The sequence below is a fragment of the Enterobacter cloacae complex sp. IR5458 genome (assembly GCF_049238025.1).
GTDB lineage: Bacteria > Pseudomonadota > Gammaproteobacteria > Enterobacterales > Enterobacteriaceae > Enterobacter > Enterobacter kobei.
In genome coordinates this window covers 1-46,429 of record NZ_JBMKIF010000029.1, presented here as the reverse complement: position 1 = coordinate 46,429, position 46,429 = coordinate 1, and the positions used below count along the sequence as shown (strand labels likewise).

Here is a 46,429-nt window from a genome sequence, read left to right as displayed (position 1 = left end):
ACAATTTGAAAACCAGAACCTCGCTTAGGCCTGTGTCCATATTACGTGGGTAGGATCAGTTGTCCTTCACGTTCGCCACCACCTGCTTTTCATCGACGATGGAGGCAATCGGCGTGGAGAGAATATTCAGCGCCACCGACGGGCTAACGTCCGCCGTCCAGTGAAGCTGGAGGGTATGGTCATCCACTTTTTTCAGCTGGCTGGCGATGTTGCTCGCGTCCCAGCCCAGCACGTTGAGGATAAACGCCGGGGATTTGTTCAGCGTCACGGCGCGGGTATACGAGAAGATCACGTCTTCCGGGCGCAGTGGGTTTCCGGAAGCGAATTTCGCATCGGGCTTAAGCTTGATGGTCAAGGTTTTTGCTGCCGCGTCGGCTTCCCAGCTTTCCGCCAGAATCGGGGTGATTTTTTCCGGGTTATCGCGGTCCGGTTGCACCAGACGCTGATACAGGCTCGGTACGGTCTGGATGCTAGAGAGCTCGTTGGCTTCGGCCGGGTCGAGGCTTACGATGTCATCAAGCCCCTGGGCAACCACCAGCGTATTCGGCGGAGTAGCGGCGTGGACTGCGTTTGAGAGCGCGGTCAGCACCAGTAACGGCAACAGTTTTTTTGTCATAGCGATCCCTGAAATAACTCTATTGTGATTGTTTTATGCTCCGCTACGTTAGGTCGACTAAGACATTCCGCAAAGTCGAAATTCAGCTTTGCTTATGCCTTCCGGGAATAACGCATACGCTAAGGCTATTAGAATGCGCTGCTTTTCGTCCGCTTTTTAACCTGCTATAACAAACTCCTTACCTTTCAGGGAGTCACCGCCGTGCCCGAAATCAATCAACATGGTCAAACCGTTAACGATATTGTTCCAGACTGGAAATGCGCCCAGATCTTAACCCGCACCCCACTTACCGGTCAGTATTGCCGACTGGAGCTGCTGGATACCGATCGCCATTCGGCTGATTTATACGAAGCCTACGCGCTGGGTGATGACAGTGACTGGACGTGGCTTGCCAGCACTCAGCCGGAAAGCGTTGAGGCCACTGCGCACTGGGTGCTGGGAAAGGTGATGGATGACGATCTGGTGCCCTTTGCCGTAATCGATTTACGCACTGAACAGGCGGTAGGGCTGGTGAGTTACATGGCGATTGAGCGGTTTCTCGGCTCGGTGGAAATCGGGCATGTCACCTGGTCGCGCAAAATGAAGGGCACGCGTTTGGGTACCGAGGCGGTGTGGCTGCTGCTGAAAAATGCCTTTGAGCATAAGTACCGTCGACTGGAATGGAAATGCGATTCAATGAACATTGCCTCGCGCAATGCGGCGGAGCGGCTGGGTTTTGTCTGGGAAGGTCGCCTGCGTCAGAAACTTGTGCGCAAAGGGCGTAATCGCGACAGCGATATGCTCTCCATTATTGATGGCGAATGGCCGCAAAGAAACGCAGAGCTGTGCGCCTGGCTGGCTGCGGAGAATTTTGACGCAGAAGGGCGGCAGATTCAGCGGCTTGAGGCATTTCGGTTATAAGTCTTGTATGTAGGGTACAGCTGGAACGGATAATTAGTCTGCGGAAATGGCAATTTCAATCAGGTTGGTTTCTCCGGACTGGACACCCATGGCGTGGCCTGGACCGCTGGCGGTATGCAAATTGATAAAGCCCGTTTTGCCGAGGCTTTGGCATAGCCGTCGGCAATGGCAACCACGCTGCTCTTCTGGAGTGCCAAATATATTTTCTATGTCTTCTCTTTCCAGAAGTTCAAGGAAAATATCGGCACCCGTCCGCATATTTCAATCTGATATAGACGTTAATGATTTAATCATGATGACACCTCATTTAGCGTTATTTAAGGCATGCTAAAATTCTTCCTGCGTCGGACGAACCACAATTTCATTAATATCAACGTCGCCAGGCTGTTCAATGGCAAATAAAACGGCTCGGGCAATGGCGTCAGCCGGAATAGCCTGCTTATAGAATTCGTGCAAAAACGCCAGGCTGTCTTTATCAGAACTGCCGAACTGCAGTTCGCTTTCGACGGCGCCGGGGGAAATAAGCGTCGTGCGGATAGTTTTCCCCACCTCCTGACGTAACCCTTCGCTCAGGGCGCGAACGGCAAATTTAGTGGCGCTGTAAACGACGCCGCCGGGGGCAAGCACTTTGATACCCGCAACGGAAGCCACGTTAATAAAGTGTCCGCTACCCTGACGCTGGAACACCGGTAACGCCGCGGCAATGCCGTACAGCACGCCCTTCAGGTTAGTATCAATCATCTTGTCCCACTCGTCGGTTTTGCGCTCGCTGAGGGGGGCTATCGCCATGTAACCGGCGTTATTGATCAATACGTCCACGCGCTGGTAGGCCGTCACAGCGGCATCGATGGCGGCCTGAACCTCTTCCTGACGGGTGACATCGGCCTTCACGGCAATCGCCTTGCCGCCCTGCTGGATAATCTGATCCACCAGGGCATTAATCCTGTCGAGGCGGCGCGCCACCAGCACCAGCGAAAAGGCCTTATTCGCTAAATACAGGGCAATGGCCTGACCGATGCCGCTGCTGGCGCCGGTGATAACGACAACGTTGTTTGCACTGTTATTCATGATCTTATCTCGCTGTTGAGTAATGCAAAAAATAAAAGGCAGGGAGGTGTTAATGAATAATGACAAATTCATTAACGCGGATTTTTGATATATTGTGTATCGGAAATAAAATGATGGCTGTTTAAAACTTAATGGAGTGTGGAAGAGTCTGTCAATATCATATTTTTAATATTTAAACGGATTGCATGCCTAACGTTTATTTCTTATATGTAAGCGAGAATAATATAAAAAGAAATGGGGTGACGCTGGAGGCCCTGCGAACAAGGCCTAAGGATTAGATTTTGCCACTATAAAGCACCGGGCCTGTTGGCAAGCCTGTGGGTGATCCGCCCTCTGGTTCAAGGCTTATCGCTATCGTGGCGCCAGGAGGAAGCGTTGTGTTCCTGAGGGTCACCTTCGTCGGTATGCTGCTATGCAGCAATCCCAGCGAGACAGGGTTCTGTCCGGTCGGAATCAGCCAAAGCTGCAGGCTGTGCTGCGCCGGGACGGCGGCAGGTCCGAGAGGAGCAATACTCAGCTGCTGACGGCGGCTGTCCGCACTCACGACCCACTGCCCGTGCTGTTGGGCATCGTTGAGCACCATCAGCGGTGCGAGCGTCGGCGCGCGGGTGGAATACCACGTCACGACGCTAAAGGCGGCAAGACCGGCTGCCACCATCCAGCCGAGGTAAGGTCGATGGTTGCGCAACGGTTGTTTAGACGGCAGTTCGAGGGCAATTTTTTTCCACACCGACTCAGGGGGAGGAATGGGGACAAGATGGCTATCGAGCGTGCTGAGCATTTCCTGCCAGTACGCTACGCGGGCGGCCAGAGCGGGCTCATTGGCAAGCCTTTTCTGGAACTGAAGCCGCGCGCCTCCCCGCAGGGTGCCGAGGGCATATTCTGCTGCCAGCATGTCGTCGCGTTTTTCTGCGTTATTCATAGCCCCACACACTCCCGGAGATGATCCATTGCGCGACGTATCCAGCTTTTCACTGAGCCCACAGGCTGCTGGAGCCAGTCGGCAATATCGCTGTGAGACATCCCCTGATAGTAGGCGAGCGTAATGCTCTGGCGCTGCTCGCTACTCAAATGTTCGAGACAATGCCTGAGCCGTTCTGCCTGCACATCGTCGTGCCAGTTGTTCTGCTCGTCATTCTCGCTCGGCAGAAGCGCGTCGGTATACGGCGTCTCGCGGTCGGCTGCCCGGGTTTGCCCGCAACGCAGCCAGTCAATACAGCGGTTGCGAACAATATGCGTAAGCCAGGTCATCGGGGAACTGAGGGCGGCGTTATAGGTTTCGGCTTTACTCCAGACCGTGAGAAAACAGTCGTGAAGGATCTCTTCTGCCCATGCCCGGTCACGCAACATGCGCAGCGCGACGGCAAACAGATGCGGCGAGGTGAGTCGGTAGAGTTGTTCAAATGCACGGCGATCGCCTTTCGCGACCGCCTGCATTAATTTCTGCTGCTGTTCAGCCAGCGCGTTATCCATGTTTTTCCCGAAAGGCAACGGCACACTTCCGAAGTATAGACAACTACTTAGGCATCAGAACGGTATCAATGACATCGATTACGCCATTTTTTTGATGAACGTCGTAGGTGCTGATGTTTGCCACATTGCCCTGACCATCCTTAAGCTGAATATTGTGCAGGCCGTTGCTCATGATCCACAGCGGCTGACCGTTAACGGTCTTCAGCTCCGCGCGACCACCACCCTGTTTAATTTTCTGCTCCAGCGCTTTCATATCGTAATTACCGGCAACCACGTGATAGGTCAGGATGCTGGTTAGCAGTGCTTTGTTTTCGGGTTTGACCAGGTTATCGACCGTACCGGCGGGTAATTTCGCAAACGCCGCATTGGTCGGCGCAAACACGGTGAACGGTCCTTTGCTCTGTAGCGTATCCACCAGTCCGGCAGCTTTGACAGCGGCCACCAGAGTCGTGTGATCTTTCGAGTTCACGGCGTTTTCAACAATATTTTTGCTCGGGAACATTGCCGCTCCGCCCACCATCACGGTGTCAGACGTCATGGCTGCTGATGCGCCTGCACAGAAGAGTAAAGCGCTGGTTACGAATGCAACACGGGTTAGCTTTTTCATCATCATTCCTCGGATTGGGGAGCAAAGGGGTTGCTCACATACCCATATACGAAGGCAGGGTGGAAAGTGGATGCAGGGAAATGAAAATAAATTTAGGAGACGTTTATTCCCTCTCCCCTGTGGGGAGAGGGTAAGGGTGAGGGGGCACCCTCAGCGGCGAACCGGCGCCCCGTTCGCGACATAATACGCGGCCGTGCTCTTCGCCAGCGGTTCGCGCCCGCGAATGGCGTCTGCAATCTTCTCGCCAATCATGATGGTGGTGGCGTTCAGGTTACCGGTGATGATCTGCGGCATGATCGACGCATCCACCACGCGCAGCCCTTCCAGCCCGTGAACGCGGCCTTCGCCGTCGACAACCGCCATCTCGTCATAGCCCATCTTACAGGTACCGCACGGGTGGAAGGCGGTTTCGGCGTGGTTGCGCACGAACTCGTCCAGCTGTTCGTCGGTCTGGCACTCGACGCCCGGGCTGATCTCGCGACCGCGGTACTTGTCCAGCGCAGGCTGATGCATGATCTCGCGGGTGATACGGATCGCGTCGCGGAACTCCTGCCAGTCCTGTTCGTGGGACATGTAGTTGAACAGGATCGCCGGATGCTGATGCGGATCGCGCGACTTGATGCGCACGTGGCCGCGGCTCGGCGAGCGCATGGAGCCGACGTGGCACTGGAAGCCGTGCTCTTTTACCGCATTCGAACCGTTGTAGTTAATCGCCACCGGCAGGAAGTGGTACTGAATGTTCGGCCACGCGAACTCCTCGCGGCTGCGGATAAACCCGCCCGCTTCGAAGTGGTTGCTCGCCCCCACGCCGGTGCCGCCAAACAGCCACTCGGCGCCAATCTTCGGCTGGTTCCACCACTGCAGGGCAGGGTAGAGGGAGACCGGCTCTTTGCATTCGTACTGGAGGTACATCTCCAGGTGATCCTGCAGGTTTTCGCCCACGCCGGGCAGGTCGTGCACCAGCGGGATATCGAACTGCTTCAGCAGCTCCGCGCTGCCCACGCCGGAACGCTGGAGGATCTGCGGGGAGGCAATGGCGCCTGCGCTCAGCAGCACCTCTTTGTTCGCCGTCGCTTTCGACGGAATCGTGCTTTCGCCTTCCAGCCACTCGACGCCCACCGCGCGCTTGCCTTCAAAGAGGATGCGGTCGGTCATGGCGTGGGTACGGATGGTCAGGTTCGGGCGTTGCTTTGCCTGGTCCAGATAGCCGCGCGCGGTGCTGGCGCGTCGGCCCTTCGGCGTGACCGTGCGGTCCATCGGGCCGAAGCCTTCCTGCTGGTAGCCGTTGAGATCGTCCGTGCGCGGGTAGCCCGCCTGCACGCCCGCTTCCACCATCGCCTCAAACAGCGGGTTCACGCCCGGTTTGGAGGTGGTAACGCTCACCGGACCGTCGCCGCCGTGGTAGTCGTTCGGGCCTACGTCGCGCGTCTCTGCCTTGCGGTAGTACGGCAGGCAGTTGAGATAGCTCCAGTGCTCCAGACCCGGCTCTTTCGCCCAGTGGTCCAGATCCATCGCGTTACCGCGGATGTAGCACATGCCGTTGATCAGCGACGAACCGCCCAGCCCTTTACCGCGCCCGCACTCCATGCGGCGGTTGTTCATAAACGGCTCTGGCTCGGTTTCATACGCCCAGTTGTAGCGCTTGCCCTGCAGCGGGAACGCCAGCGCGGCAGGCATTTGAGTGCGGAAGTCAAAGCGGTAATCCGGTCCGCCCGCCTCAAGCAGCAGCACGATGGTATTCGGATCTTCAGTCAGTCGTGTTGCCAGTACGTTGCCGGCAGAGCCGGCGCCGATAATGATGTAGTCAAATTGCAAATAAACCTCCCGGTTAAAATATGGACTGGAATTTACCCATCTCAACCTGGATGGACTTCACCTGGGTGTAGCTCTGCAGCGTCATAACGCCGTTCTCGCGGCCAATGCCGGAGTGTTTGTAACCGCCCACCGGCATCTCTGCGGCGGATTCACCCCAGGTGTTGATCCAGCAGATGCCCGCTTCGAGCTGATGAATCGCGCCGTGGGCGCGGTTCAGATCGGCAGTGACGATACCCGCCGCCAGTCCGTAGTCGGTATCGTTGGCGCGGCGAATCGCTTCTTCATCGGTTTCATAGGTGAGGATGGACATCACCGGGCCGAAGATCTCTTCGCGCACGATGGTCATCTCGTCGGTGCAGTCGGTGAACACGGTCGGGGCCACCCACGCGCCGTTATCAAACCCTTCGCCCTTCAGCACGTCGCCGCCGCACAGCACGCGCGCGCCTTCTTCTTTACCTTTGGCGATGTAGCGCAGCACGCTGTTGCGGTGCGGGAAGCTGACCATTGGGCCAAAGTTGGTTTTCACATCGAACAGATCGCCCGCGCGGATGCGGCTCACGCGCTCAACGATTTTCTGCTCAAACGCGGCCTTAAATTTCGCGGGCACGAACACGCGGGTGCCGTTGGTGCAGACCTGACCGGAGCTGAAGAAGTTGGCCATCATGGCGATGTCTGCCGCCAGATCCAGATCCGCATCGTCGAAAACAATCAGCGGCGATTTGCCGCCCAGCTCCATCGTCACCTCTTTTAGGGACGAGGCCGCCGAGTTGGCCATCACCTTTTTGCCGCTGGCAACGCCGCCGGTAAAGGAGACCTTCGCGATGCCCGGATGCTCGGTCAGGTACTGGCCGGTCTCCGCGCCTACGCCTGGCAGGACGTTAAACACGCCGTCCGGCAGACCCGCTTCGGTATAGATTTCGGCAAGCTTGAGGGCGGTGAGCGGCGTCACTTCGCTCGGCTTGAAGATCATCGCGTTGCCCGCCGCCAGCGCCGGGGCCGATTTCCACAGGGCGATCTGGATCGGGTAGTTCCACGCGCCGATGCCCGCCACCACGCCCAGTGGCTCGCGGCGGGTGTAGACGAATGAGGTGTCGCGCAGCGGGATCTGGCTGCCTTCCAGCGCCGGGATCAGCCCTGCGTAATACTCCAGCACGTCCGCGCCGGTGACGATGTCTACGGTCGAGGTTTCGGAATACGCTTTACCGGTATCGAGGGTTTCCAGCTTCGCCAGCGCGTCGTTACGCTCGCGCAGGATATCCACGGCGCGACGCAGGATGCGTGAGCGCTCCATGGCGGTCATCGCCGCCCAGATTTTTTGCCCGCGTGTTGCGCTTTCCACGGCGCGGTCGACGTCTTCACGCCCGGCGGCCTGAACGCTCGCCAGGACTTCACCGTTGGCCGGGTTGATGGTCTCGAAGGTGCGACCGCTGGTGGCGGGTGTATAACCACCATTGATATAAAGCTGCTGTTCTGCCATTCGGGACATACTCTCTCCTCGGTTATTCGGTCGGTAAATGCTGGCTGATAAAGTGGCTGGTGAGCGACTGGGCCAGCGTTTTATCCAGCGGTTTGCCGCTCAGTGCGGCACGCAGCCAAAGCCCGTCGATCAGTGCCGCCAGCCCGTAGCCCGCTTCCTGCGCCTGCTCGCGCGGCAGTTCGCGGCGGAACTCGTACACCAGGTTCGACAGCAGGCGGCGGCTGCTGACCTGCTGCAGACGGTAGAGCATCGGCTGGTGCATGCTGCTCGCCCAGAAGGCCAGCCAGGCTTTCATTGCCGCGCTGCTGATCTGGGTTTCATCAAAATTGCCGCCGACAATCGCCTGTAATCGCTGCTCCGCGCTGCCGTCCGGCAGGGCGTGCAAGCGGCTTAATACCGCATCGCGCAACTGCCCGGTGATGTCGCGCATGGTCGCTTCCAGCAGACCGTTTTTGTCTTTGAAATAGTGACTGATTATCCCCGTGGAAACGCCCGCCCGACGGGCGATCTGTGCGATGGTTGCGTCGTGCATTCCCACTTCATTTATTGCTTCCAGCGTGGCGTTAATAAGCTGCCTGCGCCGGATCGGCTGCATCCCCACTTTGGGCATTGTTGCCACTCCATTCATCAGCGTTGGTAATACATTAAAGCGTTTTTTGATTGGACGTTCAATATAAAATGTGTCTTAATTGTTGCGGATTTGGATTTTAATAGTTACAAAAACAGTGGGGATACTGGATGACAGACCTTTCACAAGACAGAGAAAAAGACAAAATCAACCCGGTCGTTTTTTATACTTCCGCCGGGCTGATTTTGTTGTTTTCCCTGACGACGATCTTCTTTCGTGATTTTTCCGCCGAGTGGATTGGGCACACGCTGAACTGGGTGTCGAAGACCTTTGGCTGGTACTATCTTCTGGCGGCGACGCTCTATATTGTCTTCGTGGTTTGCATCGCCTGCTCGCGCTTCGGTTCGGTGAAGCTTGGGCCAGAGCAGTCCAAGCCCGAGTTCAGCCTGCTGAGCTGGGCCGCAATGCTGTTTGCTGCGGGTATCGGCATCGACCTGATGTTCTTCTCCGTAGCTGAACCGGTCACGCAGTATATGCAGCCGCCGGAAGGGGCAGGGCAGACGATGGAGGCCGCGCGCCAGGCGATGGTCTGGACGCTGTTCCACTACGGCCTGACAGGCTGGTCGATGTATGCCCTGATGGGGATGGCGCTCGGATACTTTAGCTATCGTTATAATTTGCCCCTCACTATCCGCTCTGCGCTGTACCCGATTTTTGGCAAAAAAATTAACGGGCCGATTGGTCACACCGTTGATATCGCAGCGGTGATTGGCACCATCTTCGGCATCGCGACCACGCTCGGTATCGGCGTGGTGCAGCTCAACTACGGGCTAAGCGTGCTGTTTGATATTCCGGATTCAATGGCGGCGAAAGCGGCGCTGATTGCGCTCTCCGTGATTATCGCCACCATCTCGGTGACCTCCGGCGTGGACAAGGGCATCCGCGTGCTCTCCGAGCTGAACGTCGCGCTGGCGCTGGGCCTGATCCTGTTCGTGCTGTTTATGGGGGACACCTCGTTCCTGCTCAATGCCTTAGTGCTGAACGTGGGCGACTACGTGAACCGCTTTATGGGGATGACGCTCAATAGCTTCGCCTTCGACCGTCCGGTGGAGTGGATGAATAACTGGACGCTGTTCTTCTGGGCGTGGTGGGTAGCGTGGTCTCCGTTTGTCGGCCTGTTCCTGGCGCGAATTTCGCGCGGGCGCACCATTCGCCAGTTCGTGATGGGCACGCTGATTATCCCGTTCACCTTTACCCTGCTGTGGCTGTCGATTTTCGGCAACAGCGCGCTGCACGAGATCATCCACGGCAATGCCGGTTTTGCTCAGGAAGCGATGGCGCACCCGGAGCGCGGCTTCTACAGCCTGCTGGCGCAGTACCCGGCATTTACCTTTAGCGCCTCCGTGGCGACCATCACCGGGCTGCTGTTCTACGTCACCTCAGCGGACTCCGGCGCGCTGGTGCTGGGCAACTTCACCTCGAAGCTGAAGGACATCAACAGCGACGCGCCGAACTGGCTGCGCATCTTCTGGTCGGTCGCCATCGGTCTTCTGACGCTCGGCATGCTGATGACCAACGGTATTTCGGCGCTGCAGAACACGACGGTGATCATGGGCCTGCCGTTTAGCTTCGTCATCTTCTTCGTGATGGCCGGGCTGTATAAATCGCTCAAAGTGGAAGACTACCGCCGCGTCAGCGCCAGCCGTGATACCGCGCCGCGTCCGATGGGCGCGCAGGACAGGCTGAGCTGGAAAAAGCGCTTGTCGCGCCTGATGAACTACCCGGGCACGCGCTACACCAAACAGATGATGGAGACGGTCTGCTTCCCGGCGATGGAGGAAGTCGCACAGGAGTTGCGCCTGCGGGGTGCCTACGTGGAGCTGAAAAATCTGCCGCCGGATGAAGGCGAAAACCTGGGGCACCTGGATCTGCTGGTGCACATGGGCGACGAGCAAAACTTCGTCTACCAGATCTGGCCGCAGCAGTATTCCGTGCCCGGGTTTACCTACCGGGCGCGCAGCGGGAAATCGACCTACTATCGGCTGGAAACCTTCCTGCTGGAAGGTAGCCAGGGGAACGACCTGATGGACTACAGCAAGGAGCAGGTGATTACGGACATTCTGGACCAGTACGAGCGCCACCTGAACTTTATCCATCTGCACAGGGAAGCGCCGGGGAATAGCGTGATGTTCCCGGATACCTGATTTCCTTCAAACGTCTTCCGATGATCTACGGGCAAGGTTGTTAGCAAACCTTGCCCTTTTTTTTGCCTGCATGAAGCCGTGACCATTATTGTTAATTTGCGACGAGAAAATTGATCTGGGAACGGTTAATAACTCAAGTTTTTGATTTTATTTATTTAAATGTGATTTTTGGAATTGCTTGGACTGTTTTGAATGTAAAGAATGTTCAGTATTTGTCAGCTTTCACTTGGGAAAATCGCAAAAGATGTCACGAAAAATCCTAATTTAACCCTATTAAGACTAGGTTTAACAGGGGTGGGATATCCTTGTAACTTATTGATTATAAATAAATGTTTATTTTTTGTGGGTTTTATTGCTAATTGTTCGTTAATTTTAGATAAATATATTGATGTGAAATTTTTGTTTCTTTGTGCGGCAATGAAAAACATAAATGAAACATTTGTGTTTTTAAACTTAAAAAATCAAATTAAGTGGTTTTTTATATCGCATTTAATATTTTTTACAGTGTTTTGCTTTGATAAATTAGTCTCATTGTCACATTTTCTTCATTTTAATAACATTTCAGTGCATCAGATGAACACCGAAACCCTTTCGAATGGAGAAGACGCCGACATGGAAATGAGAATGATAAACTTCTAAGGAGTCTTTGTGCCTTTTGTCTCTGACGAGCTTCTGTATGGATACACGATTTTTCATCATCTTGAGTACCGGCTTTCAACCAGAACGCTTATCAATATCAAGAATGGACGTATTAAAAGATTCGGCATGACGAAAGCAAGACTGTTCGAGTATCTCCTGGCGGGGATGGATAACGAAATTGTCTACGATAATGACATCATCATACACGTGTTTGATGATTATGGACTACGGTGCTCGAAATCCTATTTGTTGTCCATGATGAAGAAAATCCAGAACGCATTTAATACCGTGGGCTTTGAACGATATCCTTTTACCAGAATCTATGGGAAAGCGTACAAAATCGACTGCGGTTCGTTAGAACGGATATATAGGTTGTAAAACCTCCTTCACATTGACGATGATAAATTTCATAAGGAATGAGTTTTGACGGTGCTATTAGTTTTTTCAAGAAACTTTGCCATGAGGCAGGCAATTAAAACATTGAACTCAGCCAATAGAGAAATATTTTATTTTGACAATCGGCTGGAGTTCTTAGTAAGCGCGACCATTCTGGATAAATCTTACATTCTCATCGATACAATAGGAGAAAGTAGCGAGAATATCCGATGGCTCTATTATCGCCTTGCGGCGAGGGGATTAATGCGCCTTACCTATTTTATTGCGCCAGAGAACAATGCGGAGAACGGCTTTTTAAAATTCTTCCGCCTTGTTACTACGCTTAAGGATCTCAAGCAGCTGTGCGAGCGCGCCTCTAAACATCGGGCGAATGAAAACCCCTGCGTATTAAAAGACGTGCTGTATCAGAGGCTGTCGACGCGACTGTCGGACGACCATTTGAACTTTCTCCTGAAAATTTATGATAAATCGACGAGCCAGTGCCGAATTAAAAATAAATACGAAATTAACAAAAATTACTATGTTAGAAGTCGACTGGCGTTAGGCAATGGTCTGGAGATGAAACAACTTATTTTACTTTTATCATCGCAAAGCCTGAGATGCTCATAACGATATAACGTCTATTTATTGGCTTAAACGAACATAAATTTAGCGGTCCAGTTCCGCTCTTCCTGCGCAACAGTGAACGTTGCGCAGATACCTTCAATCCTAAGGATATATAGCTATGCAAATGAAGTTAAACAGTGTCATTCGAAATATGGTTATGGCAGCAGCCGTTTCTGGAATAACCTTTGCCGCCAGTGCAGCCGATGGACAGATCAACTTTACAGGCACCATTCTGGATTCTGCCTGTACGATTGATACCAATACGGCGAACCAGACCGTTAACCTTGGTAAAATTCCAAAGAGCTCGTTCAACGCGGCCGGGGCCGTTGCTGCCGCAACCCGCTTTAGCATTGTGTTGAATAACTGCCCTGCGGCCGTCACCTCTGCCTCCGTTAAGTTTGACGGCACGGCGGACAGCAGCGACACCAATATTCTTGCGCTGAACAGCGGTCAAACGGCTAAAGGCGTCGGTGTGGCGTTCTATGAAGAAGATGGCATCACCGCAATCCCGCTGGCGACCCAGTCTAAGAGCATCACGCTTGACACCAGCACAGGCGAAGATCCTGCTAACAGCAACAAAATGACCTTCGTGGCGAAATATAAGGCAACGCAGGCTGCCGTAGTTGCGGGTACGGCAAACGCAACGTCAGATTTTACCATTACCTATCAGTAATAAGCCGGGCGTACCCAGGGTACGCCCCATTTTTTCCTGCTGGAATATCGGGGAAGTATGATGAGTCAACTTATTCGAACGATTGTATTATTAGGCACTTGCCTACTCTCCCTGCCGGGCCAGGCCAGCATAACCGTTGGCGGAACGCGCTTAATTTATAATGGAGCTGAAAACGAAGCCTCACTCCCTGTGAGTAACAGTAAGGATGCTGTCCCCTATTTAATTCAGTCATGGATTGAATTAAGCGAAAACTCGAAGGAGCAGGTTCCTTTTATCGTCACGCCACCGCTGTTCCGCCTCGACGGTGGTCATGAAAATACGCTGCGGGTCATTTATACCGGCGAGACGTCGCTGCCTGAAAACCGAGAGTCTGTATTTTGGCTTAACGTAAAATCAATTCCCTCAATGACCCGGTCAGATGAGAACAGGCTGCTTATTGCCGTTAAGACGCGCATGAAGCTTTTCTACCGGCCTGCGGCTCTGGCGTCGGAAAATGCGGGTGAGGCATGGACGCGATTGACGTTTGAACCGCGCGGCGAACGCCTGGTGATTAATAATCCGACGCCGTTCTACGTTTCTCTTTATTCATTAACGGTTGGCAATAAAACGATCGCGCCGCCGCCAATGATTTCCCCCTTGAGTTCCGTAACGGTCGCCGGCAGTGGAAAGCAGGTGGCGTGGAAAGCCATAAATGATTTTGGTGGCGTAACGACAGAAAAGCGCCAGATGCTGAAATAAAAAATATTAACAACACGCTATGTCACTCGCGCAGGTAAGCAAAGTGAATATTGTTTCTTATTCCCGATATGGTTTTTTCTCTGGCTCGTGGCCTCACCGCGTAAGTCGACTCTCGACGATAGCGCTTTTTATTTCGGGCGTTTTTCCCGCGGGCGCGGGCGAACTCTATTTTATGGCTGATGCGCTTGAAAAAATACACTCGACTTCCCAGGGCATCGATCTGGGCCGCTTCGAGCGCGGAGAGCAGTTACCCGGCACCTACAGGGTAGAAATTTGGCTTAATGAAAATTATATCCGAACGGAAAATATCTCTTTTGTTCCTGTAAACGGCATCGGGCTGGCGCCGGAACTTAACCGCAGAGAGCTTGAGTCGCTCGGCGTCAGGGTTAAAGCATTTCCTGAATTAGCCATGCTGCCGGTCGAGACGATTATTACCGACCCCGGCGCATTCATACCGGACGCTACCGCCCGGCTGGATTTTGACAGGCAGAGGCTGGACATCTCTATCCCGCAATCGGCGCTCAACGCGCGCGCGCGCGGCACCGTTGATCCGTCGCTCTGGAACCAGGGCATTTCTGCGCTGCTGGTCAATTACAGCATCAACGGGTCGCGCAGCTGGTGCCGGGACGGTGAGACGCAGGATCAGCTTTATACCAACCTGCAAAGCGGTATTAACGCGGGGCCGTGGCGCCTGCGCAACTACAGCACCGTGACCAAGAACAACGGGAAACAGTCGTTTTCGTCGCTGAATACGACCCTGAGCCGCGACGTCCAGTTTTTGAGGGGGCAGTTCCAGGTGGGGGAAACCAGTACCCCGGGCGACGTGTTTGACAGCGTGATGTTTCGCGGTGCGCAGATTTTTTCTGATGACACCATGCTGCCGGAGAGCATGCGCGGCTTCGCTCCTGTCATTCGAGGGATCGCCCGCACCAACGCCACGGTCACCGTGAAGCAAAACGGCTACACGGTTTATCAAACTTACGTGGCGCCCGGCAGCTTTGAAATTCGCGATCTCTATCCTACCTCGGCGAGCGGCGATCTGGACATTGTCGTCACCGAAGCCGACGGCAGCGTCCAGCATTTCGTGCAGCCATTCTCTGCGGTTCCCGTCATGCTGCGGGAAGGCCGCGTGAAGTATGCGCTGAGCGCAGGGGAGTATCGAACAACGAAGCATGGCGCGGAAACCCCCTCATTTGGGCTGGGCACGCTGGCCTATGGCCTCTCCAATCATCTCACGCTGTACGGTGGCGTTTTGGGGGCGAGCAACTATGCGTCTGGCGTGCTCGGTACGGGTCTCAGCTTTGGCGACATTGGCTCGCTGTCGGCTGACGTTACTGTTGCCGACAGCCAGCTTGATGATGAGAAAAAACGCCGCAGCCGCGGGCAGTCCTATCGCGTGCAGTATTCGAAAACGGTGGCCACGACCGCTACCACCGTGACGCTCGCCAGCTATCGCTACTCTACGGAAGGGTTTTATACCTTCCAGGAAGTGAATGAATTTAGCAGCCAGCGCTACAACAAGCGAAGCCGACTGCAGCTCAACCTCAGCCAGTCGCTGCAGAGCTGGGGAAACTTTTATATTTCGGCCTATCAGCAGGACTACTGGAGCAAGCGAGGCTATGAGCGCAACGTCAGCACCGGCTTTAACACCAGTATCAGCGACATCAACTACTCGCTCGGCTACACCTACAGTGAAACGCCGGGCAAAAACCGTAAGGACCAGATTCTGGCCTTTAGCCTGCAGGTGCCGCTGAGCAAATGGCTACCGCAAAGCTGGGCCAGCTACAGCGTGAATATGCAAAAGAACGGTCCTGAAACGCATCAGGTGGGGCTGAGCGGCACCGCGCTTGCCGATAACAACCTGAGCTACCTGGTCCAGCAGGGCTATACCTCGTCGGGCGGGGAGTCGAGAAGCGCCGTGAGTGGAACCTATAAGGGCGGCTACGGCACCGTGAGCGCGGGTTACAACCATAGCCGACAGAATAGCCAGCTGAACTTCGGCCTGCAGGGGGGGATCGTGGGTCATGAACACGGCGTGACCTTCTCGCAGCCGCTGGGAGATACCGTTGTGCTGCTGGAGGCGCAGGGCGCGCCCGGCGTAAGGGTACGCAACAACCCCGGCGTTAGAACGGACTGGCGCGGCTACGCGGTGGTGCCCTATGCCAGCGCCTACCAGGAAAACCGGATTGCGATAGACACCGGCTCGCTGGGACCGGACGTGGATGTGGCCGAATCCGTGGTCAACGTTGTGCCGACGCGCGGTGCCGTGGTGCGCGCCACATTCAACGCGCGAACGGGGTACAGGGCCTTGATAACGCTCCTGTATCAAAACTCGCCGGTGCCCTTTGGCGCAATGGTAAAGCTTAACGAAAGCGACACGATGAGCATTGTGGGAAGCGATGGCGAGGTTTATATGAGCGGCCTGAATGATGGGGACACTATCACTGTAAGGTGGGGGGCGAAAACCTGCCGCGCCAAAATAACCTTGAACGCCTTACCGGGGAAAATTCAGCGTACCACCGCGGCATGCCGTTAAATTTCTCATGGCCTCGATGCGCATGATGACTTTGGCGAGAGAAGGCCTAAGCCTCACCTAAATGAAGGAACATATGATGTCTACCGTAATGAAAATCGCGACGGCTGCAGTGGGAAGCGCTATATCTCTGAATGCTTTTGCGCTGTGTTCTGCAAACGACGTCGCGGTGAACGTAGATCGGAATATTGTCGTTCAGCGGGATGCGCCCGTTGGAACGGTTTTAGCGACGATAACCACCGTTAACCCCATGACGTGCGATCCTGAGGGCCAGCAAATTGGATATGATGGCTCGTGGTTTATTCAGCTCTCGGGGACGAATGCGGATTATGGCGCCTCGCCGCTGGCCAACGTGCGGGCGACGGAGGTTCCGGGCATCGGCATCCGCTGGAAGAACTTTTCCAGCACCACGCAAAGCAGCGAGTTTGTCACCCGGATGAATCTCAATAATGCGAGCTGGAGGCGAGGGATCCTCCAGAATGGTGTATCAACGTTCACGGATACCTTCGAGCTGATTAAAACCAGCACTACCCCCGCGACGGGCTCAATACCGGCGCTGACGCTAAATATGGAATACAGCACGCCGGTCAGTAATAATATTAAACGCCTGCCGCTTTATAAATATATCTTTTCGCCGATGAACATCAGCACTGCATCCTGTCAGATTCAGGATAAAAATTTGAATATCAATATGGGGATTGCGCTGTTGCCGAAGTTTAACGGCGTGGGCAGCACCCAGAATCCGGTAACGTTTTCCATCCCGCTTATTTGTGGTGAACAGACCGCGGTGAATGTAACGCTGGATAACGTCAGCCCGCTTGCCGATGCTGCCAACGGCGTCCTGGGGTTAAACAGTAGCTCGACGGCAAAAGGCCTGGGCATTCAGCTGAAATATAATGATGCGCCGGTACAGTTCGGCAAGTTAATTAAATACGGCACGACCACCTCGCCGGGGGAGGTGGTGAATATTCCCTTCAAGGCCGCGTATTACATGACTTCAGCGAATGCGCGGTCAGGCTCGGTGAGCGCCACGGCGTCCTTCACCCTGACCTACCGCTAGCACATTATTCGCGGCGATAAGCGAAAGGGGGCCATCTGGCCCCCTTTACCCCTGTCTGAACGTTGTGCTTATTTCCCCAGCAGCTCCCTGCGCACAATTTCTGCCCCCGCGCTCAGCGTGGCCAGCTTGCCGCGCGTTCCAGTCGCTCACCTCGTCAAAGAAGACGTTAAACGCGGTTCGTCGAACTGGATAATGTCCACGCCCGCCGCCTCAAGCTCTTTCGCCTCCTGGTTAAGGATGCGGGCAAACTCCCAGGCCAGCCTTTCGCATCTTCAACGAAGACCGGCTTCAGGCGCGATAGCGCACCTACCACCGCCGGCACGCTCGCGTCATAGCGATTGCGGATTTTCACCACTTCGCGCTTCTCAAAATCCACGCCGTTCAGGTGTTCAATAAAGGGGGGGGCGAAGTGCTGGCGCGTCCTGCTGGTATTCAGCGCCTAACGCAGGTTTTGCTGACGGCTTTCTCCGCGCGCTAAATTCGCAAAGTTGGTGGTAATACGCGTTTTTTGAAGGGGTTATAGTCTCATCGAAACGAATGCTTTTTAAGGTGAAGACAAAAGGTTTTGTCATCGTAAAGGGCGGGGCGGCGGCACAAGTTTCGCGCAGCGTCACCCGTCGCGCCAAAATCAATAATGATAACTATTTTCATTTGATTATAGCCTGTGCTATACAATATAGCTAAGGCTAATTTCGGTATATTTTTAACCACTTCAGGAGAGTTCTGCGATGTACCTACTGCAAGGATTGAAGCGTCTGTTGTTCAGCTCGCTGCTACTGACCGCGGCCACCACGGGCGCGCAGGCGGCTGAAAAATTCCAGGTCATCACGACCTTTACCGTTATCGCTGATATGGCGAAAAACGTGGCGGGGGACGCCGCAGAAGTCACTTCCATCACCAAACCGGGCGCTGAAATCCATGAGTATCAGCCGACGCCCGGCGACATCAAGCGCGCCCAGAAGGCGCAGCTGATCCTGGCCAACGGCATGAACCTTGAGCTGTGGTTCCAGCGGTTTTATCAGCATCTGAACGGCGTGCCGGAAGTGATTGTCACCAAAGGCATTACGCCGATGGGGATCGGGGAAGGGCCGTATAACGGCAAACCCAACCCGCACGCGTGGATGTCTCCGGATAACGCCCTGATTTACGTCGATAACATTCGTGACGCGTTGGTGAAGTACGACCCGGCGAATGCGCAGACCTATCAGCGCAACGCTGAAGCCTATAAGCAGAAGATCACCGCTACCCTCGAACCGCTGCGTAAGCAGGTTGCGGAGATCCCGGAAGATAAACGCTGGATGGTCACCAGTGAAGGGGCGTTCTCCTATCTGGCGCGGGATCTGGGCCTGAAAGAGCTTTACCTGTGGCCGATCAACGCCGATCAGCAGGGCACGCCTCAGCAGGTGCGCAAGGTTATCGATCTGGTGAAAAAACATCGCATTCCGGCGGTGTTCAGCGAAAGTACCGTCTCCGATAAACCCGCGCGCCAGGTGGCACGGGAAACCGATACCCATTACGGCGGCGTGCTGTATGTCGACTCCCTGAGCGCAGAAAACGGCCCGGTGCCGACCTATATCGATCTGTTGAACGTCACGACCCGCACGCTGGTGCAGGGCATCCGTGACGGCATGAAGGAGTAACCATGCAGAAGGGGATTGTCGTAACCGATTTGACCGTGACCTACCGTAACGGTCATACCGCATTGCGTGATGCCTCGTTCAGCGTGCCGGGCGGTTCGATTGCCGCACTGGTCGGCGTGAACGGTTCCGGCAAATCTACGCTGTTTAAGGCGGTGATGGGCTTTGTACGGGCGGCAAGCGGCACGATCACTATTCTGGGATTACCGCCTCACCGGGCGCTCCGTCAGAACCTGGTCGCCTACGTGCCGCAGTCGGAAGAGGTTGACTGGTCGTTCCCGGTGCTGGTGGAAGACGTGGTGATGATGGGCCGCTACGGACATATGGGTTTTTTGCGTCGGCCAAAAGCGCTGGATCGGCAGATCGTCACCGACGCTCTGAAACGGGTGGATATGCTTGAGCTGCGCCATCGGCAGATTGGCGAGCTCTCCGGCGGGCAAAAGAAACGCGTGTTTCTGGCGCGGGCGATTGCCCAGCAGGGCGAGGTGATCCTGCTCGACGAGCCGTTTACCGGCGTGGACGTTAAAACTGAAGCCAGAATTATCATCCTGCTGCGGGAACTGCGCGATGAGGGCAAAACCATGCTGGTATCGACCCACAATTTAGGCTCCGTCTCCGAGTTTTGCGATTACACGGTCATGGTCAAAGGTACCGTGCTGGCAAGCGGCCCGACGGAAACCACCTTTACCGCCGAAAATCTGGAGCGCGCCTTCAGCGGCGTGCTGCGCCACGTGGTGCTCAGCGGCTCTGAAGATCGCATTATTACCGACGATGAACGCCCCTTCGTGACGCACCGTCAGGAGGTAAAATGAGCGTACTTCTGGAACCCTTCGGCTACGAGTACATGCTGAACGCGATGTGGGTTTCGGCGATGGTGGGCGGGCTGTGCGCGTTTCTCTCGTGCTATCTGATGCTAAAAGGCTGGTCGCTGATTGGCGATGCGCTCTCGCACTCCATCGTACCGGGCGTGGCGGGAGCCTACATGCTCGGGCTGCCGTTTTCGCTGGGGGCGTTCCTGTCGGGCGGGCTGGCGGCGGGCAGCATGCTGTTTCTCAACCAGCGCAGCCGCCTGAAAGAGGACGCCATCATCGGGCTGATCTTCTCCTCCTTTTTCGGCCTCGGACTGTTTATGGTCTCACTCAACCCGACCTCGGTGAATATTCAGACTATCGTCCTCGGGAATATCCTCGCCATTGCCCCGGAAGACATCGTCCAGCTGGCGATTATCGGCGTGGTGTCGATGCTTGTTCTGCTGTTCAAATGGAAAGATTTGATGGTGACCTTTTTTGATGAGAACCACGCCCGCGCCATCGGTCTGCGTCCTGAACGTCTGAAGATCCTTTTCTTTACCCTGCTGGCGGTTTCCACCGTGGCTGCGCTGCAAACCGTCGGCGCATTTCTGGTGATCTGTCTGGTGGTCACGCCCGGCGCGACCGCGTGGCTGCTGACCGATCGCTTCCCGCGACTGCTGATGATTGCCGTTGCCATGGGTAGCATTACCAGCTTCCTCGGCGCGTGGGCGAGCTATTATCTCGACGGCGCGACCGGCGGCATTATCGTGGTCGCCCAGACGCTGCTGTTCCTGCTGGCGTTAGTCTTTGCGCCGAAGCACGGGCTGCTCGCCAGCCGCCGCCGGGCGCGTCAGGCGCAGGAGGTCCACCCATGATCGCGCTGCTCCTTGAACCCTTCCAGTTTGCGTTTATGAACAACGCGCTGCTGATTTCACTGCTGGTCGCCGTGCCCTGCGCGCTGCTGTCGGTTTTTCTGGTGCTCAAGGGCTGGGCGCTGATGGGCGACGCCATGAGCCATGCGGTGTTTCCCGGCGTCGTGCTGGCCTGGATGATGGGGCTGCCGCTGGCGCTGGGCGCATTCATTGCCGGTCTGTTCTGCGCGGTCGCCACCGGATACCTGAAAGACAATAGCCACATCAAGCAGGATACGGTTATGGGGATCGTCTTTTCCGGCATGTTCGGTGCCGGGTTGATCCTCTACATCGCCGTCAAACCCGAGGTGCATCTCGACCATATTCTGTTCGGCGATATGCTGGGTATTAACGGGATGGACATTCTGCAAAGCGGGATTGTGGCGGGACTGATTGCGCTGGTGATTGGCCTGAAGTGGCGGGACTTTTTGCTGTTCTGCTTTGATTATCAGCAGGCGCAGGCGAGCGGGTTGCGCACTCGCTGGCTGCACTATGGATTACTGTGCATGGTTTCGCTGACCATCGTGGCGACGCTGAAAGCGGTGGGGATTATTCTGTCGATTTCGTTGCTTATTGCGCCCGGCGCGGTGGCGGTGCTGATCACCCGGCGCTTCCACATGGCGCTGCTGGTGGCGGTAGCCGTTTCCGCGCTCGTGTCCGTAAGCGGCGTCTATGCGTCATTTTATCTCGACAGCGCGCCTGCCCCGACCATCGTCGTGCTGTTCGCGGTCGTGTTTATCGTGACGTTTGTGGTCACCAGCGTGAAGGCCCGTCGACAGGAGAGTGTGACAGCAGGGTGATCGCCTGTTCGCCGTGCTGTTGCCAGTGAACGGTAAAGGCGGTGCCTTCGGGATAGCCCGCGCGCTGGCAGGTCAATGCCAGCGTAAGCGTCTTATCGACGAGCTGCGTGACGCGGGCGCTGTCAAAACCCATCCAGGCCTGCACCTGCGGAAAGAGGGCTTTGAACAGGCTCTCTTTGGCGCTAAACACCAGCGTCAGGGCGAGGGCGAACGGGTAACCCGAGCGGGAAAGGACGCTCTCTTCCTGCGCATCAATAATGCCGTCTTTGATTTCCCGTGCTTCGTTTTCGGGGAGGATCGTTTCGCAATCAATGCCGATAAGCGCAGGGTGGTCGTGCGTAACGACAGCCATCGCCTGCGTGCCGCTGTGGGTGATGCTGCCGGAAACACCCTGTGGCCAGCGCGGTTCCCCGCTGGGGCCGATGCCGGGTACGGTGTTTCCCGGTAAGGCGTGCGCGGCGGCGATGCGCCCGGCAAGATGCTCGGCTTTGCGTTTGCGTCCGGCGTTTGAAAGCTCTGCGTGATGGGGAAGCCAGAGGAGATCGGCGTCGGTAAAAGTGGTGGGGTCGAAGGTGACCCGGTGAACGGTGCGGTCGGCGAGAATGAACGTGCTGTGGGTTGCGTGCATGGTTTCCCCTCACCCTGACCCTCTCCCCGGAGGGGAGAGGGAAGGTTTACTTCAGTGCCTTAAAAATGCGTATTCACACTCATATACCACGTGCGACCCGGCTCATTATACGTATACGCTCCCGCACCGTACATATACGCGCCGGTGGTGGCATTCCCCGTGGTTTGGGCATTACCCGCACGCCACTGGCGCTTGTCGAAGACGTTATCCACGCCGCCGGTCAGGCTGACGTTTTTGGTCACGTCCCAGGTCGCGCTCAGGCCAACGATGCTGTACGGGCTAACTTCGTCTTTCTCAGACCCGCTCACCGGTTCACCCTTGTAGTTGTACTTCTTCGGCTGCTGCTTGCCGTACCAGGTGAAGGTCGACTGCAGCGACACATCCTGATGCACCTGCCAGCTCAGGGTCGAGTTTAGCGTGTACTCCGGAATGATCGACAGACGGTCGCCGGTCTCCTTGTTCTTACTCTGCAGCATGTAAGTGATGTTATTGGTCCAGTTGATCGTGTCGCTGACCGGCACGTTCAGGGAGCCTTCCAGCCCTTCAACCACCGCTTTCGGGACGTTTTCCCACTGGTAAATATCCGTCTGCACCTTACCGGAAGAGGTGTGGCCAATTGGCGCATAGCCCGCTTCAATCTTGTCGCGGTAGTCGTTGCGGAACCAGGTCACGCCCGCCAGCCAGCCGTCGCGTTTCCACTCCAGACCGATCTCTTTGTTGATGCTGGTTTCGGCTTTCAGATCGTCGTTGCCCATCATGTAGCAGCCGACGCCGTCGCCGCTTGCGTAGCAACCCTGGCCTTTACTGTAGAGCAGATAGTTCGGGTTGGTCTGATACAGGCTTGGCGCTTTGTAAGCCCGCGCAATACCCATCTTCAGCGTGAAGTCATCTCCCAGACCTTGCGACAGGTTAAGTGACGGGCTCCAGTTATTGCCGACGATGGTGTGGTGATCGAAGCGCAGGGCAGGGGTCAGCATGGTGCTGTCGGTCAGCTCCATGTTGTTCTCCGCAAACAGGGAGAAAATCTCCGCCGAGGTGTACGGACTACGGTCGTTGCTCATGCCCGGAATGGTGCCGCCCTGCTGGGTTTGCGTGAAGGAGGTCGAATCCTTCATGCGCTGCTGGTTCCACTCGGTGCCCAGGGTCAGATTCTGGTTAACGAGGAAATCAATCGGCAGATTGATTTCGCTGTGCAGCATCATGTCGGCCAGATCGGTGTCGGTGAATTTATCGCTGTTAAACAGACCTTCCGTCCCGCCAGCCAGCCCTTCGCCCAGACGGGAGTTGCGGGTGTGTTCGTACTGCGCCCAGTTGCTGGTGGTAATGCCGTTATCCCAGCCGCCGTTCCAGGTCACCGCGAAGTTCTGGCGATAAATACGGTTGGTCTCTTTGCCGTAGTTTTTCTTCACCAGCGCGTTGTCGTTATTGGTGTTCTGCGTGTCGCCCGCATAAAGGTTGTTCTGGCGGCTATAGCCTGCTTCAAACTCCAGGGACTGCATGGGGGCGAAGTCCCAGCGCACGACGCCGTTGATGTCTTTGTTCTCTACACCTTCACGACCTGCGGGCAGGGTGTTGGCGTAGGCGCCGGTACGGTCAGACTGATGGCCCTGGTTGATGTCCCACGCGTCGGCCTGGGTTTTGTCCAGGTTACCGAACATGCGGAAGCTGAAATCGCCGCCCAGCGGGCCGCTCAGGCTGAAGTTGGTGCGCTTAGTGGAACCTTCATCTTTATGTTCCGGCGCATTCAGGTAGGTGTTCCAGGAGCCGTGCCACTGGTCGTCGAATTTTTTGGTGATGATGTTGACCACGCCACCTGCCGCGCCGTTGCCGTAGCGGGCGGCCGCTGGACCACGGATCACTTCGATGCGCTCGATCATCTCCGGCGGTACCCAGCCGGTATCGCCCCGCGTATCACGCTCGCCGCGCCAGCCCAGACGGATGGAGTTACGGCTGGTAACCGGTTTACCGTCGATCAGGATCAGGGTGTTTTCCGGGCCCATGCCGCGGATATCAATCTGACGGTTATTCCCGCGCTGGCCACTGGTGGAGTTACCGGTGAGGTTCACGCCCGGCATGGTGCGGATGATTTCCGACACGTCGCGCGCGGGCGGGTTTTTACGGATCTCATCGGCGGTGATGGTCGATACGCCCGGCGCCTGCAAATTTTGCTCGGCGGCGGTGATCACCATCGTGTCTTCGTGCTGCGCGGAGGCGGCGTTGTCGTCTGCCATGGCGGGCAGCGCGACGCCATAAATCCCTAAATTGACCAGCAAGGCCAGAGAGTGAATCTTCTTATTCATTGTACGTCCCGCTTTTATGGTTATTCATGAACGCGCTTCCCACAGCGCGGGCATTACGCTATTGCAAATGCAAATAGTTATCAATAATATTATCAATAAAATTTGTCCTGAAACAAAAAAGACTGTTAAACATGAGGTTATAAGGGTGACGGCGTTAACAACGGGCAGTGAAGCGTGGTGGCAGTCGAAAAGCGGGCCTGACTTGAAACCTGAAAACGGTAAATTTCGCGTCACGTTCTGGTGGCGCGATACGAACGGAACGCAGACTTCGTCACCGATTAAACACGTCTGGCTCAATATCACCGGCGTGACCGATCACCATCAAAATGCCCGCCCGCAGTCCCTCAAACGCATCCCGGATACCGACGTCTGGCAGTGGGAGGGAGAGTTCAGTCCCGCGTGGCGGGGGAGCTACTGTTTTATCCCTTCCGTGAATGAAAACGATTTTGCCGACGCGGTGTTTGAAGGCGAGAGTCCGGACCGTATGGCGCTGCGCGAAGGCTGGGGTAAATTGCTGCCGCACGCGGTTTCCGACCCGCTTAACCCGCAGAGCTGGCGCGGTGGTCGCGGTCATGCCGTTTCGGCGCTGGAAATGCCGGGCGCACCCGTTCAGCCAGGCTGGGATCGTCCTGATACGCCCCACCACGCGCCGGTCTGCATTGATTGGGAAAGCGCACGCCTGAAAAACCGCCGCCGAGTCTGGATTTTTACCACCGGGGAGGAAAACCCCGAGCGCCCGCTGGCGGTGCTGCTTGATGGCCAGTTCTGGGCCGAAAGCATGCCCGTCTGGCCCGCGCTGGCCGCGCTTACCCGTGAAGGCAAACTGCCCCCGGCGGTCTATGTCTTAATTGATGTGATTGATACCGCACACCGCAGCCGCGAGCTGCCCTGCAACCCCGATTTCTGGCTGGCGGTGCAGGAAGAACTTCTCCCACACATACAATGCATTGCCCCCTTCAGCGACCGCGCCGACCGTACCGTGGCGGCGGGTCAGAGCTTCGGCGGGCTTTCCTCCCTTTATGCGGGCCTCAACTGGCCGCAGCGCTTTGGCTGCGTGCTCAGTCAGTCCGGTTCCTACTGGTGGCCGCACCGCGGCGCACAGCAGGAGGGGCTACTCATCGGGCAGCTTAAAGCGGGTGAAAAAACCGCACGCGGACTGCGCATCGTCCTTGAGGCCGGGCGCAACGAACCGCTTATCTTCCGCGTGAATCAGGCGATTTACGCCGAATTGCACGCGCAGCAGATTTACTGGCGTCAGGTTGACGGCGGACACGACGCGCTTTGCTGGCGCGGTGGGCTGACGCAGGGGCTGATGACCCTCTGGCAGCCGCTTATTCAATAACGGAGTCTGTATGGAATTCAGCAATCCTTTCGATAATCCGCAGGGACAGTTTGTCATTTTGCAAAACGACCAGGGGCAGTACAGCCTGTGGCCGCAGCAGTGCGAATTGCCCGCGGGCTGGCGCGTGGTATGCGAAGCGCAGTCTCAGGACGTGTGCCAGCAGTGGCTGGCGGAACACTGGCAGACGCTTGAGCCGTCGTATTTTGCGGGGGAAAACGCATGAGCCGTCTTCCGCTTGTCGCCGCCCAGCCGGGTATCTGGATGGCGGAGCAGTTGTCCGCGCTGCCAAATGCCTGGAGCGTGGCGCACTACACTGAGCTAAAGGGCGATATCGACGCGCCGTTGCTGGCAAAAGCCATTGCTGAAGGCATGATGCAGGCCGATACCCTGCGGATGCGTTTTGCCGAAGATAACGGTGAGGTGTGGCAGTGGGTGGATGAAACCGTCATGCTGCCGGAACCGTCCATCGTTCGCGTGGACTCTCATGATGCCGCCGTGGTGCTGATGGAAGCCGATCTCAACCAGAACCTGCGCGTCGACAGCGGTCAACCGCTGGCGTTTCATCTGCTGATTCAGGTGGGGGAAGAACGCTGGTACTGGTATCAGCGTTATCATCACTTAGTGGTAGATGGCTTCAGTTTCCCGGCGATTACCCGCCAGATTGCCGCCATTTATGCCGCATGGAAAAAGGGCGACCCCACGTCGCCATCTCCTTTTTCACCCTTCGCTGAGGTGGTGGAAGAGTATCAGCGCTATCGTGAAAGCGAGGCGTATGCACGCGACGGTGACTTCTGGGCAGCGCAGCGCAGACAGCTTCCTCCTCCGGTCTCTCTTTCTTCCGCGCCGCTGCCGGGGCGCGCCGCGACAACTGACATCCTGCGCCTGAAAATCGTCGCCGACAGCAGCGCGTTTAGCCAGCTTGCGCAGGCTGCAGGGCAGGCTCAGCGTACCGATCTGGCGCTTGCGCTGGTCACGCTGTGGCTGGGCCGCCTGACCGGGCGTCTGGACTACGCCGCCGGGTTTATCTTTATGCGCCGCATGGGCTCCGTCGCGCTGACCGCAACCGGACCGGTGCTCAACGTCCTGCCGCTGGCGGTGAATATCGATCCGCAGGAGAGCCTGCCTGGGCTGGCGCTGCGTCTGGCGAGCCAGCTGAAAAAAATGCGCCGCCATCAGCGCTACGACGCGGAGCAAATTCTCCGCGACAGCGGTAAGGCGGCGGGTGATGAAGCCCTGTTTGGCCCGGTGCTGAACGTTAAGGTGTTCGATTATCAACTGGAACTCGACGGCGTAGAGGCCATCACCCACACGCTGGCGACCGGACCGGTGAACGATCTCGAGCTGGCCTTGTTCCCGGACGAGCGGGGCGGATTAAGCATTGAAATTCTCGCCAGCAAACAGCGTTACGATGAAACAACGCTGAAGGGCCACGTCGCGCGCCTGAACGCGATGCTGGTGCAGTTTGCCGCTAACCCGGACCTGCGCTGTGGGGAAGTGGAAACCGTGTCAGAGCAAGAGTACGCGCAGCTTGCGCGCATCAATGACACCGGGCTGGCGCTACCCTCCACCACGCTCGCGGAGCTGGTGGCGGAACAGGCGAGCAGGATGCCGGACGCCCCCGCGCTGGCGGATGCGCACATCGAGCTGAACTACCGCCAGATGCGCGAGCAGGTGGTCGCGCTGGCAAACCTGCTGCGCGAGCGCGGCGTGAAGCCGGGCGACAGCGTGGCGGTGGCCCTCCCGCGTTCGGTATTCCTGACGCTGGCCCTGCACGGCATTGTGGAAGCCGGCGCCGCGTGGTTACCGCTGGACACCGGTTACCCGGACGACCGCCTGCGGATGATGCTGGAGGACGCAAAGCCGTCCCTGCTGATTACCACCGATGAGCAGCTTCCGCGCTTTAGCGAACTGCCCATAGCTACGTTTAGTTACAACATGCTTTTGCCTGCTGCGGGTACTGAGCCTCTGCGCGTGGCGAAACCGGAGCAGACGGCGTACATCATTTTTACCTCGGGTTCAACCGGGCGTCCGAAAGGGGTGATGGTTGGGCATACCGCCATCGTTAACCGCCTGAAGTGGATGCAGAACCACTACCCGCTGACAGCGAATGACGTGGTGGCGCAGAAAACGCCGTGCAGCTTTGACGTCTCGGTCTGGGAGTTCTGGTGGCCGTTTATCGCCGGGGCGAAGCTGGTGATGGCCGAGCCGGACGCGCACCGGGACCCGCAGGCGATGCAGAGCTTCTTCGCCCGGTATGGCGTCACGACGACCCACTTTGTGCCGTCGATGCTGGCGGCGTTTGTCGCCTCGCTGACGCCGGAAAACGTCGACTGCTGCAGGACGCTTAAGCAGGTGTTCTGCAGCGGCGAAGCGCTGCCGACCGGGCTGTGCCGCGAGTGGCAACAGCTCACCCGTGCGCCGCTGCACAACCTCTACGGCCCGACCGAAGCGGCAGTGGACGTGAGCTGGTATCCGGCGTTTGGCCCTGAGCTGGCGGCCGTTGAAGGCAATAGCGTGCCGATTGGTTTCCCGGTGTGGAACACGGGGCTGCGCATTCTGGATGCAATGATGCGCCCGGTGCCGTTCGGCGTGGCGGGGGATCTGTATCTCACCGGCATTCAGCTGGCGCAGGGATATCTGGGGCGTCCGGATCTCACCGCCAGCCGCTTTATCGCCGACCCGTTCGCGCCGGGCGAGCGGATGTATCGCACCGGTGACGTCGCCCGCTGGCTGGATAACGGGGCGGTAGAATATCTGGGCCGCAGCGATGATCAGCTAAAAATTCGCGGCCAGCGTATTGAGCTGGGCGAAATCGACCGGGCGATGCTGTCGCTGCCGGACGTGGCGCAGGCCGTGGCGCATGCCTGCGTGTTCAACCAGGCGGCGGCAACGGGGGGTGATGCCCGCCAGCTGGTGGGATACGTTGTCTCCGAATCCGGTTTACCGCTGGATCGCGATGCGCTGCTGGAATCGCTTAAGGCGCAGCTTCCGCCGCATATGGTGCCGGTGGTGCTGCTGCAACTCAGCGCGCTGCCGCTCAGCGCGAACGGCAAACTCGACCGCAAGGCGCTGCCGCTGCCGGAGTTGACCAGCAAAACCACCGGACGCGCGCCGGAAACGGACACCGAAATCGGCGTGGCGCAGGCGTTTGCCGCGCTGCTGGGTTGCGAGGTGAACGATATCGAAGCCGACTTCTTTGCCCTCGGCGGCCACTCGCTGCTGGCGATGCGGCTGGCGGCGCAGCTCAGCCGCACGTTCGCCCGCAAGATCACGCCGGGGCAGATTATGGTCGCCTCGACGGTGAGCAAGCTCAGTGCGCTGCTGGACTTAAAAATGAACGACGAGCAGGCGCAGCGTCTGGGGCATGAAGCCGTTCTGCCGCTGCGTGAAAGCCATGGCCCGACGCTGTTCTGCTTCCATCCGGCGTCCGGTTTTGCCTGGCAGTTCAGCGTGCTGGCGCGCCACCTCAGCCCGCGCTGGTCTATCACCGGCATTCAGTCTCCCCGACCGGAAGGGCCGATGCAGCAGTGTGCGGATCTGGATGGGGTGATTGATCATCACCTGAATACGCTGCGTAAGCAGCAGCCGCAGGGGCCGTATTATTTGTTCGGCTATTCCCTCGGCGGCACGCTGGCGCAGGGGATTGCCGCTCGTTTGCGCGCGCAGGGTGAAGAGGTGGCGTTCCTTGGCCTGCTGGATACCTGGCCACCGGAAACCCAGAACTGGGCGGAGAAAGAGGCCAACGGCCTCGACCCGGCAGTGCTGGCGGAAATTGAGCGCGAGCGGCAGGCGTTTATCGCTGCGCAGCAGGGGCAGGGCAGCAGTGAACTGTTTGGCGCCATCGAGGGCAACTACGCCGATGCGGTGCGCCTGCTCACCACGGCGCACAGCGCGCGGTTTGACGGCAAAGCGACGCTGTTTGTCGCCGAGCGCACGCGCACGATGGATCCGCAGGTCGCCTGGGCACCGTGGGTGGCGGAGCTTGAGGTGCATAGCCAGGATTGCGCCCACGTGGATATCATTTCGCCGCAGGCGTTTGAGAAGATTGGGCCGGTGTTGAGGGAAATGTTGGGATAGTGCAAATGCCCGGTGGCGCTGTGCTTACCGGGCCTACGGGAGCTGAATGTAGGCCGGGTAAGGCGTAGCCGCCACCCGGCAGTTACCGCCGACCCAATGGAACCACCAGCGGCGTCCCCGCCACCGGATCGTCAATAATCATGCAGCGCATACCGTAGATCTGCGCGATCAGATCCGGCGTCACAATCTCCTTCGGCGCGCCCTGCGCCACAATCTCACCGTCGCGCAAGGCAATCAGATGCGTCGCGTAGCGGCACGCCTGGTTCAAATCATGGAGCACCGCCGCCAGCGTATACCCTTGGGTGCGGTTCAGCTCGCTCAGCAGCTCCAGCAGGTCAATTTGATGGCTGATATCCAGCCACGTTGTTGGCTCGTCCAGCAGCATAATGGAGGTTTCCTGCGCTAACACCATCGCAATCCACGCGCGCTGGCGCTGGCCCCCGGAAAGGGTATCGACGCTTTGTTGGGCGAGAGCGGTAATCCCCGTCGCCTGCATCGCGCGGTTTACCGCTTCATCGTCCTCTTTACGCCAGCGGGTAAACAGCGGCTGGTGCGGATAGCGCCCGCGCGAGACCAGTTCCTGCACCGTGATGTCCCCCGGCGTGGTGGCGTTTTGCGCCAGCAGCCCGATGCGCCTGGCCACCTCTTTGCTGGCGAAGCGCTGGATCTGCTCTCCGTCCAGAAACACGCTGCCCTGAACCGGGGTCATCAGGCGGCTCAGCGTGCGCAGCAAGGTTGATTTGCCGCAGCCGTTCGGGCCGATAATCGCCGTGAAGTGGCCGTCCGGAATAGCGACGGTTAAATCACGGGCAATGATTTTTTTGCCGTAGCCAAGGGTAAGGTTTTCGCCGCGCAAGCGGGTTGTTGTGTCTGTCATTTCTTGCGTGACTCCTGAACGAGCAAGACGATGAGGTAAATCCCGCCGAGGCTGACGGTTACCACGCCCACCGGCAGTTGATAAGGCATAAACAGCCGCTGGGCGCAGAGATCGGCGGCCAGCAGTAACAGCGATCCGCACAGCGCCGCCTGGGTTAATCCCCAGCGCGCGGTGCCGCTAAGACGCCGGGCGATGTGCGGGGCGACAAGCGCAATAAAAGATATCGGCCCGGCGATGGCGGTGGAGGCGGCGGTCAGAATTACGGCCACCAGCATCAGCATCAGGCGCGAGCGCTCAACGCTCACGCCCAGCGCGCAGGCGCTGTCGTCGCCCATCTCCAGCAGCCGCATGCGGCGCACCAGCAGCAGCGCGCCGATAAACATCAGCAAAATCAACGGCGCGGCGGGCCAGGTTTTGCCCCACGTCAGGCCGTTGAGTGAACCGGCATACCACAGCCCGGCGGAGATCGCGGTGTCCAGCGTGGCCTGCAGTAACAGCCAGGTGTTAAAGGCCATCAGCATGGCGCGCACGCCAATACCGATGATGATCAGGCGGAAGGTATCGATGCCGTTGCGCCAGGCAAGGAGCCAGATAACCAGCGACGTCAGAATACCGCCCGCCATCGCCGTAAAGGTGATGGCTGTCAGGTGCTGGCCGAACAGCACCATCGCCACCAGTACGCCACTCCAGGCTCCGGTATTCAGGCCCATTACGTCCGGGCTGCCGAGCGGGTTGCGCATCAGCGACTGGAAAATCGCGCCGCTGACCCCGAGCGCTGCGCCCACCAGAATCGCCATCGCCACCCGCGGCAGTCGCCATTCGGTGACCACCAGGGTGATATTGCGCGGGGCGCTGCCCGTGAGGGCGTGGAAGACCTGCACGAAATCGAGCGTGACCGCACCGCTTTGCAGGCTCCAGACCGCCAGCATAACCGTGGCGATAACCAGCAGAGATACGCTGGTTATTAAACGACGGGACAGAACCCTCATGCGCCACCTCCGCGTCTGCGTCGTACCAGGACGATCAGCACCGGCGCGCCGATAAAGGCGCTGACCACCGAAACCCGCAGTTCGCCTGGCACCAGTAGACGCCCGAGCACATCTGCAAACAGCAGCAGGGCCGGGGTGGCAAGCAAGGTGACCGGCAATGACCAGCGGTGATCGGCCCCCACCAGCCAGCGCGCCATGTGCGGCATCATCAGGCCGATAAAGGCAATCGGGCCGACCACGGCGGTCGCGCAGCCGCACAGGACGGTGATGGCGAGCAGGCCAACCAGCTGCGTGCGCGCCACGCGGTTGCCGAGTGAGGTCGCGGTGTCGCTGCCAAGACTGAGGCTGTTGAGCGCCCGGCTTAACAACAGCGCCACGGCGGCGGCGATAATGACCGGGAGCGCAACCACTTTCAGCGTGTCGAGAGTACGGATATCCAGCGAGCCGGCCTGCCAGAAGCGCAGCTGGTCGTAGACGTCAGGGTTGAGCAGGGCGATGCCGTTGGATAAGCCTTCCAGCACCGCTGCGAGCGCTACGCCAGCCAGCGTCAGGCGTACCGGGCTTAGCTGTCCGCCGCCCTGGCTGCCGGTAAACGCGACCACCAGCGAGGCGGCCAGCGCGCCGCAAAAGGCCATCACCAGTTGCTCAGAAGGTGACGTCAATCCGAACAGCGACGCGCCGAGCACGATGGCAAAGCTGGCGCCAGAGTTCACGCCGAGAATGCCGGGGTCCGCCAGCGGGTTACGGGTGAGGGTTTGCATCAGGGCCCCGGCAAGACCGAGGGCACCACCGGCCAGCAGTCCGGCGAGGGTTCGGGGCAGACGAGCGTCTAGCACGATAACGCAGTCGGCGCTCTGGCAGCTTCCGGAGAGCGCATCGACAATAACGGATGCGGGCAGGGACTTCGCGCCAACCAGCAGACTGAGCGCAATCGCAAGGATCAACAGCAGCAATAATACGGGCACGGCAATGGCGCGCACCGCAGAAGAGGAAAACGACATAGCAACATCCATGATTTGATAATGATAGTGATTATCGTTATCTATCTTATTTGGCTATGTTAGCATGTGCGCCCATGGAATGGGTAGAAATAGACTCAAGGCTTTGTCATGAATCAAAAATCCTGGCTGCTCAACCTCAGCCTGCTCAAAACGCACCCGGCGTATCGCGCCGTTTTTATCGCGCGCTTTATCTCCATTTTGTCCCTCGGGCTTCTCGGCGTGGCGGTGCCGGTCCAGATCCAGGCCATGACGCACTCCAGCTGGCTGGTGGGGTTATCGGTTACGTTAACCGGCAGCGCAATGTTTATCGGCCTGATGGTCGGCGGCGTGCTGGCGGACCGCTACGAGCGTAAAAAACTGATCCTGCTGGCGCGCGGCACCTGTGGCGTGGGCTTTATCGGGCTGTGTATTAACGCTTTGCTGCCGGAGCCGTCGCTGATGGCAATTTACGCCCTGGGGCTGTGGGACGGTTTTTTTGCCTCGCTAGGCGTGACGGCGCTGCTGGCGGCGACGCCTGCGCTGGTGGGGCGCGAGAATCTGATGCAGGCGGGGGCGATCACCATGCTCACCGTGCGCCTCGGCTCGGTGATTTCGCCGATGGTGGGTGGCCTGCTGCTGGCCACCGGCAACGTGGCGTGGAACTACGGGCTGGCGGCGGCGGGAACCTTCATTACCACGTTGACGCTGCTGCGCCTGCCGTTGCTGCCACCTCCGCCGCAGCCGCGTGAGCATCCGCTGAAGTCCCTGATGGCGGCCATTCGTTTTCTGTTCAGCAACCCGCTGATTGGCGGCATTGCGCTGCTCGGTGGTCTGCTGACCATGGCGAGCGCGGTGCGCGTGTTGTACCCGGCGCTGGCGGGCGAGTGGCAGATGAGCGCCTCGGAAATCGGTATTCTCTACGCCGCCATTCCGCTCGGCGCGGCGTGCGGCGCGTTGACCAGCGGTCATCTGGCGCAGAGCGCGCGTCCGGGGCTGATTATGCTGCTTGCCACGCTGGCCTCGTTTGTTGCCATTGGCTTCTTCAGCCTGATGCCGGTGTGGGCGCTCGGGGTGATGTGTCTGACGATTTTTGGCTGGCTGAGCGCCATCAGCTCGCTTTTACAGTACACCCTGATCCAGACCCAGACGCCGGAGGGGATGCTCGGGCGCATTAACGGTTTGTGGACCGCGCAGAACGTGACGGGGGATGCGATCGGTGCGGCGATCCTTGGCGGACTGGGAGCCGTCATGAGCCCGGTGGCCTCGGCGAGCAGCAGCGGGTTAGTGTTAGCCGTTGTTGGCGTGATTTTACTGGCGGTTTTGGTGGAGTTGCGTCGGTTCAGGCAGGAGAGTGCTCCGGTGTGATTTGCCGGGTGGCGGCTGCGCCTTACCCGGCCTACATTTTGCACCCGTAGGCCCGGTAAGCGAAGCGCCACCGGGCGCAGTTATTACCTGAAAATTGCCTCTAAACGCTGTAACACCAACATCGCGCTGTAATAATCCAGGCGGAACGTCTCCGTTCCCAGCGCCCAGACGCGCTTGTTCTGCACAGCTGGCAGGTGCGCCAGCAGCGGGTTGGCGTAGATCGCATCCACGTCTTTCTGGTCGCCGGCAAAGACAAACAGCCCTTCGCCGTTTAGCCCCGTCGCCAGGTTTTCCCCACCCAGCTGAATAATGTCGTGGCGTTTCCCCTGGCTTTTCGAGGTATGCAACCCGGCAGGCAGGTCCGCCAGCGTAAAGCCCAGCTGGTGCAGAAGCTTGCCCTGGGCCGATTCCGTGGTCCACAGGTTCGCCGTGTGTGCGGCGGCGGTATAGACGATGGCGTTTACTGGCTGCGGCGGCAGCGTCATCTGCTGCTTCACCTGGGCGAGCTGTTCATCAAATGCGGCAATGCGCTCGGTGGCCTGCTTTTCGTGTCCGGTCATCGTGCCCAGCTGCGTCAGCAGTTCCTGCCAGCTTTTGTCGTCGTAGTTGATGATAAGCGTGGGCGCGATGGCCGAGAGCTGATCGTACAGCGCCAGCGCCGAATCCCCGCCGGTGGCGCTGATCAAAATCAGATCCGGCATTTGGGCGGCCACCGCCTCTGCGCTGGGTTCACCAATATACAGCCGCGCAACCTTACGCTGTTTCGCAATGTCTCCCCACTGGCGCAGGAAACCCTGCGCATCCGCGACGCGGTTATTCGGCGTGGTCGCACCGCTGGCGATAACCGGCGCATCAATTGCCAGCAGGGAGCCGGTCAGGGTCACGCTGGTGGAGACAATGCGCGTCGGTTTGTGCTCAAGGGTATGAACGCCACGGCTGTCGGTGACCTGACGCGGCCAGTCGGCGGCGACCGCTGAGGTTAGTCCTAAAACAAAAAATCCTGTCAGAAGAAGGGCATTGCGGCATATGGCAAGGAGTTTCACAGAGCGGCATCCTGTTTTTATTGAAGATAATGCTTCTCATTTTCATGGTTGCCGGGGAGTGATGCAAGCGTTTGTCGAACAAGTTATTTGTCCGGCGGTTGACAGCGGGACGCTGTGGGATTAGGTTAGCCGACGAAAATATAAATGATAATCATTATTGCTTCTTTTATCGTTTGTGGAGGATGATATGGACACGTCCCTGGCTGAGGAAGTTCAGCACACCGCGACCACGCTGCCATCAGACAGCTTTTTCTTTATGTCGCCTTACCGCAGTTTTACCACCTCCGGCTGTTTTGCCCGCTTCAGTGAACCCGCCGTCGGCGGCGACGATCCGGCAGGTCACTTCCAGCAAAAATTAGCCCAGGCTTTCCGGAATGCGAAAGCCAGCGGCATTGCCCATCCGGTGATGGTGGGGGCCATTCCCTTTGATACCCGCAAGCCGTCGTCGCTGTTTATTCCGCAACGCTGGCAGACCTTTTCCCGTCCTGCGCGTCAGCAATCCGCACGTTATTTCTCCGGTTCACAGGCGCTGAAGGTGCAACAACGCACCGAGATCCCTGCGCAGTCCGTGTTTGAAGAGATGGTCGCGCGTGCAGCGTTGCTCACCGCCACCCCGCGGGTGAACAAGGTGGTGTTGTCGCGCCTGATTGATATCGCGGCTGACAAAAAGCTGGACAGCGGTGCCCTGATGGAGCGCCTTATCGCCCAGAATCCGGCCAGTTTTAACTTCCACGTACCGCTGGAGGACGGGGGCGTGCTGCTCGGCGCCAGCCCGGAACTGCTGCTGCGCAAAGAGGGCGCGCACTTTAGCTCGCTGCCGCTGGCAGGCTCCGCGCGTCGTCAGCCGGACGATGTACTGGATCGCGAGGCGGGTAATAAGCTGCTGGCGTCCGAAAAAGATCGCCACGAGCACGACCTGGTCACCCAGGCGATGAAAGCGATTCTGGAACCGCGCAGCCATCACCTGACCATGCCGTCTTCTCCGCAGCTCATTACCACGCCAACGCTGTGGCACCTGGCAACGCCGGTGGAGGGCGAGGCGCGTGAAAACGAGAACGCCCTGACGCTGGCTTGCCTGCTGCACCCGACCCCGGCCCTGAGCGGCTTCCCGCATCAGGCGGCGAAAGCGCTGATTGCCGAGCTGGAACCGTTTGATCGCGAGCTGTTCGGCGGCATCGTCGGCTGGTGCGACAGCGAAGGGAACGGCGAGTGGGTGGTGACCATCCGCTGCGCGCGGCTGCATAAAAATACCGTTCGCCTGTTTGCTGGCGCGGGCATTGTGCCTGCCTCCTCTCCTGTGGGCGAATGGCGTGAAACCGGTGTGAAGCTTTCCACCATGCTCAACGTGTTTGGTTTGCACTAAGGAAGACTGATGACCATTCCCTTTACCCGCTGGCCGGAGGATTTTGCCCGTCGCTACCGAGAAAAAGGCTACTGGCAGGATCTGCCGCTGACCCACATCCTGACGGACCATGCGGACAGCGATGCCGTGGCGATTATCGACGGCGAACGGCTTATCACCTATCGTAACTTTAATCAGGCGGTGAACAACCTCGCGTCCGCACTTCAGGCGCAGGGGCTGCATCGCGGTGAAACCGCACTGGTACAGCTCGGCAACGTGGCCGAGTTCTACATGACCTTCTTTGCGCTGCTGCAAATCGGCGTCGCGCCGGTCAACGCGCTCTTTAGCCATCAGCGCAGCGAACTGAACGCCTACGCTATGCAGATCAAACCCGCCGTGCTGATTGCCGATCGCGATCACGCGCTGTTTGCGGACGATGATTTCCTCAACACCTTCGTGGATACGCATCGGTCGGTACGCGTCGTGCTCCTGCGCGGCGATAAGGGCGAACACGCCCTGGACGCGGCGATTGCCCGCCCGGCGGACAACGTCATCCCGAACCCGACGCCCGCCGATGAAGTGGCCTTCTTTCAGCTTTCCGGGGGGAGCACCGGCACGCCGAAGCTGATCCCGCGCACGCACAACGATTACGACTACAGCATCCGCCGCAGCAACGAGATTTGCGGCATTACCGCGAAGACCCGTTATCTGAACGCGCTACCCGCAGCACATAACTACGCCATGAGTTCGCCGGGATCGTTAGGCGTTTTCACGGCGGGTGGCTGTGTGGTGTTAGCGAGCGACCCGAGCGCCACGCTCTGCTTCCCGTTAATTGAGCAACATCAGATCAACGTCACCTCGCTGGTGCCACCGGCGGTCAGCCTGTGGCTGCAGGCGATTGCCGACGGCGCGGGGAACGCACAGCTTAAATCTCTCAAGCTCCTGCAGGTGGGCGGTGCGCGCCTTTCCGCCACGCTTGCCGCGCGCATTCCGGCGGAAATCGGCTGTCAGCTTCAGCAGGTGTTTGGCATGGCGGAAGGGCTGGTGAACTACACCGCGCTCGACGACGCCCCGGAACGCATCATCAATACCCAGGGCCGCCCGATGTGTCCGGACGACGAAGTGTGGGTGGCAGATGAACACGGCAATCCGCTGCCGCGCGGGGAAGTCGGGCGTCTGATGACGCGCGGGCCGTACACCTTCCGCGGCTATTTTAACAGCCCGGAACACAACGCCAGCGCTTTCGACGCTGAGGGTTTTTACTGCTCCGGCGATCTGATCGCCATCGACGAGCAGGGCTATATCACCGTGCAGGGGCGCGAGAAAGATCAGATCAACCGCGGCGGAGAGAAGATCGCCGCGGAAGAGATCGAAAACCTGCTGCTGCGCCATGAGTCGGTGATCCACGCCGCGCTGGTGAGCATGGAGGACAGCCTGCTGGGCGAAAAGAGCTGCGCGTATCTGGTGGTGAAAAAGCCCCTGCGCGCGGTCGAGGTGCGCCGCTTCCTTCGCGAGGAGGGCGTTGCCGAGTTTAAACTGCCGGACCGCGTGGAGAGCGTGGATGCGCTCCCGCTGACGCCGGTCGGCAAAGTCGATAAGAAACAGTTGCGCCTGTGGCTGGCTGAACGGGCACAGGGCTGAGGAACAGAGTATGGCCATTCCAAAATTAACCGCTTACGCGCTGCCGACCGCTGCAGAACTGCCAGCCAATAAAGTGAACTGGGCGTTCGAGCCAGAACGTGCCGCGCTGCTGATCCACGACATGCAGGAGTATTTCCTGAATTTCTGGGGCGAAAACAGCGCCATGATGCAACAGGTGGTCGCGAATATCGCCAGACTTCGCGCGTACTGCAAAGCGCACAATATTCCGGTGTACTACACCGCGCAGCCAAAAGAGCAGAGCGATGAGGACCGCGCCCTGCTGAACGACATGTGGGGGCCGGGCCTGACCCGCTCGCCGGACCAGCAGCGTATTGTGGCCGAACTGACGCCGGACGAAGCGGACACCGTGCTGGTGAAGTGGCGCTATAGCGCGTTCCATCGTTCGCCGCTGGAGCAGATGCTGAAAGAGACCGGCCGCAACCAGCTGCTGATTACCGGCGTGTACGCCCACATCGGCTGCATGACCACCGCGACCGATGCCTTTATGCGCGACATCAAGCCGTTCTTTATCGCCGACGCGCTGGCGGATTTCACCCGCGACGAGCACCTGATGTCCCTCAACTACGTTGCCGGGCGTTCAGGCCGCGTGGTGATGACCGACGAGCTGCTGCCGTCCATTCCGGCATCGAAAACGGCGCTGCGCGCGCTGATCCTGCTGCTGCTGGACGAGTCCGATGAGCCGATGGATGACGAAAACCTGATCGACTATGGTCTGGACTCTGTGCGCATGATGGCGCTGGCCGCCCGCTGGCGCAAAGTGCATGGCGATATCGACTTCGTGATGCTGGCCAAAAATCCTACCCTCGACGCCTGGTGGGCGCTGCTCTCCCGCGAGGTGAAGTGATGGCGGGATTCGATTTCAGCGGCAAAACCGTCTGGGTGACGGGCGCGGGGAAGGGGATAGGCTACGCGACGGCGCTGGCGTTTGTTGACGCGGGCGCGCAGGTGACCGGGTTCGATCTGGCCTTCCCGCAGGACGACTACCCCTTCGCGACTGAAACGCTGGACGTAGCAAATGCCGCGCAGGTGAGTGACGTGTGTGGCCGCGTGCTGGCTTCGCTTGAACGCCTGGACGTGCTGGTCAACGCGGCGGGTATTCTGCGTATGGGGGCGACCGACCAGCTCTCGCAGGAGGACTGGCAGCAGACCTTCGCGGTCAACGTTGGCGGTGCGTTCAACCTGTTCCAGCAGACGATGGGCCAGTTTCGCCGTCAGCAGGGCGGGGCGATCGTCACCGTCTCCTCTGACGCGGCACATACGCCGCGTATCGGGATGAGCGCCTACGGCGCCTCGAAAGCGGCACTGAAAAGCCTCGCCCTGACCGTCGGCCTGGAGCTGGCGGGCAGCGGCGTACGCTGTAACCTGGTGTCGCCGGGGTCAACGGACACCGATATGCAGCGGACCCTGTGGACGAACGACGATGCACAGCAGCAGCGCATTCGCGGTTTTGGCGAGCAGTTCAAGCTTGGTATTCCGCTTGGCAAAATCGCCCGTCCGCAGGAGATTGCCAGTACCGTGCTGTTCCTTGCCTCCGATGCCGCCAGCCATATCACTCTGCAGGATATCGTGGTGGACGGCGGCTCCACGCTGGGGGCGTAAATGATCTGGAAACGTCATTTATCGCTCGACGAGCTGAACGCGACCAGCATGAACACCCTGGTGGCGCATGTGGGCATCGTCTATACCCGCCTCGGCGACGACACGCTCGAGGCCGAGATGCCGGTGGATGCGCGTACCCATCAGCCGTTTGGCCTGCTGCACGGCGGCGCCTCAGCCGCGCTGGCGGAAACGCTGGGGTCGATGGCCGGATTTCTGATGACCCGTGACGGGCAAAGCGTCGTGGGCACCGAACTGAACGCCACACACCACCGTGCCGTGGCGCAGGGGAAGGTGCGTGGGGTGTGCCAGCCGCTGCATCTGGGGAGAACAAACCAGAGCTGGGAAATTGTGGTTTTCGACGAGCAGGGACGACGATGCTGTACCTGCAGGTTGAGTACGATGGTGTTGGGGTAAGTCATTTAGCTGAAAGTGATCGGCTTAACACTGTGGTGTAAATCTCTGGTTTGACCACACATTATTGCGTTTCAGAGTTGTTAAATATTTACCGTTGTTCTAGAAACAAAATGTAACATCTCACTGTTTCACAACAACGGATAACCACAATGAACAACTCAGGGAAATACCTTACATGGGCAGGGCTCTCCGTTGTGGGAGCTTTTGCCCTGGGCTATATCGCCCTCAACCGGGGGGAACAGATCAATGCGCTCTGGATCGTTGTCGCCTCCGTCTGCATTTATCTGATCGCGTATCGTTTTTATGGCCGCTATATCGCGAAAACCGTCCTGGGCGTTGATGCGACGCGTATGACGCCTGCCGTACGTCATAATGACGGTCTGGACTACGTCCCGACCGACAAAAAAGTGCTGTTCGGTCACCATTTTGCGGCGATTGCCGGGGCGGGCCCACTGGTGGGGCCGGTGCTGGCGGCCCAGATGGGCTACCTGCCCGGGATGATCTGGATCCTCGCGGGCGTGGTGCTGGCGGGCGCGGTGCAGGACTTTATGGTGCTGTTCGTCTCCACCCGCCGCGACGGCCGTTCGCTGGGCGAGCTGGTGAAAGAGGAGATGGGGGCAACCGCCGGGGTGATTGCCCTGGTGGCGACCTTTATGATCATGGTGATCATCCTCGCGGTGCTGGCGATGATTGTGGTGAAAGCGCTGACCCACAGCCCGTGGGGGACATACACCGTCGCGTTCACCATACCGCTGGCGCTGTTTATGGGAATTTATATTCGCTACCTGCGCCCGGGACGCATTGGTGAAGTGTCGGTGATTGGCCTGGTGTTCCTGGTGTTCGCCATTATTTCCGGCGGCTGGGTGGCGGAAAGCCCGACCTGGGCGCCGTTCTTCGACTTTACCGGTATACAGCTGACCTGGATGCTGGTGGGGTATGGCTTTGTGGCGGCGGTGCTGCCGGTGTGGCTGCTGTTGGCCCCGCGTGACTACCTCTCTACGTTCCTGAAAATCGGTACCATCGTCGGGCTGGCGATCGGCATTCTGATTATGCGTCCGACCCTGACCATGCCTGCGCTGACTAAGTTCATCGACGGTACCGGCCCGGTCTGGACGGGCAACCTGTTCCCGTTCCTGTTTATCACCATCGCCTGCGGTGCGGTGTCTGGTTTCCACGCGCTGATTGCCTCCGGGACCACGCCGAAGATGCTGGCGAATGAAAATCAGGCCTGCCTGATTGGCTACGGCGGCATGCTGATGGAATCCTTCGTCGCCATTATGGCGCTGGTTTCCGCCTGTATTATCGACCCGGGCGTCTACTTCGCGATGAACAGCCCGATGGCGGTACTGGCCCCGGCCGGGACCGTTGACGTCGTGGCGTCTGCTGCGCAGGTGGTCAGCGGCTGGGGCTTTGCGATTACCCCTGAAACGTTGACGCATATCGCTAATGAGGTGGGCGAGCAGTCAATTATCTCCCGTGCGGGTGGTGCGCCAACGCTGGCGGTGGGTATGGCCTACATTCTCCACGGTGCGCTGGGTGGGCTGATGGACGTGTCGTTCTGGTATCACTTCGCCATTCTGTTCGAGGCGCTGTTTATCCTGACGGCGGTGGATGCCGGTACGCGTGCGGCGCGCTTTATGCTGCAGGATCTGCTGGGGGTGATCTCCCCGAACCTGAAGCGTACCGATTCGCTCCCGGCTAACCTGCTGGCGACGGCACTGTGCGTGCTGGCGTGGGGCTACTTCCTGCATCAGGGCGTGGTGGATCCGCTCGGCGGCATTAACACGCTCTGGCCGCTGTTCGGTATTGCCAACCAGATGCTGGCAGGCATGGCGCTGATGCTCTGCGCAGTGGTGTTGTTCAAAATGAAGCGCCAGCGCTATGCGTGGGTGGCGCTGGTGCCGACCGCGTGGCTGCTGATCTGTACCCTGACGGCAGGCTGGCAGAAAGCCTTCAGCCCGGATAACAAAGTGGGCTTCCTGGCGATTGCCAATAAGTTCCAGGCGATGATCGACAGCGGCAAGATCCCGGCGCAGTACAACGAGTCTCAGCTGTCGCAGCTGGTGTTTAATAACCGTCTGGATGCCGGGCTGACCATCTTCTTTATGGTGGTGGTCGTGGTGCTGGCGTTATATTCTCTTAAAACCGCGCTGGCAGCATTGAAAGTGGATAAGCCAACGGCGAAAGAGACACCGTATGAGCCAATGCCTGAAAACCTGGAAGAGATTGTCACCCAGGCGAAAGGGGCGCATTAACCAGTGTGCCGGGTGGCGCTAGCGCTTACCCGGCCTACATTTTCTGTGAGACCAGAACGATGTTCGACACCCTCTCCAAAGCAGGTAAGTACCTGGGCCAGGCCGCCAAAATGATGATTGGTGTGCCGGACTACGACAACTACGTTGAACATATGCGCGTCAACCACCCGGACCAGACGCCCATGACCTACGAAGCCTTTTTCCGCGACCGCCAGGACGCCCGCTACGGCGGCAAGGGCGGGGCGAAGTGCTGTTAACCCTCTTTTGGTAAATAGAGGCTGATCTGCTCCTGCTTGCAGCCGTAAATTGCCGCCACCTCCTGACGTGAACCGTCGAGAGCGCTCGAAAAGGCCTCTGCCGGACGACAGAGGCTTGCAGAAAATATGCGTTCAGGCGTTCAAACCGCCGTCCACGTCCAGACCGGTACCGGAGATCTGCCCGGCGGCCGGGCTGGCGAGGAAAGTGACTGCCGCCGCGATGTCTTCCGGCTGACCGTAATGGCCGACCGCAATCATCTGGCGCTGGGCTTCCGCCTGTTCCCCGTCCTCCGGGTTCATATCGCTGTTGGTCGGACCGGGATGCACCAGGTTGACGGTGATGCCGCGCGGGCCGAGATCGCGCGCCAGGCCGCGGGTAAGAGAGTTGAGAGCCGACTTGGTCATGGAGTAAACGGCAATACCGGGCATGGCCACGCGGTTTGCCAGGCAGCTGCCGATGTTAATGATGCGCCCGCCGTCAGACATGTGCACCAGCGCTTCCTGAATGGCGATCACCACGCCGCGGATGTTGACGTTGATCAGGGCGTCAATGTCAGCCAGCGTCATGGACTCCAGCGGGCCACCGCGCGCGATCCCGGCGTTGTTGACCAGAATGTCCAGCCCGCCGAGCGCGCGCGCCGCATGGGTGACGGCATCCTGAATCGCCTGCGCGCTGGCGCTGTCAGCCTGTACGGCTTCACCGTATCGGCCAAGCGCTTTTATCTCATCGGCGACCGCCTGGGCTTTATCGGCTGATTTTTCATACGTTATAACCACATCGGCACCGGCGCGGGCCAGCGACAGGGCTATCGCACGGCCCAATCCACGGCTGGCACCGGTAACCAGCGCTTTCTTACCTGTTAAATCGATCTGCATGATGACCTCGTTGCGAGAGAGTGGTGAGAATCATCATTAGGTATAGACGGTCGGCGCATTTAACGGGGGAATGTTTCCACCTTCTCAAACGCGGCGCGCAGAACGTCAGGGGTTAACTCAACGGGCAGATAATGAATCGACTCCACCGGACGCAGAGTGTGGGTAATAACCTTATCCAGCGCGTCGCGGTTATTAATATCAACGTCCAGTTCGCGTAGCCGGGTCGGCAGGTTAAAGCGTTGATAGGCCGCCACCAGCTGCGCCAGCACGTCGTCCTGGCCGAGCAGGGCGCTTTGCACCAGAATGCCGTAGGCCACCTTGGTGCCGTGCAGGTATTTTTCCGTCTGCGGCAGCACGGTTAAGCCGTTATGTACGGCATGCGCCGCCGCCACGCGGGTGTAGCGCTCGCCCAGACCGCCGACCATTCCCCCGCCGGCAACGATCGCATCCACTACGTCCCGGAACGCCTGCGATAACTCGCCACGCTGTTGGTCTGCCAGCGCTTCCTCGCTGCGTTCCAGCAGCACGTCGCGGATCGCCAGCGCGCTGTTGATGCCCAGCCGCACGGTCAGGGGCAGGTTTTCCGGCTCAGGTGCCAACACAACCGCTTCGTACCACTTCGCCAGCGTGTCGCCGATGCCCGCCAGCAGGTATTCCGCCGGGGCATTGAGAACGATCTGCGGCTCCACCAGCACCAGGAAGTTCGCGTCGTCGAAAATCTCAAACTGCAGCGCCTGGCCTTTATCGTTGTACCAGACGGAGAGCGGGGTCCACGCCGCGCAGGTCGCGGCGATGGTGGGGATGCCCACGAACGGTACACCTGAACGGCGCGCCACGGCTTTGACGGTATCCATCACCGAGCCGCCGCCGATGCCTATCACCACGCTGACGTCGCTGCCGGCTTCATTCACCAGGTGGCTGACGTCGCGCTCGCTGCAGTGGCCCTTAAACAGCAGGTGTTTTGCCCCCGGCGCGTCAAAGCTCGCTGGCAGGAAAGGGCGCGCGGCTTCGATGGCGCGCTCGCCGTAAATCCACACCGCGCGGGAAAGCTGCTCCGGCGTGAAGAAATCATTGAGATGCGCAAGGCTGCCTGGGTGGGAGAAGTAGTTCGCCGGGCCGGGCACGACGCGGATATCGGTATTGCTCATGGTGTTGTCCTTTTTTAGCACGCGCTAACCCGATGTTATGTCTGGACATCCGGATGGCTAATAATATTTCGCTTTATCTTATGCCTTTTCCGTCGTTGTCAGTCAACCGGCGCTGTGAAAAATTCGATAAATCAGAAGAGTAATGAAGGATTTACGCGGATGGTTTCCAGTCGCCTTGAGATGCGTGGTATCAGCCTGGCCTTTTCCGGCTTTCAGGCGCTGTCACGGGTGGACTTTACCCTGAGCGGCGGGTCGGTGCATGCGCTGACCGGCGCCAACGGCGCGGGGAAATCGACGCTGATGGCGGTGCTGTGCGGAACGCACGATCGCTATGAAGGCGAGATTTGCATTAACAACCAGTCGGTGACGATCCGCGAGCCGCTGGACGCCAAACGGCTGGGCATTCACCTTGTGCAGCAGGAAGTGGACGTGGCGCTGATCCCGGGGCTGAGCATTGCCGAGAACATCATGCTCGACCAGCTTGCGCAGCCCGGGCACCGCTTCAGCTGGCGTGCGGTTCGTCACCAGGCGAGACAGGCGCTGGCGCAACTGGACGTGTCCATGGATGTTCGGCGATCGGTCGACAGCTGCACGCTTGCTGAAAAACAGCAGATTTTGCTGGCGCGGGCGCTGTCCCATCATTGCCGTTTTTTAATTCTGGATGAACCCACCGCACCGCTGGATGCACACGAAAGCGAGCGCCTGTTTGCGGTGGTGAGACGCCTGCAGCAGCAGGGCATCAGCGTAGTGTTTATCTCGCACCGTATTCACGAGCTGAAAGCCATCTGCGACACCCTGACGGTGCTGCGTGACGGCAAGCTGATTGAGTCCGGCCCGATGGCCGATCTCAGCGGCGAAGCGATCGTTGAGAAGATGCTTGGCCACGTGCTGAGCGATATTTACCCGCCTGCTCGCCCCCCGCACAGCGACGAAACGTTGCTGCGCGTAGAGGGCCTGCACGATGACGCGCTGCTGAAAGATATCTCCCTTCACCTGCGCAAAGGCGAAATTCTGGGCATTGCCGGGCTGGCGGGCGCGGGTAAAACCGAACTTTGTAAGGCGCTGTTTGGCGCCACGAAAAGCCGGGTGGCACAAGGCGAATTGAATTATCAGCCCTGGAAACCGCACGACCCGGCCGACTCGGTGCTGCGCGGGCTGGCGCTGGTGCCGGAGGAGCGGCGCAAGGAGGGCATTTTTATCGACGAGCCCGTGAGCATGAACCTTGCCGTGTGCGCCGATAACAGCTTCTCGCGCTGGAGCCTGTTTGGTCATCGTCAGGCGTGGCGCTGGGCAGAAGAGGTGATTGCCCGCGTCGGCGTGCGTGCGCGGGGGCCGGGGCAGGTGCTGCGCCGTTTGTCCGGCGGCAACCAGCAGAAGGTCGCCATCGGTAAATGGCTGCGTAATGATGCCAGCGTGCTGATTTTCGATGAGCCGACGAAGGGCGTGGACGTGAAAGCCAAAACCGATCTGTTCCAGCTGATTGACGGCCTGGCGCGCGAGGGCAAAGGGGTGATTTATGCCTCGGGTGAATTTGCCGAGCTGGTCGGGCTGTGCGACCGCATCTGCGTGCTGTGGGACGGACGTATCGTGGCGGAAATCGCCGGGGCCGAGGCCCGTGAAGAGACACTACTTTATTATTCAACCGGAGGATCGGCGTCGTGAGTAAGGCCCTTTCAGTGACTGCGGCGGCGTCAGGCCGTCAGCATATTTAATGAGATGGTCACTCCCTCCTTCCCGGTACTATGCTGAGGACAGGCTTTCAT

39 protein-coding genes and 3 pseudogenes are annotated in these 46,429 nt (G+C 58.5%); 23 read left to right on the top strand and 19 right to left on the bottom strand.

Going from position 1 to position 46,429, the window contains the following annotated elements; translation table 11 throughout:
* Positions 1-58 precede the first annotated feature (58 nt).
* Positions 59-616 (bottom strand): annotated as a pseudogene (locus tag ACOTYN_RS20270) (ABC transporter substrate-binding protein); the annotation flags it as partial.
* A 201-nt stretch (positions 617-817) separates the two neighbouring features.
* Between ACOTYN_RS20270 and ACOTYN_RS20265 the strand changes: the two are divergent.
* Positions 818-1,516: a GNAT family N-acetyltransferase gene (locus ACOTYN_RS20265; protein WP_071922507.1), complete on the top strand. Its 699-nt coding sequence runs from the start codon at positions 818-820 to the stop codon at positions 1,514-1,516.
* Positions 1,517-1,549: 33 nt separating this feature from the next.
* Here ACOTYN_RS20265 and ACOTYN_RS20260 read toward each other — a convergent pair whose 3' ends face one another.
* From ACOTYN_RS20260 to betI, 8 genes are all read right to left on the bottom strand, one after another.
* On the bottom strand, positions 1,550-1,774 hold the full coding sequence (locus ACOTYN_RS20260; RefSeq protein ID WP_240498846.1) for a hypothetical protein: 225 nt from the start codon (positions 1,772-1,774) through the stop codon (positions 1,550-1,552).
* Between the two features lie 69 nt (positions 1,775-1,843).
* Entirely contained in the window at positions 1,844-2,584 is a 741-nt protein-coding gene (locus ACOTYN_RS20255) for an SDR family oxidoreductase (RefSeq protein ID WP_047626533.1), read from the bottom strand.
* Positions 2,585-2,858: 274 nt separating this feature from the next.
* Positions 2,859-3,506, bottom strand: a complete 648-nt coding sequence (locus tag ACOTYN_RS20250; protein WP_047027606.1) for an anti-sigma factor — start codon at positions 3,504-3,506, stop codon at positions 2,859-2,861.
* Positions 3,503-4,057, bottom strand: coding sequence for an RNA polymerase sigma factor (locus tag ACOTYN_RS20245; protein WP_023332333.1), 555 nt, complete (start codon positions 4,055-4,057; stop codon positions 3,503-3,505). Before ACOTYN_RS20245 ends, ACOTYN_RS20250 begins: the two co-directional genes overlap by 4 nt.
* Positions 4,058-4,100: 43 nt before the next feature.
* Positions 4,101-4,664 carry a fasciclin domain-containing protein gene (locus tag ACOTYN_RS20240; protein ID WP_014882930.1) on the bottom strand — a complete coding sequence of 188 codons (564 nt, stop codon included), beginning with the start codon at positions 4,662-4,664 and terminating at the stop codon, positions 4,101-4,103.
* 150 nt (positions 4,665-4,814) lie between these two features.
* Positions 4,815-6,479 (bottom strand): choline dehydrogenase, encoded by a 1,665-nt coding sequence (gene betA / locus ACOTYN_RS20235; RefSeq protein ID WP_332958755.1) that lies wholly within the window; start codon positions 6,477-6,479, stop codon positions 4,815-4,817.
* 13 nt (positions 6,480-6,492) lie between these two features.
* Positions 6,493-7,965, bottom strand: a complete 1,473-nt coding sequence (gene betB / locus ACOTYN_RS20230) for a betaine-aldehyde dehydrogenase (protein WP_047626532.1) — start codon at positions 7,963-7,965, stop codon at positions 6,493-6,495.
* Between the two features lie 13 nt (positions 7,966-7,978).
* Positions 7,979-8,566: a transcriptional regulator BetI gene (gene betI, locus ACOTYN_RS20225; RefSeq protein WP_014882933.1), complete on the bottom strand. Its 588-nt coding sequence runs from the start codon at positions 8,564-8,566 to the stop codon at positions 7,979-7,981.
* Between the two features lie 128 nt (positions 8,567-8,694).
* Between betI and betT the strand changes: the two genes are divergently transcribed.
* The 6 genes from betT (at position 8,695) to ACOTYN_RS20195 (ending at position 17,373) form a co-directional block, all read left to right on the top strand.
* Entirely contained in the window at positions 8,695-10,728 is a 2,034-nt protein-coding gene (gene betT, locus ACOTYN_RS20220; RefSeq protein WP_023332337.1) for a choline BCCT transporter BetT, read from the top strand.
* A 1,068-nt stretch (positions 10,729-11,796) separates the two neighbouring features.
* Positions 11,797-12,372: a hypothetical protein gene (locus ACOTYN_RS20215; protein WP_230278590.1), complete on the top strand. Its 576-nt coding sequence runs from the start codon at positions 11,797-11,799 to the stop codon at positions 12,370-12,372.
* Positions 12,373-12,487: 115 nt separating this feature from the next.
* Positions 12,488-13,042 carry a fimbrial protein gene (locus ACOTYN_RS20210; protein ID WP_045281639.1) on the top strand — a complete coding sequence of 185 codons (555 nt, stop codon included), beginning with the start codon at positions 12,488-12,490 and terminating at the stop codon, positions 13,040-13,042.
* Positions 13,043-13,102: 60 nt separating this feature from the next.
* Positions 13,103-13,780, top strand: a complete 678-nt coding sequence (locus tag ACOTYN_RS20205) for a fimbrial biogenesis chaperone (RefSeq protein ID WP_023332342.1) — start codon at positions 13,103-13,105, stop codon at positions 13,778-13,780.
* 172 nt (positions 13,781-13,952) lie between these two features.
* Complete coding sequence (locus ACOTYN_RS20200; RefSeq protein WP_332958748.1) at positions 13,953-16,316, top strand: fimbria/pilus outer membrane usher protein; 2,364 nt, start codon at positions 13,953-13,955, stop codon at positions 16,314-16,316.
* Between the two features lie 76 nt (positions 16,317-16,392).
* Complete coding sequence (locus ACOTYN_RS20195; protein WP_023332344.1) at positions 16,393-17,373, top strand: fimbrial protein; 981 nt, start codon at positions 16,393-16,395, stop codon at positions 17,371-17,373.
* Between the two features lie 105 nt (positions 17,374-17,478).
* Here the strand turns inward: ACOTYN_RS20195 and ACOTYN_RS20190 are convergent.
* Positions 17,479-17,797: pseudogene (locus tag ACOTYN_RS20190) on the bottom strand (methionine synthase); the annotation flags it as partial.
* A gap of 18 nt (positions 17,798-17,815) precedes the next feature.
* Positions 17,816-17,945, bottom strand: a pseudogene (locus ACOTYN_RS20185) (putative oxygenase MesX); the annotation flags it as partial.
* A gap of 156 nt (positions 17,946-18,101) precedes the next feature.
* Between ACOTYN_RS20185 and ACOTYN_RS20180 the strand changes: the two are divergent.
* Genes ACOTYN_RS20180 through ACOTYN_RS20165 form a run of 4 tightly spaced genes read left to right on the top strand, consistent with a single transcriptional unit; the run spans position 18,102 to position 21,512 of the window.
* Positions 18,102-19,013 carry a metal ABC transporter substrate-binding protein gene (locus ACOTYN_RS20180; RefSeq protein ID WP_047626528.1) on the top strand — a complete coding sequence of 304 codons (912 nt, stop codon included), beginning with the start codon at positions 18,102-18,104 and terminating at the stop codon, positions 19,011-19,013.
* 2 nt (positions 19,014-19,015) lie between these two features.
* Entirely contained in the window at positions 19,016-19,822 is an 807-nt protein-coding gene (sitB, locus tag ACOTYN_RS20175) for an iron/manganese ABC transporter ATP-binding protein SitB (RefSeq protein WP_047626527.1), read from the top strand.
* Positions 19,819-20,676, top strand: coding sequence for an iron/manganese ABC transporter permease subunit SitC (gene sitC / locus ACOTYN_RS20170; RefSeq protein WP_071922503.1), 858 nt, complete (start codon positions 19,819-19,821; stop codon positions 20,674-20,676). Before sitB ends, sitC begins: the two co-directional genes overlap by 4 nt.
* Positions 20,673-21,512 (top strand): metal ABC transporter permease, encoded by an 840-nt coding sequence (locus tag ACOTYN_RS20165; RefSeq protein ID WP_071922502.1) that lies wholly within the window; start codon positions 20,673-20,675, stop codon positions 21,510-21,512. Before sitC ends, ACOTYN_RS20165 begins: the two co-directional genes overlap by 4 nt.
* Here the strand turns inward: ACOTYN_RS20165 and entD are convergent.
* Positions 21,466-22,140 carry an enterobactin synthase subunit EntD gene (gene entD / locus ACOTYN_RS20160; protein ID WP_071922501.1) on the bottom strand — a complete coding sequence of 225 codons (675 nt, stop codon included), beginning with the start codon at positions 22,138-22,140 and terminating at the stop codon, positions 21,466-21,468. The genes ACOTYN_RS20165 and entD overlap by 47 nt on opposite strands.
* 59 nt (positions 22,141-22,199) lie before the next feature.
* A complete protein-coding gene (locus ACOTYN_RS20155) occupies positions 22,200-24,440 on the bottom strand; it encodes a TonB-dependent siderophore receptor (RefSeq protein ID WP_332958738.1) in 2,241 nt (746 codons plus the stop codon).
* 145 nt (positions 24,441-24,585) lie between these two features.
* Between ACOTYN_RS20155 and fes the strand changes: the two genes are divergently transcribed.
* Genes fes through entF form a run of 3 tightly spaced genes read left to right on the top strand, consistent with a single transcriptional unit; the run spans position 24,586 to position 29,859 of the window.
* A complete protein-coding gene (gene fes / locus ACOTYN_RS20150) occupies positions 24,586-25,782 on the top strand; it encodes an enterochelin esterase (RefSeq protein ID WP_332958736.1) in 1,197 nt (398 codons plus the stop codon).
* A 10-nt stretch (positions 25,783-25,792) separates the two neighbouring features.
* Positions 25,793-26,005, top strand: coding sequence for an MbtH family protein (locus ACOTYN_RS20145; RefSeq protein ID WP_047344421.1), 213 nt, complete (start codon positions 25,793-25,795; stop codon positions 26,003-26,005).
* Complete coding sequence (entF, locus tag ACOTYN_RS20140) at positions 26,002-29,859, top strand: enterobactin non-ribosomal peptide synthetase EntF (RefSeq protein WP_332958732.1); 3,858 nt, start codon at positions 26,002-26,004, stop codon at positions 29,857-29,859. The genes ACOTYN_RS20145 and entF overlap by 4 nt, the downstream gene beginning before the upstream one ends.
* Before the next feature lie 82 nt (positions 29,860-29,941).
* Here the strand turns inward: entF and fepC are convergent, their stop codons facing one another.
* Genes fepC through fepD form a run of 3 tightly spaced genes read right to left on the bottom strand, consistent with a single transcriptional unit; the run spans position 29,942 to position 32,726 of the window.
* Positions 29,942-30,736 carry an iron-enterobactin ABC transporter ATP-binding protein gene (gene fepC / locus ACOTYN_RS20135; RefSeq protein ID WP_047027593.1) on the bottom strand — a complete coding sequence of 265 codons (795 nt, stop codon included), beginning with the start codon at positions 30,734-30,736 and terminating at the stop codon, positions 29,942-29,944.
* The gene (gene fepG / locus ACOTYN_RS20130; RefSeq protein ID WP_047027592.1) at positions 30,733-31,725 is read right to left on the bottom strand and encodes an iron-enterobactin ABC transporter permease; all 993 of its coding nucleotides are present in this window, start codon (positions 31,723-31,725) and stop codon (positions 30,733-30,735) included. Before fepG ends, fepC begins: the two co-directional genes overlap by 4 nt.
* Positions 31,722-32,726 (bottom strand): Fe(3+)-siderophore ABC transporter permease, encoded by a 1,005-nt coding sequence (gene fepD, locus ACOTYN_RS20125; RefSeq protein ID WP_023332355.1) that lies wholly within the window; start codon positions 32,724-32,726, stop codon positions 31,722-31,724. The genes fepG and fepD overlap by 4 nt, the downstream gene beginning before the upstream one ends.
* Positions 32,727-32,834: 108 nt before the next feature.
* On the opposite strand from fepD, the gene entS reads away from it, so the two are divergent.
* Positions 32,835-34,070, top strand: coding sequence for an enterobactin transporter EntS (gene entS / locus ACOTYN_RS20120; RefSeq protein WP_014882948.1), 1,236 nt, complete (start codon positions 32,835-32,837; stop codon positions 34,068-34,070).
* Positions 34,071-34,153: 83 nt separating this feature from the next.
* Here the strand turns inward: entS and fepB are convergent, their stop codons facing one another.
* The gene (gene fepB, locus ACOTYN_RS20115) at positions 34,154-35,113 is read right to left on the bottom strand and encodes a Fe2+-enterobactin ABC transporter substrate-binding protein (protein ID WP_063861199.1); all 960 of its coding nucleotides are present in this window, start codon (positions 35,111-35,113) and stop codon (positions 34,154-34,156) included.
* A 187-nt stretch (positions 35,114-35,300) separates the two neighbouring features.
* Here fepB and entC point away from each other — a divergent pair, with 187 nt between their 5' ends.
* From entC to ACOTYN_RS20080, 7 genes are all read left to right on the top strand, one after another.
* A complete protein-coding gene (entC, locus tag ACOTYN_RS20110) occupies positions 35,301-36,476 on the top strand; it encodes an isochorismate synthase EntC (RefSeq protein ID WP_241819742.1) in 1,176 nt (391 codons plus the stop codon).
* A gap of 9 nt (positions 36,477-36,485) precedes the next feature.
* Positions 36,486-38,096, top strand: coding sequence for a (2,3-dihydroxybenzoyl)adenylate synthase EntE (entE, locus tag ACOTYN_RS20105; RefSeq protein WP_332958727.1), 1,611 nt, complete (start codon positions 36,486-36,488; stop codon positions 38,094-38,096).
* A gap of 10 nt (positions 38,097-38,106) precedes the next feature.
* Complete coding sequence (locus ACOTYN_RS20100; RefSeq protein ID WP_320728890.1) at positions 38,107-38,961, top strand: isochorismatase; 855 nt, start codon at positions 38,107-38,109, stop codon at positions 38,959-38,961.
* Positions 38,961-39,716, top strand: a complete 756-nt coding sequence (entA, locus tag ACOTYN_RS20095; RefSeq protein ID WP_241819744.1) for a 2,3-dihydro-2,3-dihydroxybenzoate dehydrogenase EntA — start codon at positions 38,961-38,963, stop codon at positions 39,714-39,716. Before ACOTYN_RS20100 ends, entA begins: the two co-directional genes overlap by 1 nt.
* The gene (gene entH / locus ACOTYN_RS20090; RefSeq protein ID WP_014882954.1) at positions 39,717-40,130 is read left to right on the top strand and encodes a proofreading thioesterase EntH; all 414 of its coding nucleotides are present in this window, start codon (positions 39,717-39,719) and stop codon (positions 40,128-40,130) included.
* Positions 40,131-40,279: 149 nt separating this feature from the next.
* Positions 40,280-42,385: a pyruvate/proton symporter CstA gene (gene cstA / locus ACOTYN_RS20085; protein ID WP_332958717.1), complete on the top strand. Its 2,106-nt coding sequence runs from the start codon at positions 40,280-40,282 to the stop codon at positions 42,383-42,385.
* A gap of 59 nt (positions 42,386-42,444) precedes the next feature.
* Positions 42,445-42,642 carry a YbdD/YjiX family protein gene (locus ACOTYN_RS20080; protein ID WP_014169079.1) on the top strand — a complete coding sequence of 66 codons (198 nt, stop codon included), beginning with the start codon at positions 42,445-42,447 and terminating at the stop codon, positions 42,640-42,642.
* Positions 42,643-42,774: 132 nt separating this feature from the next.
* Here the strand turns inward: ACOTYN_RS20080 and ACOTYN_RS20075 are convergent, their stop codons facing one another.
* Entirely contained in the window at positions 42,775-43,518 is a 744-nt protein-coding gene (locus tag ACOTYN_RS20075) for an SDR family NAD(P)-dependent oxidoreductase (RefSeq protein ID WP_014882958.1), read from the bottom strand.
* A 59-nt stretch (positions 43,519-43,577) separates the two neighbouring features.
* A complete protein-coding gene (locus ACOTYN_RS20070) occupies positions 43,578-44,666 on the bottom strand; it encodes an oxidoreductase (RefSeq protein WP_332958715.1) in 1,089 nt (362 codons plus the stop codon).
* 159 nt (positions 44,667-44,825) lie between these two features.
* On the opposite strand from ACOTYN_RS20070, the gene ACOTYN_RS20065 reads away from it, so the two are divergent.
* A complete protein-coding gene (locus ACOTYN_RS20065) occupies positions 44,826-46,328 on the top strand; it encodes a sugar ABC transporter ATP-binding protein (protein WP_332958711.1) in 1,503 nt (500 codons plus the stop codon).
* Positions 46,329-46,429: the final 101 nt, after the last annotated feature.

Bases quoted from the DNA above. Each gene is read 5' to 3' on its own strand.
- ACOTYN_RS20075 (WP_014882958.1), bottom strand. From the start codon at position 43,518: ATGCAGATCGATTTAACAGGTAAGAAAGCGCTGGTTACCGGTGCCAGC.
- ACOTYN_RS20065 (WP_332958711.1), top strand. From the start codon at position 44,826: ATGGTTTCCAGTCGCCTTGAGATGCGTGGTATCAGCCTGGCCTTTTCC.
- entF (WP_332958732.1), top strand. From the start codon at position 26,002: ATGAGCCGTCTTCCGCTTGTCGCCGCCCAGCCGGGTATCTGGATGGCG.
- ACOTYN_RS20205 (WP_023332342.1), top strand. From the start codon at position 13,103: ATGAGTCAACTTATTCGAACGATTGTATTATTAGGCACTTGCCTACTC.
- entS (WP_014882948.1), top strand. From the start codon at position 32,835: ATGAATCAAAAATCCTGGCTGCTCAACCTCAGCCTGCTCAAAACGCAC.
- fepD (WP_023332355.1), bottom strand. From the start codon at position 32,726: ATGTCGTTTTCCTCTTCTGCGGTGCGCGCCATTGCCGTGCCCGTATTA.
- ACOTYN_RS20145 (WP_047344421.1), top strand. From the start codon at position 25,793: ATGGAATTCAGCAATCCTTTCGATAATCCGCAGGGACAGTTTGTCATT.
- sitC (WP_071922503.1), top strand. From the start codon at position 19,819: ATGAGCGTACTTCTGGAACCCTTCGGCTACGAGTACATGCTGAACGCG.
- fepC (WP_047027593.1), bottom strand. From the start codon at position 30,736: ATGACAGACACAACAACCCGCTTGCGCGGCGAAAACCTTACCCTTGGC.
- ACOTYN_RS20260 (WP_240498846.1), bottom strand. From the start codon at position 1,774: ATGCGGACGGGTGCCGATATTTTCCTTGAACTTCTGGAAAGAGAAGAC.
- sitB (WP_047626527.1), top strand. From the start codon at position 19,016: ATGCAGAAGGGGATTGTCGTAACCGATTTGACCGTGACCTACCGTAAC.
- entA (WP_241819744.1), top strand. From the start codon at position 38,961: ATGGCGGGATTCGATTTCAGCGGCAAAACCGTCTGGGTGACGGGCGCG.
- ACOTYN_RS20200 (WP_332958748.1), top strand. From the start codon at position 13,953: ATGGCTGATGCGCTTGAAAAAATACACTCGACTTCCCAGGGCATCGAT.
- entH (WP_014882954.1), top strand. From the start codon at position 39,717: ATGATCTGGAAACGTCATTTATCGCTCGACGAGCTGAACGCGACCAGC.
- fepG (WP_047027592.1), bottom strand. From the start codon at position 31,725: ATGAGGGTTCTGTCCCGTCGTTTAATAACCAGCGTATCTCTGCTGGTT.
- ACOTYN_RS20155 (WP_332958738.1), bottom strand. From the start codon at position 24,440: ATGAATAAGAAGATTCACTCTCTGGCCTTGCTGGTCAATTTAGGGATT.
- ACOTYN_RS20255 (WP_047626533.1), bottom strand. From the start codon at position 2,584: ATGAATAACAGTGCAAACAACGTTGTCGTTATCACCGGCGCCAGCAGC.
- betT (WP_023332337.1), top strand. From the start codon at position 8,695: ATGACAGACCTTTCACAAGACAGAGAAAAAGACAAAATCAACCCGGTC.
- ACOTYN_RS20195 (WP_023332344.1), top strand. From the start codon at position 16,393: ATGTCTACCGTAATGAAAATCGCGACGGCTGCAGTGGGAAGCGCTATA.
- ACOTYN_RS20250 (WP_047027606.1), bottom strand. From the start codon at position 3,506: ATGAATAACGCAGAAAAACGCGACGACATGCTGGCAGCAGAATATGCC.
- cstA (WP_332958717.1), top strand. From the start codon at position 40,280: ATGAACAACTCAGGGAAATACCTTACATGGGCAGGGCTCTCCGTTGTG.
- ACOTYN_RS20165 (WP_071922502.1), top strand. From the start codon at position 20,673: ATGATCGCGCTGCTCCTTGAACCCTTCCAGTTTGCGTTTATGAACAAC.
- ACOTYN_RS20210 (WP_045281639.1), top strand. From the start codon at position 12,488: ATGCAAATGAAGTTAAACAGTGTCATTCGAAATATGGTTATGGCAGCA.
- betB (WP_047626532.1), bottom strand. From the start codon at position 7,965: ATGTCCCGAATGGCAGAACAGCAGCTTTATATCAATGGTGGTTATACA.
- ACOTYN_RS20245 (WP_023332333.1), bottom strand. From the start codon at position 4,057: ATGGATAACGCGCTGGCTGAACAGCAGCAGAAATTAATGCAGGCGGTC.
- entD (WP_071922501.1), bottom strand. From the start codon at position 22,140: ATGCACGCAACCCACAGCACGTTCATTCTCGCCGACCGCACCGTTCAC.
- ACOTYN_RS20240 (WP_014882930.1), bottom strand. From the start codon at position 4,664: ATGAAAAAGCTAACCCGTGTTGCATTCGTAACCAGCGCTTTACTCTTC.
- ACOTYN_RS20100 (WP_320728890.1), top strand. From the start codon at position 38,107: ATGGCCATTCCAAAATTAACCGCTTACGCGCTGCCGACCGCTGCAGAA.
- ACOTYN_RS20080 (WP_014169079.1), top strand. From the start codon at position 42,445: ATGTTCGACACCCTCTCCAAAGCAGGTAAGTACCTGGGCCAGGCCGCC.
- ACOTYN_RS20070 (WP_332958715.1), bottom strand. From the start codon at position 44,666: ATGAGCAATACCGATATCCGCGTCGTGCCCGGCCCGGCGAACTACTTC.
- betI (WP_014882933.1), bottom strand. From the start codon at position 8,566: ATGCCCAAAGTGGGGATGCAGCCGATCCGGCGCAGGCAGCTTATTAAC.
- ACOTYN_RS20180 (WP_047626528.1), top strand. From the start codon at position 18,102: ATGTACCTACTGCAAGGATTGAAGCGTCTGTTGTTCAGCTCGCTGCTA.
- entE (WP_332958727.1), top strand. From the start codon at position 36,486: ATGACCATTCCCTTTACCCGCTGGCCGGAGGATTTTGCCCGTCGCTAC.
- entC (WP_241819742.1), top strand. From the start codon at position 35,301: ATGGACACGTCCCTGGCTGAGGAAGTTCAGCACACCGCGACCACGCTG.